The sequence below is a fragment of the Achromobacter sp. Marseille-Q4954 genome (assembly GCF_943737025.1).
GTDB lineage: Bacteria > Pseudomonadota > Gammaproteobacteria > Burkholderiales > Burkholderiaceae_B > Achromobacter > Achromobacter bronchisepticus_A.
The window spans coordinates 1,069,613-1,126,716 of sequence record NZ_CALSFQ010000002.1 but is presented as its reverse complement, the minus strand read 5'-3'; the positions used below and the strand labels follow the sequence as shown (position 1 = coordinate 1,126,716).

51 protein-coding genes (2 of these 51 running past the window's edge) are annotated in these 57,104 nt (G+C 65.1%); 35 read left to right on the top strand and 16 right to left on the bottom strand.

What is annotated here, in order from left to right; genetic code table 11:
• The 8 genes from NGK62_RS23230 to NGK62_RS23195 all read left to right on the top strand — a co-directional run.
• Window positions 1–585 carry the 3' portion of a substrate-binding protein gene (locus NGK62_RS23230; protein WP_059374367.1) on the top strand. 582 nt of this gene lie to the left of the window's left edge, so the window shows 585 of its 1,167 coding nt (coding positions 583–1,167); the start codon falls outside the window, past its left edge; it ends in the stop codon at window positions 583–585.
• A gap of 53 nt (window positions 586–638) precedes the next feature.
• Window positions 639–1,472 (top strand): branched-chain amino acid ABC transporter permease, encoded by an 834-nt coding sequence (locus tag NGK62_RS23225; RefSeq protein ID WP_059374371.1) that lies wholly within the window; start codon window positions 639–641, stop codon window positions 1,470–1,472.
• Window positions 1,465–3,291, top strand: coding sequence for a branched-chain amino acid ABC transporter ATP-binding protein/permease (locus tag NGK62_RS23220; RefSeq protein ID WP_251880552.1), 1,827 nt, complete (start codon window positions 1,465–1,467; stop codon window positions 3,289–3,291). The genes NGK62_RS23225 and NGK62_RS23220 overlap by 8 nt, the downstream gene beginning before the upstream one ends.
• Entirely contained in the window at window positions 3,288–4,004 is a 717-nt protein-coding gene (locus NGK62_RS23215) for an ABC transporter ATP-binding protein (RefSeq protein ID WP_118933563.1), read from the top strand. The genes NGK62_RS23220 and NGK62_RS23215 overlap by 4 nt, the downstream gene beginning before the upstream one ends.
• Before the next feature lie 61 nt (window positions 4,005–4,065).
• Window positions 4,066–5,229 carry a transporter substrate-binding domain-containing protein gene (locus NGK62_RS23210; RefSeq protein ID WP_059374375.1) on the top strand — a complete coding sequence of 388 codons (1,164 nt, stop codon included), beginning with the start codon at window positions 4,066–4,068 and terminating at the stop codon, window positions 5,227–5,229.
• Window positions 5,230–5,231: 2 nt separating this feature from the next.
• Window positions 5,232–5,867 carry an ANTAR domain-containing response regulator gene (locus tag NGK62_RS23205; RefSeq protein WP_054456633.1) on the top strand — a complete coding sequence of 212 codons (636 nt, stop codon included), beginning with the start codon at window positions 5,232–5,234 and terminating at the stop codon, window positions 5,865–5,867.
• Between the two features lie 34 nt (window positions 5,868–5,901).
• Entirely contained in the window at window positions 5,902–7,401 is a 1,500-nt protein-coding gene (locus NGK62_RS23200; RefSeq protein WP_251880550.1) for a M81 family metallopeptidase, read from the top strand.
• A 35-nt stretch (window positions 7,402–7,436) separates the two neighbouring features.
• Complete coding sequence (locus NGK62_RS23195; protein WP_059374381.1) at window positions 7,437–8,168, top strand: pseudouridine synthase; 732 nt, start codon at window positions 7,437–7,439, stop codon at window positions 8,166–8,168.
• 67 nt (window positions 8,169–8,235) lie between these two features.
• Here NGK62_RS23195 and NGK62_RS23190 read toward each other — a convergent pair whose 3' ends face one another.
• On the bottom strand, window positions 8,236–9,141 hold the full coding sequence (locus NGK62_RS23190; RefSeq protein ID WP_059374511.1) for a LysR family transcriptional regulator: 906 nt from the start codon (window positions 9,139–9,141) through the stop codon (window positions 8,236–8,238).
• A gap of 255 nt (window positions 9,142–9,396) precedes the next feature.
• On the opposite strand from NGK62_RS23190, the gene NGK62_RS23185 reads away from it, so the two are divergent.
• The 3 genes from NGK62_RS23185 to adeC are packed head-to-tail and all read left to right on the top strand — an operon-like array spanning window position 9,397 to window position 15,258.
• Window positions 9,397–10,593, top strand: coding sequence for an efflux RND transporter periplasmic adaptor subunit (locus tag NGK62_RS23185; protein ID WP_059374384.1), 1,197 nt, complete (start codon window positions 9,397–9,399; stop codon window positions 10,591–10,593).
• Window positions 10,594–10,609: 16 nt separating this feature from the next.
• A complete protein-coding gene (locus NGK62_RS23180) occupies window positions 10,610–13,792 on the top strand; it encodes an efflux RND transporter permease subunit (protein ID WP_251880548.1) in 3,183 nt (1,060 codons plus the stop codon).
• Window positions 13,789–15,258, top strand: coding sequence for an AdeC/AdeK/OprM family multidrug efflux complex outer membrane factor (gene adeC, locus NGK62_RS23175; protein ID WP_286012462.1), 1,470 nt, complete (start codon window positions 13,789–13,791; stop codon window positions 15,256–15,258). The genes NGK62_RS23180 and adeC overlap by 4 nt, the downstream gene beginning before the upstream one ends.
• A gap of 65 nt (window positions 15,259–15,323) precedes the next feature.
• Here adeC and NGK62_RS23170 read toward each other — a convergent pair whose 3' ends face one another.
• Together NGK62_RS23170 and NGK62_RS23165 are read right to left on the bottom strand one after the other, a co-directional pair.
• A complete protein-coding gene (locus NGK62_RS23170; protein ID WP_013393352.1) occupies window positions 15,324–15,575 on the bottom strand; it encodes a GlsB/YeaQ/YmgE family stress response membrane protein in 252 nt (83 codons plus the stop codon).
• A gap of 122 nt (window positions 15,576–15,697) precedes the next feature.
• Window positions 15,698–16,312, bottom strand: coding sequence for an SCO family protein (locus tag NGK62_RS23165; protein WP_059374390.1), 615 nt, complete (start codon window positions 16,310–16,312; stop codon window positions 15,698–15,700).
• Between the two features lie 242 nt (window positions 16,313–16,554).
• Between NGK62_RS23165 and NGK62_RS23160 the strand changes: the two genes are divergently transcribed.
• Window positions 16,555–17,310, top strand: coding sequence for a class I SAM-dependent methyltransferase (locus tag NGK62_RS23160; protein WP_251880544.1), 756 nt, complete (start codon window positions 16,555–16,557; stop codon window positions 17,308–17,310).
• Between the two features lie 51 nt (window positions 17,311–17,361).
• Here the strand turns inward: NGK62_RS23160 and NGK62_RS23155 are convergent, their stop codons facing one another.
• The 4 genes from NGK62_RS23155 to NGK62_RS23140 form a co-directional block, all read right to left on the bottom strand.
• Window positions 17,362–19,428, bottom strand: coding sequence for a M3 family metallopeptidase (locus NGK62_RS23155; RefSeq protein ID WP_251880542.1), 2,067 nt, complete (start codon window positions 19,426–19,428; stop codon window positions 17,362–17,364).
• A 126-nt stretch (window positions 19,429–19,554) separates the two neighbouring features.
• Window positions 19,555–20,406 carry a bifunctional methylenetetrahydrofolate dehydrogenase/methenyltetrahydrofolate cyclohydrolase FolD gene (gene folD, locus NGK62_RS23150; protein WP_118933566.1) on the bottom strand — a complete coding sequence of 284 codons (852 nt, stop codon included), beginning with the start codon at window positions 20,404–20,406 and terminating at the stop codon, window positions 19,555–19,557.
• Between the two features lie 55 nt (window positions 20,407–20,461).
• Window positions 20,462–21,088, bottom strand: a complete 627-nt coding sequence (locus NGK62_RS23145) for a response regulator transcription factor (RefSeq protein ID WP_054456641.1) — start codon at window positions 21,086–21,088, stop codon at window positions 20,462–20,464.
• Window positions 21,085–22,839: a PAS domain-containing sensor histidine kinase gene (locus NGK62_RS23140; protein WP_059374396.1), complete on the bottom strand. Its 1,755-nt coding sequence runs from the start codon at window positions 22,837–22,839 to the stop codon at window positions 21,085–21,087. The genes NGK62_RS23145 and NGK62_RS23140 overlap by 4 nt, the downstream gene beginning before the upstream one ends.
• A gap of 350 nt (window positions 22,840–23,189) precedes the next feature.
• Here NGK62_RS23140 and aceE point away from each other — a divergent pair, with 350 nt between their 5' ends.
• From aceE to lpdA, 3 genes are read left to right on the top strand one after another with little or no spacing between them, the layout of a single operon-like run.
• The gene (aceE, locus tag NGK62_RS23135) at window positions 23,190–25,898 is read left to right on the top strand and encodes a pyruvate dehydrogenase (acetyl-transferring), homodimeric type (RefSeq protein ID WP_059374398.1); all 2,709 of its coding nucleotides are present in this window, start codon (window positions 23,190–23,192) and stop codon (window positions 25,896–25,898) included.
• A gap of 12 nt (window positions 25,899–25,910) precedes the next feature.
• Entirely contained in the window at window positions 25,911–27,566 is a 1,656-nt protein-coding gene (gene aceF / locus NGK62_RS23130; protein WP_251880540.1) for a dihydrolipoyllysine-residue acetyltransferase, read from the top strand.
• Between the two features lie 12 nt (window positions 27,567–27,578).
• Entirely contained in the window at window positions 27,579–29,354 is a 1,776-nt protein-coding gene (gene lpdA / locus NGK62_RS23125; protein ID WP_251880538.1) for a dihydrolipoyl dehydrogenase, read from the top strand.
• Between the two features lie 92 nt (window positions 29,355–29,446).
• Here the strand turns inward: lpdA and NGK62_RS23120 are convergent, their stop codons facing one another.
• The 6 genes from NGK62_RS23120 to NGK62_RS23095 all read right to left on the bottom strand — a co-directional run bounded on the left by NGK62_RS23120 (window position 29,447) and on the right by NGK62_RS23095 (window position 34,391).
• Window positions 29,447–29,641, bottom strand: a complete 195-nt coding sequence (locus NGK62_RS23120) for a YjfB family protein (RefSeq protein WP_059374406.1) — start codon at window positions 29,639–29,641, stop codon at window positions 29,447–29,449.
• Between the two features lie 102 nt (window positions 29,642–29,743).
• The gene (locus NGK62_RS23115) at window positions 29,744–30,064 is read right to left on the bottom strand and encodes a helix-turn-helix domain-containing protein (RefSeq protein ID WP_251880536.1); all 321 of its coding nucleotides are present in this window, start codon (window positions 30,062–30,064) and stop codon (window positions 29,744–29,746) included.
• A complete protein-coding gene (locus tag NGK62_RS23110) occupies window positions 30,061–30,420 on the bottom strand; it encodes a type II toxin-antitoxin system RelE/ParE family toxin (RefSeq protein ID WP_502803036.1) in 360 nt (119 codons plus the stop codon). The genes NGK62_RS23115 and NGK62_RS23110 overlap by 4 nt, the downstream gene beginning before the upstream one ends.
• 360 nt (window positions 30,421–30,780) lie before the next feature.
• Window positions 30,781–31,638, bottom strand: coding sequence for a hypothetical protein (locus tag NGK62_RS23105; RefSeq protein WP_251880533.1), 858 nt, complete (start codon window positions 31,636–31,638; stop codon window positions 30,781–30,783).
• A gap of 337 nt (window positions 31,639–31,975) precedes the next feature.
• A complete protein-coding gene (locus tag NGK62_RS23100; RefSeq protein WP_251880531.1) occupies window positions 31,976–33,226 on the bottom strand; it encodes a FliC/FljB family flagellin in 1,251 nt (416 codons plus the stop codon).
• A gap of 409 nt (window positions 33,227–33,635) precedes the next feature.
• Window positions 33,636–34,391, bottom strand: a complete 756-nt coding sequence (locus tag NGK62_RS23095) for an RNA polymerase sigma factor FliA (RefSeq protein ID WP_251880529.1) — start codon at window positions 34,389–34,391, stop codon at window positions 33,636–33,638.
• A 17-nt stretch (window positions 34,392–34,408) separates the two neighbouring features.
• Between NGK62_RS23095 and NGK62_RS23090 the strand changes: the two genes are divergently transcribed.
• From NGK62_RS23090 to flhF, 17 genes are all read left to right on the top strand, one after another.
• Window positions 34,409–34,576 (top strand): hypothetical protein, encoded by a 168-nt coding sequence (locus NGK62_RS23090; RefSeq protein ID WP_251880527.1) that lies wholly within the window; start codon window positions 34,409–34,411, stop codon window positions 34,574–34,576.
• A gap of 246 nt (window positions 34,577–34,822) precedes the next feature.
• A complete protein-coding gene (gene flhD / locus NGK62_RS23085; RefSeq protein WP_013393369.1) occupies window positions 34,823–35,146 on the top strand; it encodes a flagellar transcriptional regulator FlhD in 324 nt (107 codons plus the stop codon).
• A gap of 32 nt (window positions 35,147–35,178) precedes the next feature.
• A complete protein-coding gene (flhC, locus tag NGK62_RS23080) occupies window positions 35,179–35,760 on the top strand; it encodes a flagellar transcriptional regulator FlhC (RefSeq protein WP_251880524.1) in 582 nt (193 codons plus the stop codon).
• A 118-nt stretch (window positions 35,761–35,878) separates the two neighbouring features.
• Window positions 35,879–36,754, top strand: a complete 876-nt coding sequence (gene motA, locus NGK62_RS23075; protein ID WP_059374415.1) for a flagellar motor stator protein MotA — start codon at window positions 35,879–35,881, stop codon at window positions 36,752–36,754.
• 11 nt (window positions 36,755–36,765) lie between these two features.
• The gene (gene motB, locus NGK62_RS23070; RefSeq protein WP_118934086.1) at window positions 36,766–37,758 is read left to right on the top strand and encodes a flagellar motor protein MotB; all 993 of its coding nucleotides are present in this window, start codon (window positions 36,766–36,768) and stop codon (window positions 37,756–37,758) included.
• A 2-nt stretch (window positions 37,759–37,760) separates the two neighbouring features.
• On the top strand, window positions 37,761–38,141 hold the full coding sequence (locus NGK62_RS23065; protein WP_054456659.1) for a response regulator: 381 nt from the start codon (window positions 37,761–37,763) through the stop codon (window positions 38,139–38,141).
• A 29-nt stretch (window positions 38,142–38,170) separates the two neighbouring features.
• Window positions 38,171–40,291, top strand: a complete 2,121-nt coding sequence (cheA, locus tag NGK62_RS23060; RefSeq protein ID WP_251880522.1) for a chemotaxis protein CheA — start codon at window positions 38,171–38,173, stop codon at window positions 40,289–40,291.
• Window positions 40,292–40,307: 16 nt separating this feature from the next.
• Window positions 40,308–40,808: a chemotaxis protein CheW gene (gene cheW, locus NGK62_RS23055; protein WP_059374423.1), complete on the top strand. Its 501-nt coding sequence runs from the start codon at window positions 40,308–40,310 to the stop codon at window positions 40,806–40,808.
• Between the two features lie 91 nt (window positions 40,809–40,899).
• On the top strand, window positions 40,900–42,600 hold the full coding sequence (locus NGK62_RS23050) for a methyl-accepting chemotaxis protein (RefSeq protein ID WP_251880941.1): 1,701 nt from the start codon (window positions 40,900–40,902) through the stop codon (window positions 42,598–42,600).
• A gap of 8 nt (window positions 42,601–42,608) precedes the next feature.
• Window positions 42,609–43,466, top strand: a complete 858-nt coding sequence (locus tag NGK62_RS23045; RefSeq protein WP_118934090.1) for a CheR family methyltransferase — start codon at window positions 42,609–42,611, stop codon at window positions 43,464–43,466.
• A gap of 20 nt (window positions 43,467–43,486) precedes the next feature.
• Entirely contained in the window at window positions 43,487–44,545 is a 1,059-nt protein-coding gene (locus NGK62_RS23040) for a protein-glutamate methylesterase/protein-glutamine glutaminase (protein ID WP_059374430.1), read from the top strand.
• A 50-nt stretch (window positions 44,546–44,595) separates the two neighbouring features.
• Window positions 44,596–44,985, top strand: coding sequence for a chemotaxis response regulator CheY (gene cheY / locus NGK62_RS23035; protein ID WP_013393379.1), 390 nt, complete (start codon window positions 44,596–44,598; stop codon window positions 44,983–44,985).
• 8 nt (window positions 44,986–44,993) lie between these two features.
• Complete coding sequence (cheZ, locus tag NGK62_RS23030) at window positions 44,994–45,626, top strand: protein phosphatase CheZ (RefSeq protein WP_054456663.1); 633 nt, start codon at window positions 44,994–44,996, stop codon at window positions 45,624–45,626.
• Window positions 45,627–45,860: 234 nt separating this feature from the next.
• The gene (locus tag NGK62_RS23025; RefSeq protein ID WP_223283474.1) at window positions 45,861–47,408 is read left to right on the top strand and encodes a methyl-accepting chemotaxis protein; all 1,548 of its coding nucleotides are present in this window, start codon (window positions 45,861–45,863) and stop codon (window positions 47,406–47,408) included.
• 186 nt (window positions 47,409–47,594) lie between these two features.
• Entirely contained in the window at window positions 47,595–48,749 is a 1,155-nt protein-coding gene (gene flhB, locus NGK62_RS23020; protein WP_251880520.1) for a flagellar biosynthesis protein FlhB, read from the top strand.
• Window positions 48,750–48,752: 3 nt separating this feature from the next.
• The gene (gene flhA / locus NGK62_RS23015; protein ID WP_251880518.1) at window positions 48,753–50,873 is read left to right on the top strand and encodes a flagellar biosynthesis protein FlhA; all 2,121 of its coding nucleotides are present in this window, start codon (window positions 48,753–48,755) and stop codon (window positions 50,871–50,873) included.
• The gene (gene flhF, locus NGK62_RS23010) at window positions 50,870–53,731 is read left to right on the top strand and encodes a flagellar biosynthesis GTPase FlhF (RefSeq protein ID WP_251880516.1); all 2,862 of its coding nucleotides are present in this window, start codon (window positions 50,870–50,872) and stop codon (window positions 53,729–53,731) included. Before flhA ends, flhF begins: the two co-directional genes overlap by 4 nt.
• A 109-nt stretch (window positions 53,732–53,840) precedes the next feature.
• Here the strand turns inward: flhF and NGK62_RS23005 are convergent, their stop codons facing one another.
• The 3 genes from NGK62_RS23005 to flgA form a co-directional block, all read right to left on the bottom strand.
• Window positions 53,841–54,320: a flagella synthesis protein FlgN gene (locus NGK62_RS23005; RefSeq protein WP_054456868.1), complete on the bottom strand. Its 480-nt coding sequence runs from the start codon at window positions 54,318–54,320 to the stop codon at window positions 53,841–53,843.
• A gap of 31 nt (window positions 54,321–54,351) precedes the next feature.
• Window positions 54,352–54,645 carry a flagellar biosynthesis anti-sigma factor FlgM gene (gene flgM, locus NGK62_RS23000; RefSeq protein ID WP_251880514.1) on the bottom strand — a complete coding sequence of 98 codons (294 nt, stop codon included), beginning with the start codon at window positions 54,643–54,645 and terminating at the stop codon, window positions 54,352–54,354.
• A 129-nt stretch (window positions 54,646–54,774) separates the two neighbouring features.
• On the bottom strand, window positions 54,775–55,488 hold the full coding sequence (gene flgA / locus NGK62_RS22995; RefSeq protein WP_251880512.1) for a flagellar basal body P-ring formation chaperone FlgA: 714 nt from the start codon (window positions 55,486–55,488) through the stop codon (window positions 54,775–54,777).
• A 177-nt stretch (window positions 55,489–55,665) separates the two neighbouring features.
• On the opposite strand from flgA, the gene flgB reads away from it, so the two are divergent.
• The 3 genes in view from flgB to NGK62_RS22980 are tightly spaced (at most 23 nt apart) and all read left to right on the top strand, a layout consistent with a single transcriptional unit that may run on beyond the window.
• On the top strand, window positions 55,666–56,073 hold the full coding sequence (gene flgB, locus NGK62_RS22990; RefSeq protein ID WP_054456668.1) for a flagellar basal body rod protein FlgB: 408 nt from the start codon (window positions 55,666–55,668) through the stop codon (window positions 56,071–56,073).
• A gap of 23 nt (window positions 56,074–56,096) precedes the next feature.
• A complete protein-coding gene (flgC, locus tag NGK62_RS22985; protein WP_054456669.1) occupies window positions 56,097–56,516 on the top strand; it encodes a flagellar basal body rod protein FlgC in 420 nt (139 codons plus the stop codon).
• 20 nt (window positions 56,517–56,536) lie between these two features.
• Window positions 56,537–57,104 carry the 5' portion of a flagellar hook capping FlgD N-terminal domain-containing protein gene (locus NGK62_RS22980; protein ID WP_251880510.1) on the top strand. 131 nt of this gene lie beyond the right edge of the window, so the window shows 568 of its 699 coding nt (coding positions 1–568); its start codon is at window positions 56,537–56,539; its stop codon lies beyond the right edge, outside the window.

Here is a 57,104-nt window from a genome sequence, read left to right as displayed (position 1 = left end):
GTGGGCGAAGAGTACCTGCCGATCGACGGTTCCGACTGGACGCCGGTGGTCTCCAAGATACGCTCGGCCAACCCGGATGCGTTGATCAGCTCCACGGCCGGCGGCGGACCCAACGTCAGCCTGGCCAAGCAGGTCAAGGCTGCTGGCCTGTCCATGCCCTACGGCAATCTGGCGATCGACGAAGGCACGGCCAAGACCATGGGCGACACGGCGGTGGGCATGTACATGTCGGCCTCGTACCTGACCAGCATCGACACGCCGCAGAACCGCAAATTCCTGGACGGCCTGAAGGCGAAGTTCGGCAACGACGCCAAGACCGCCAACGAATTCTCCGCGCCGCAGTATGAAGCCTTCTACCTGTACAAGGCGGCGGTCGAAAAGGCCGGCGGCACCGATGCGCCCAAGGTGGTGCAGGCCTTGAGCGCAGTCACGTTCGACGGCCCGCGCGGCCCGGTGACCATGGACCGCCAGCGCCACGCGGCGTTGACCATGCGCCTGGGGCAGGTGCAGCAGGACGGCTCCATCAAGATCCTGCAGACCTTCGACAAGGTCGACCCGGGCGCGCAGTGTCCGGACCTGAAGTGACGGCCATGCCATGACAAGCGCCGCCGGTCCTGCCGGCGGCGCCGGAGAGCGATATGGGTTTGCTGCTGGACATCCTGAGCACGGCCGCCATGCTGTTCATCGTGACGGCCGGGCTGATGATCATCTTCGGCGTGATGAAGATCGTCAACTTCGCGCATGGCGCGATTCTTACGCTGGGCAGCTACGCCAGCCTGGTGGTGACGCAGCTGGGGCTGAATCCCTGGCTGGCGCTGCCGTTCGCGCTGGCGGTCGGCGTGCTGGTGGGCATGGGCGTGGAACGGCTGATCGTGCAGCCGCTGTACAAGCGGCCGCTGGACGCCATCCTGGCCACCTGGGGACTGGGCATCGTGATCGGCCAGCTCATCACCATGGCATTCGGGCGCGAAGTGAAGTTCGCGGATTCGCCCATCCACGGCGCCGTGTCCTTCCTGGGCACGGAGTATTCGGCGTACCGCCTGTTCCTGGTGCCCGCGGCCTTGCTGATGTATGCCGCCATGACGCTGCTGCTCAGCGGCACGCGCTTTGGCGTGCGGACCCGGGCCGTGATCATGAACGAGGACCTGGCGCGCGGCCTGGGCATCAATGCCGAGCGCATCCGCTTCACCACCTTCGGCCTGGGAGCGGGGCTGGGCGCGCTGGCCGGCGCGCTGATCACGCCCTTGTCCAGCGTCGACCCGAACATGGGGCTGCCGTGGCTGGTCAGCGCCTTCATGCTGGTCATGGTGTCGGGCCATTCGATCACCGCGCTGCTGCTGACCTGCCTGGTCTACGGCGCCTGCCAGGTGCTGGTAAGCGTCTACGTCAGCCCGATCCTGGGCGGCGTCACCATCGCCGTCCTGGCCGCGCTGACGCTGCGTTTGCGTCCTCAAGGATTCGCCCATGACTGACCGCGCATTGACCCCTCAAACGCTGGCTGGCGCCGCTGACGACGCCTCGGCGCAAAAGGCCGCGCGCAGCCGCAGCCTGCTGGGCCTGGCCGGGCTCTGCCTGGTGCTGACCGCGGCCGGCCCCTGGCTGTTCGACACTTATCTGCTGAACGTGCTGATCAAGGCGCTGTTCTTCGCCGTGGCGGCGGTCACCGTGGACGTGCTGTGGGGCTACACCGGCTACCTGACCTTCGGCCAGTCCGCGTTTTTCGGGGTGGGCGCATATGCCGCGGGCCTGGCCTTCACGCACTACGGATTCTCGCCTGCGATAGCGGCGCTGGCCGCCTTGGCGGCAGTGGGCGCCGCGGCGTTGCTGGCGCTGGTGACCGGCTGGCTGTCGTTCTACCGTGGGGCCTCGCCATTCTTCGCCACGGTGATCTCGTTGGTGCTGCCCATCGTGCTGATGCAGCTGGTGCTGTCCGGCGGCACCTACACCGGCTCTTCGTCCGGCCTGACGGGGTACGAAACCTTCGACTTGTCGCTGGAGGCCTGGTATGTGATCGCGGCGGGCGGCCTGTCCGCGGTGGCGTTGCTGGCCTGGGTGATGGTGCGCAGCGATGGCGGCCGCATCCTGGTGGCGCTGCGCGACAACGAGGCGCGGTGCAGCTACTTGGGGTTGAACACCGCCCATTGGCGCATCGCGCTGCTGGTGGCCTGCGGCGCGGTGGCCGGCCTGGCGGGCTTCGGCTATGGCGCGTTCAGCGGCGTGGTGGCGCCGGAACTCACGGGCTTCGTCTTCGGCACGGAACTCATCATCTGGGTGGCGCTGGGCGGGCGCGGCACCATCTGGGGGCCGGTGCTGGGAGCCATACTCATCAATGTGGCGGGCTCCTATCTCAGCGGCAACATGCCGTTCGTCTGGCAGTTGCTGCTGGGGGTGACCTTCGTCCTGGTGATCCTGCTGCTGCCGCGGGGGCTTCTGCCCCTGCTGATCGCGCCTTGGCGCGCAAGGTCGGGTAGGGCGGCCACACCCGCGCTGGGTGAGCGCGCCATCCCCGCGCGGCAAGCCGGCGGCGCGGCCCAGGCCTTGAGCCTGGCGGGCGTGTCCAAGCACTTCGGGAGCCTGAAGGTGCTGGAAGGCATAGACCTGCAAGCCCGCGGCGGCGAACTGGTCGGGCTGATCGGCCCCAACGGCGCCGGCAAGACCACGCTGATGCGCTGCATCGCGGACGGCGCCGAGCGGTCCCAGGGCAGGCTGGAACTCTATGGCCACGAAGTGCGGCGCGACGGACCGGAGCAATGCGTGCGCCATGGGCTGGGCCGCAAGTTCCAGAATGCCAACGTGTTCGATACGCTGACCGTGGCCGAAAGCCTGCGCATCGCGACCACGCTGCGCGAACGGCCGTCGTGGTGGCGCCGGTCGCCCACGCTGCATCTGCCGCCCTATGCGCTGGAGACATTGCGCGTGACCGGCCTGGACCACTGCCTGGACCACGTGGCGCGCGACCTGTCGCATGGACAGCAGCAGGCCCTGGAGCTGGCGATGGTGCTGGCGCTGGAACCGGGCATCGTGCTGCTGGACGAGCCGACCGCCGGGCTGAGCAAGGCCGAACGCCTGCAGATCGGCCACGTGCTGTCGTCCCTGGCGCACCGTTATGGCCTGTGCTGCCTGCTGGTGGAACATGACCTGGATTTCGTCAAGGAGATCGCGACGCGCATTGTGGTCCTGCACCAGGGCCGCATCGTCATGGACGGAGGATTCCGCGAGGTCGTGGAATCAGAACTGGTGCGCACCATTTACGCCGGCGGCGCGCCGGCCGCGCAAGGAGCAGGGCAATGACGAGCATCGCAGCGCCGGCGTTGAGCATGGAAGCGGTGTCCAGCGGCTACAAGCGGGCCATGGTGCTGCACGACGTGTCGCTCACGGTCGAGCGCGGCGCCTGCGTGGCGCTGCTGGGCAAGAATGGCATGGGCAAGAGCACCTTGCTCAAGACCGTCATGGGCTATCTGCCCAAGCAGCGCGGGCGGGTCAGCGTGGGCGGGGTCGACGCCACCCGGCTGCGGCCGCACGAAGTGGCGCGCTGCGGCGTGGCCTACGCCGCCCAGGAACAGCCGCTGTTTCCTGACCTGAGCATCCGCGACAACCTGCGCCTGGGACTGCCGCGCGAGCAACTCTTCGACGAACGCTTCGCCCAGATCGCCGAGCTGTTTCCGGTGTTCACGAGCCGCTTGCGCCAGCATGCCGGCACCCTGTCGGGCGGCGAGCAGAAGATGCTGCTGGTGGCGCGCGGGCTGATGCAGCGGCCCGCGCTGCTGCTGCTGGACGAGATCACGGAAGGGCTGCAGCCCTCGGTGATCGAGCGCCTGGGCCGCGCGCTGAACTGGGAACGCGAGCGGCACGGCACGACAATGTTCATCGTGGAGCAGAACGTGGCGTTCGCGCTGGACGTGGCCGATCGCTATCTGGTGCTCAAGCAGGGCAGCATCGTCGATGAAGGCGAGGCTGGCGCGCCCGAGGCGGCGGGCAATATCATTGCTCATCTGAAAGTATGAAGGCCATGCGGCCCGGATTCGCCATGACGCACACGCGCACTACACGTTCAAGGATTCCCTCATGAGTACGCCCCAGGACAAGCACGCAGAGCGGCCGGACTGGCGCATCGGCGTGCTCTATTCGCGCAGCGGCGTCACCGGAACCACGGAGTCGCAGCACTTCTTCGGCACGGTACTGGCGGTGGAGGAGATCAACGAACTGGGCGGCGTGCTGGGGCGGCCATTGGCGCCGGTGGTGTATGACCCGCGCAGCGACGCCGAAGAGTACCGCCGGCTGGCGGCCCGGCTGCTGCTGGACGACGAGGTCAGCGTCATCTTTGGCGGCTGCACCTCGCACTGTCGCAAGGCCATGCTGCCGGTGGTCGAGCGCAGCAATTCCCTGCTGTGGTACGGCTCGGTCTACGAAGGCTTCGAATATTCGCCCAACGTCATCTATACCGGCGCGGCGCCGAACCAGGGCAGCATGCAGCTGGCTGCGTACCTGATCCAGAATTGCGGCTCGCGCATCTTCCTGGTGGGCGCGGACTACATCTACCCGCGCGAGACCAACCGCATCATGCGCGAGACGGTCGAGGAGCATGGCGGCGAGATCCTGGATGAAACCTATCTGCCCCTGGGATGCGACGACAGCGAGATCAACGACGTGGTGGCTGACATTCGCCGCATCCAGCCGGACGTGGTGTTTTCCACCCTGATCGGCTCCGATGCGCAGCGCTTCTACCAGCGCTACCACGAGGCCTGCCAAGCCGAAGGCGCGGCCACCGCCCACATCCCCATCGCCAGCCTGACCATGGCGGAGTCGGAGGTGGCGGAGATCGGGCCGCGGCGCTGCGTGGGCCACATCACAGCTGCGACCTATTTCAATACGGTGGATACGCCCGCCAACGCGCATTTCCTGGAACGCTGGCGCGCCCGCTTCGGCGACCATCCCGCCAGCGTCTACGCCGAGACCTGCTACAGCCAGATGCACCTGTTCGCGCGCGCCTTGCAGCGCGTGGGCAGCATGGACACCCGCAAACTGGTGCAGGCGGTGCATCAGGTGCAGTTCGACGCGCCGGACGGGCAGATGTCCGTGCTGGCGGAAAACAACCATAGCGTGCTGACGCCGCGCATAGGCGTGTGCCGCGAGGACGGACGCTTCGACATCGTCTGGGAAAGCGACGAACCCGTGAAGCCGGACCCGTACCTCACCGCGTTCGGCCTGGACGAGTTCTGGTTGAAATAGCCATGGACCATAGCCTACGCCGCCTCTACGAGGACCTGCGCAGCGTGGCCGTCGCCGTGGTGTATCCGCCGGGCGAGGACCGCGACCTGCTGGTCGAACAGCTCAAGCGCATCGGTTGCCGCATCCATCTGCACTGGCCGTTTCCGGATGGCCCGCCCGCCGGCGTGGACGTCATCTTCTTCCAGGTATCGCAATGCGGCCGCAACAGCGCCGCCTGGACGGCCAGCGAGGTCGAGGCCACCCTGATCGCCTTGTCCGAGTACGAAACCCCGACCACGCTGAAGCAATTGCTGAAGACCAACGCGCACGGCGTGCTGACGCGGCCGTTCCGCTCCGCGGGGGTGCTCAGCACGCTGGTGCTGGCGCGTTCGGCCAAGCAGTTCCAGAGTCGCCAGCAGTCCAAGATCAACAAGCTGGAAAGCACGATCAAGGCGCGGCGCGTCATCGAAAAGGCCATCCGCGTGCTGATGGACCACCAGCGCCTGGATGAGCGCGCCGCCTATGAGCACATGCGAACCCGGGCGACGGGCCTGCGCGTGAGCGTGGCGGAAGTGGCCGCGATGATCGTCGAGGCCAGCGAGGCCATGGAAAAGCTTGGCCTGGGGGCCTTGCGCCCGGGGCCGTCCCAGAACAACTGAACGAACTGAATGCGCATGCCGAAGGAGCCGGACAATGAAGGTCATGATCGCCCGCCTGAACCACGAGACCAATACGTTCTCGCCGGTGCCCACGCCGCTGTCCGCATTCGGCAATGACGGCCCCGCCTTCGGCGCCCAGGCCTATGCAGAGAACAAGGGCAAGCGCACGGCCATGTCCGCCTTCATCGATATTGCCGAGGCCAACGGCGCGACGGTGGTGACGCCGGTTTCCGCCACGGCCTACCCCAGCGGCCGGGTGTCGGCAGAAGCCTATAGCCAACTGTGCGATGCAATCGTGGCCGGCGCTCAGGGCTGCGGCGCCATCCTGCTCGATCTGCATGGCGCGATGGTGGCCGAAACTACCGACGACGGCGAAGGCGACCTGCTCGAACGCCTGCGATGCCGCACGCCCGACGTACCCATCGCCGTGGCGCTGGACCTGCACGGCAATGTCACGCCCAAGATGATGGCCAACGCCGACGTGATCATCAGCTTCAAGACCTATCCGCACGTGGACATGTACGAGACCGGCGAGCACGCGGGCCGCATCCTGTACGACTGGCTCAATGGCGGCCCGCGCCCGGTGATGGCCTGGCGCCGCCTGCCGCTGATGACGCACACCCTGCGCAGCGCCACGGCCCAGGGCGCCATGCGCCGCGCGGTACAGGCGGCGCGGGGCGCGGAAGCGGACGGCATGCTGGGCGTCTCCGTGCTGGCGGGCTTCGCCCTGGCTGACATCCCCAATCCATGCCTGAGCGTGGTCGTGGTGGGCTCCGGGCCGCGGGAGCAGGCGGAACGGGTCGCAAGCGATATGGCGCAGGCCATCTGGGCCGAGCGCGACGGCTACTTCTACGATAGCGAGCCCCTGGGCGAGTCGCTGGCCCGCGCGGCGCAACTGGCCCGCGGCGCGGACAAGCCCGTGCTCCTGCTGGACCATGGCGACAACTGCATGTCCGGCGGCACCTGCGACACCATGGAGGTGCTGACGGCCGCGGTCGACGCCGGCCTGACGGGCATCATTGCGGGCCTGTACTGCGACCCAGAGGCAGTCGCCGCGCTGGCCGCGGCGGGCGAGGGCGCGCAGGTGGAGCTGGCGGTGGGCAACAAACGGCCGATTCCGGCCATCGGCCGCCCGGCGGCGCCCATGCTGCTGCGCGGAGTGGTCCGCGCCGTGACTGGCGGCGAGTATGTCATTACCGGTCCGACGTACACGGGGCAGACGGCATGCATGGGCCGCAGCGCGGTGTTGGACATAGGCGCCGCGCAATTGGTGATCACCGAGAGAACCCACGAGCCCTGGGATCTGGGCGTGTTCGAGAGCATGGGGCTGGATCCGCGCCGGGCCCGCTTCGTGCTGGTGAAGTCGCGCATGTATTGCCGCCCTGTGTTCGAACCTATCTCCCAGGCGCTGGTGGAATGCGCCAGCGCGGGCGTCACCAGCTCGGACTTCGCGCTGTTTCCCTATCAGCGGCGCAGCCGGCCGCTCCATCCGCTGGATCCCATGGCGCCGTCGGACTACGACCCCGCGGCCTGAAGAGGGGGGCATGGCGTCCGCATACAATACCGGCCATGGAAAAAGTACGTATCTCCAAGCTCATGTCCGAGCGTGGGCTGTGTTCGCGCCGCGAGGCCGACACCTATATCGAGCGCGGCTGGGTCCGCGTGGACGGCGTTGTGGTATCCGAACTGGGCGCCCGGGCCTACCCTGACCAGGTCATCACCCTGGAGCGCGCCGCGCAGGCGCGCCAGACCTCGCGCGTCACCATCCTGATCAACAAGCCCGTGGGCTACGTCTCGGGCCAGGCCGAAAAGGGCTATACGCCCGCCGTGGCCCTGATCGACTCCCGCTCCCGCTATGCCGGCGACCGCGCGCCGCAGCGTTTCGAGCGTGCGCACCTGGACGGGCTGGCCGTGGCCGGCCGCCTGGACATCGATTCCCAAGGCCTGCTGGTGCTGACCCAGGACGGGCGCATCGCCAAGCACCTGATCGGCGAAGATTCCAGCGTGGACAAGGAGTACCTGGTGCGGGTGCAGGGCAACCTGTCCGAAAACGGGTTGGCGCTGTTGAACCACGGCCTGTCCCTGGACGGCAAGGCGCTCAAGCCGGCGCAGGTGCGTTGGCAGAACAGCGACCAACTGCGTTTTGTGCTGCGGGAAGGCAAAAAGCGGCAGATCCGCCGCATGTGCGAACTGGTAGGCCTGAAGGTGATAGGCCTGAAACGGGTGCGCATCGGACGGGTGTCGCTGGGTGACCTGCCGCTGGGCCAATGGCGCTACCTGCGCGAAGACGAGCGCTTCTGATTGGCCGAACTGGCCGACAGGTGTTGTCGGGCAGTCCTAAATTTTTCAATCTGTTTCCGACTTCCGTTTATTTCATGAAAGCGGGAGTATTCTTCGCCTGCCCGACATCGCCCAGGCGCTCCATCAGGAATTCGATGAAGATCCGGGTCTTGGCGGGCAGCAGCCGCGTCTCCGTCACCGCGTAGACCGGAAACGGACCCAGTTGCCAGTCAGGCAGCACACGCTGCAATTGGCCGGACTGCTGTTCGGCCGACTGGTCGCCCAGCAGCACCACGATGCCCGCGCCCAGCAGGGCCAGGCGCCGGGCCATGGCGACGCCGTTGACGGAAAAGCGGTTGCCGGGAGTGAATTCGATGTGCTGCTGGCCGTCGGTCAGGGGCCAGCGGGTCACCTGTCCGGCGCCCTTGGCGCGGAACTCTATGCACTCGTGGCGGGTCAAGTCGCTGGGATGCCGCGGTTCGCCGTGCTTCTTCAGGTATTCGCGCGAGGCGTACAGATGGGCCGGCAGCATGCCCAAGAGCCTCGCAATCTGTGACGAATCGGGCAGTTCGCCGATTTCGATCGAAATATCGCAGGTCTGGAACACGCGCTGCGCGTGATCCGGATTGGCCAGGTCCAGGAAAAACGTGACGTCGGGGTAGCGGCGGGAAAATTCCATGAACGATTCAGCCAGGAAGTCCGTGCCGAAATCCGCGGGCATGTTCACCCGCAGCGGCCCGGCCGGCGTATCGACCAGCTTCTGCAGTTCCTCATGGGCGATCTGCGCCTCGGCCACGATGCGCTGGCAGCGGTCGAAGTACAGGCGGCCCGCGTCGGTCAGTTCGACCTTGCGGGTGGTGCGGCTGAGCAGGCGCAGGCCCACGGAGCGCTCCAGTTCGGCCACCTGGCGGGACAGTGTCGATTTCGGCACGCCGAGCATCGCCGCCGCGCGGCTGAAGCTGCGCGTTTTGGCGACTTCGACGAATAGTTCCATGCCTTGCAAGCGTTTCATGGCGGAATTTTGTCATATTCAACGGTGAAGCCATTGTCCCATAAATGGAATGATGTTTTCTCAACATGCCTCTTTGTTTCTGGGGCGGGATAACGCAGAATGCGAGTTCTGCAATGCAGCAATGCGACAAAGCCCAGCCTGCGTGTTCGAGGCAAATCCACCCAATCGATGCGCACGGAACGCTCATTACGCGATCCGGGGCGGGCTTTTTTTTTGTTGAAATCGGGAATGCAATCTATGGATAAGAAAAGCGCTATGTGGCGCAGCGCGGCAGTCGTCACGCTGACGGCATCGGCCCTCATGCTGGCCGCTTGCGGCAAGAAGCAAGACGCTCCCCAGGCGGGCAAGCCCCAGGTAACGGTAGTGACGCTTGCCACGCAGCCCGTTTCGCTGACGACTGAACTGCCTGGCCGCACCTCGCCGTTCCGCGTGGCCGAAGTGCGTCCCCAGGTCAATGGCATCGTCCAGAAGCGCCTCTTTACCGAAGGCGGCGAGGTCAAGGCGGGCCAGCAGCTCTACCAGATCGATCCCGCGCTCTACCAGGCCAGCCTGGACAGCCAGAAGGCCGCCCTGGCGCGCGCCCAGGCGCAGCAAAAGACGGCCGCGCTGCTGGCCGAGCGCTACAAGCCGCTGGTCGCCACCCGCGCGGTCAGCCAGCAGACCTATGACAACGCCGTCGCCTCGCGCGATCAGGCCGCCGCCGACGTGCTGTCGGCCAAGGCGGCGCTGGACACGGCGCGCATCAACCTGGTCTACACCAAGGTGCTGTCGCCCATCGACGGCATCATCGGCCGTTCGGCGGTGACCGAAGGCGCGCTGGTCACGGCCAACCAGACCACCGCCCTGGCCGCGGTGCAGCAGATCGATCCCATCTACGTCGACGTGACCCAATCCAGCGTCCAGCTGCTGCGCCTGCAGAACGCGCTGGCCAGCGGCCTGCTGAAGAAGGCCGACGGCGAGCAGGCCGCGCTGGTGACGCTGACCCTGGAAGACGGCTCGCAGTACGCCCAGCCGGGCAAGCTGCAGTTCTCCGAAGTCACGGTGGACCAGGGCACGGGCTCGGTCACCTTGCGCGCAGTGTTCCCCAATCCGGAACGCCGCCTGTTGCCGGGCATGTTCGTGCGCGCCCGCCTGGCCGACGGCGTGGCCGCCGACGGCCTGCTGGTGCCGCAGCGCGGCGTGACGCGCAACCAGCGCGGCGTCCCGACGGCGCTGGTGGTCAACGCCAAGAACCAGGTAGAACTGCGTGAACTGAAGACCGACCGCGCCATCGGCGACAAGTGGCTGGTCACCGACGGCTTGGCCGCTGGCGACAAGGTCATCGTGGAAGGTCTGCAGATGGTGCGTCCGGGGGCTGAAGTCGTCGCCACCGAAGCCAGTGCCGCGCAGCCGGCGCAGCAGCCGCAAGCAGCCGCCGCGGCGGCCAAGCAGTAGTAGTCAGGAGCCTTGCATGGCAAAGTTTTTTATCGATAGACCGGTCTTCGCATGGGTGATCGCGATCGTGCTGATGATGGCCGGCGCGCTGTCCATCCTGAAGCTGCCGGTCTCCCAATACCCCAACATCGCGCCGCCAGCCATCGGCATTGCGGTGACCTACCCGGGCGCTTCCGCGCAGACCGTGCAGGACACCGTGGTGCAGGTGATCGAGCAGCAGATGAACGGCCTGGACGGCCTGCAGTACATCTCCTCGGAAAGCAACTCCGACGGCAGCATGTCCATCACCCTGACCTTCACGCAGGGCACCAACCCTGATACCGCGCAGGTCCAGGTGCAGAACAAGCTGTCGCTGGCGCAGCCGCTCTTGCCGCAGGAAGTGCAGCAGCAGGGCATTCGCGTCACCAAGGCCACCAAGAACTTCCTGATCGTGGCGGGCTTCGTGTCCACCGACGGCTCGATGACCAAGGACGACCTGGCCGACTATGTCGCCTCCTATGTCCAGGATCCCATCAGCCGCACGCAGGGCGTGGGCGACTTCCAGCTGTTCGGCTCGCAGTATGCGATGCGCATCTGGCTGGATCCCGCCAAGCTCGTCAACTACGGCCTGACCACGGTCGACGTGGTGGCGGCGATCAAGGAACAGAACGTGCAGGTGTCGTCCGGCCAGCTGGGCGGCCTGCCGTCCGTGCGCGGCCAGCAACTGAACGCCACCATCATCGGGCCGTCGCGCCTGGAGAAGGCGGAAGACTTCGGCCGCATCCTGCTCAAGGTCAACGCCGACGGCTCGCAAGTGCGCCTGGGCGACGTGTCCTCCATCGAACTGGGCGGGCAGACCTACGCCATCGACAGCTTCTACAACGGCAAGCCGGCCTCGGGCCTGGCGGTCAAGCTGGCGCCGGGCGCCAACGCGCTGGATACGGCCCAGGCGGTGCGCGACACCATCAACAACCTGAAGCCTTACTTCCCGCCGGGCATGGACGTCGTCTATCCGTACGACACCACGCCGTTCGTCAGCCTGTCGATCCACGAGGTGTTCAAGACGCTGATCGAGGCCATCATCCTGGTCTTCCTGGTGATGTACCTGTTCCTGCAGAACTTCCGCGCCACCATCATTCCCACCCTGGCGGTGCCGGTGGTGCTGTTGGGCACGTTCGGCGTGCTGGCGGCGTTCGGTTATTCCATCAATACGCTGACCATGTTCGGCATGGTGCTGGCCATCGGCCTGCTGGTGGACGACGCCATCGTGGTGGTGGAAAACGTCGAACGCGTGATGGCCGAAGAGGGCTTGTCGCCCAAGCAGGCCACCCGCAAGTCCATGTCGCAGATCACCGGCGCCCTGATCGGCATCGCCATGGTGCTGGCGGCGGTGTTCATTCCCATGGCCTTCTTCGGCGGTTCCACGGGCGTGATCTACCGCCAGTTCTCCATCACCATCGTGTCCTCCATGGTGCTGTCGGTGATCGTGGCCATCGTGTTCACGCCGGCCTTGTGCGCGACCTTGCTCAAGCCCATCCCCAAGGGCCATCATGGTTCCAAGAAGGGTTTCTTCGGCTGGTTCAACCGCGCGTTCGACCGCAGCAGCCACGGCTATGCCAATACCGTCGCACGCGGCCTGAACCGTACCAAACGCCTGATGGTGGTGTACCTGGCGCTGGTTATCGCCATGGGCTGGATGTTCACCCGCATCCCGACCGCGTTCCTGCCGGACGAAGACCAGGGCATTCTGTTCGCCCAGATCCAGACGCCTGCCGGCGCGACGGCGGAAAGCACCAAGGCCGTCATCGACGACGCCACCAAGTATCTGCTGACCGAGGAAAAGGACGCCGTCACCTCGGTGTTCGCCGTCAACGGCTTCAACTTCGGCGGCCGCGGCCAGAACGCGTCCATCCTGTTTATCAAGCTGCGCGACTGGGAAGAACGCGGCGACGCGCGTCTGAAGGCCGGCGCCGTGGCGGGACGGGCCAACGCGCACTTCCGCAAGACGGAGCGCCGTGCGCAATTGTTCGTGGTGCCGCCGCCGTCCGTGATGGAACTGGGCAACGTCACTGGCTTCGACTTCCAGTTGATGGACCGCGCGGGCGTGGGCCATGAGCGGCTGCTTGCCGCGCGCAACCAGCTGCTGGGCGAAGCCGCCAAGAGTCCGGTCCTGCAGGGCGTGCGCCCCAACGGCATCGAAGACGCGCCGCAGTATCAGCTCGACATCGACCGCGAGAAGGCGCGCGCCCTGGGCGTGGCCGTCTCGGACATCAACAGCACGCTGGCCACGGCCTGGGGTTCGTCGTACGTCAACGACTTCATCGACCGCGGCCGCGTGAAGAAGGTGTTCGCGCAGGGCGAGGCGTCGTCGCGCATGCTGCCGGAAGACCTGAACAAATGGTACGTGCGCAACAAAGAGGGCGACATGGTGCCGTTCTCGGCCTTCGCCAAGGCCACCTGGAGCTACGGCCCGCAAAAGCTGAACCGCTATAACGGCGTGCCGTCGTACAACATCCAGGGCCAGGCGGCGCCGGGCTACAGCTCGGGCGCGGCCATGGAGGAAATGGAACGCCTGGCGAGCAAGTTGCCGGTGGGCGTGGGCTTTGAATGGACCGGGCTGTCGTTCGAAGAACGCCTGTCCGGCGCCCAGGCGCCCGCGCTCTACGCGATTTCGCTGATCGTGGTGTTCCTGTGCCTGGCTGCGCTGTACGAAAGCTGGACCATCCCGTCGGCGGTGATGCTGGTGGTGCCGTTGGGCATCATCGGGGCCTTGCTCGCCACCATGATGCGGGGCTTGTCCAACGACGTGTACTTCCAGGTGGGCCTGCTCACAACCATCGGTCTCGCGGCCAAGAACGCCATCCTGATCGTGGAGTTCGCCAAGGAGCACTACGAGCATGGCGCCAGCCTGACGGAATCGGCCATCCACGCCGCGCGGCAGCGCCTGCGTCCCATCCTGATGACGTCGCTGGCGTTCATCCTGGGCGTGACGCCGCTGGCGATCTCGTCGGGGGCGGGCTCGGGCAGCCAGAACGCCATCGGCACGGGCGTGATCGGCGGCATGCTGACCGGCACCTTCCTGGCTATCTTCTTTGTTCCGGCCTTCTTCGTGATCATGCTGCGCGTCTTCAAGGTCAAGCGCATGAGCGAAAACGTCGACGAGCACGACACCAGCGCCAACGGCACGCAGGGCGTCTCGACGGAGGGCCAACCGCAATGACATTCCCGATGAGAACCTTGCTGTCTGTTTCCCTGGCGGCGGCCCTGGCGGGCTGCTCGCTGGCCCCCACCTACGAACGGCCGGACGCGCCGATCGATGCGGCCTATCCCACGGGTCCGTCCTACCAGGCGACCCAGCCCGCCGACGCGGGCGGCCTGATGACGGCCGATATCGGCTGGCGCGATTTCTTCGGCTCGGATCCGCTGCTGCAACAGCTGATCGAACAGTCGCTGGCGAACAACCGCGACCTGCGCGTGGCGGCCCTGAACGTCGAGGCGGCGCGCGCCCAGTACCGCATCCAGCGCGCCGACCTGATGCCCAGCATCGGCATCGCCGGCCAGGAATCGGCCCAGCGCTCGCCGGCCGACTTGTCGGCCAGCGGCCGCGCCACCACCAGCCACAGCTACCAGGTCGGCGCCGCCATGTCGGCCTGGGAGCTGGACCTGTTCGGCCGCATCCGCAGCCTGAGCGACAAGGCGCTGGAATCCTATCTGGCGCTGGATGAAACCCGCACTGCGACCCAGCTGACGCTGATCGCCGAAGTGGCCAATGCCTACCTGACCCTGCGCGCCGACCAGGAACTCGTCGGCCTGACGCGCGACACGCTCAAGAGCCAGCAGGATTCCTTCAAGCTCACGCAGCAGAGCTACGACCAGGGCCTGTCCACGGCGCTGGACCTGAGCCAGGCGGAAGTGTCGCTGCGTACCGCCGAGCGCAACCTGTCGCAATACACGCGCCAGGCCGCGCAGGACCGCAATGCGCTGGTCTTGCTGGTGGGCCAGCCGCTGTCGCCCGAGCTGACGGCGGCGCTGGACAACGCCGTCCAGCTCGACGATGGCATGTTGCCGACCACCTTGCCCGCCGGCCTTCCGTCGGACCTGCTGGCCCGCCGCCCGGACATCCGCGCGGCCGAGCACCAGTTGAAGGGCGCCAACGCCAATATCGGCGCGGCGCGCGCCGCCTTCTTCCCGACCATCAGCCTGACGGGCTCGGCCGGCACCGCCAGCGCCAGCCTGGGCGGGCTGTTCGAAGGCGGCTCGGGCGCCTGGAGCTTCGTGCCCCAGATCACCGTGCCGATCTTCGCGGGCGGCTCGCTGCTTGCCGGCCTGGATCTGGCCAAGGTGCAGAAGAACATCCAGGTCGCGCAGTACGAGAAGTCGATCCAGACGGGGTTCCGCGAAGTGGCGGACGCCCTGGCCGGACGCGGCACCCTGGACGAGCAAATCCAGGCGCAGCGGCTTCTGGTAGCCGCCAACCAGCGCGCCTACGACGCGTCGGACCAGCGTTTCCGCCAGGGTATCGACGACTACCTGAGCGTGCTGGATTCGCAGCGTTCGCTGTACACCGCGCAGCAGGCGCTGGTGGATACGCGCCGGGCCAGGCTGTCCAATCTCGTCACCCTGTACAAGGTGCTGGGCGGCGGCTGGACCGAACGCACGGCGACCGCGCAGGCCCAGCAGCAGTAAGGGCAGGCGAAAAAAACGGGCCGATCTTTCGATCGGCCCGTTTTCATTTCAGGTCCAGCAGAACGTCAGGCGCGTTTCTTGGCGATCAGGCCAACCACGAACAGCACGACGATCGCGCCGACGACCGATCCGATCCACCCGGCGGGTTCGCCTGGCGCGTACCAGCCCAGCGATTGGCCCAGGAAGCCGGCGACGACCGAACCGACGATACCCAGGATGGTGGTCATGATGATCCCCATGTTCTGGTCTCCGGGCATGATGGCGCGGGCGATCAGGCCCACGACGAACCCGACGATGATCATGATGATTATGCTCATGCGCGTACTCCTTGCTGGAAGTAAAAGGGGGCAGTGTGGCTAGATGATACTCACGCCCCGCGCACAGCGGCTGTAACAACTGGTGTATGGGGCGCGCGGGCAACATCGCGCCCCGCTGGCGCTTAGGAAGTCAGGTCGATCAACTGGCGCACGTCCTTGGTCATGGCCTCGATGCTGTCGGTATCCGAAGCCAGCAAGCGCGCCTTGCCGTCCTTGTCGAATATATACACGCCGCGGCTGTGCGTGACTTCGTACATATCGGCGTCGTCCCCGGGGCGCGGCTTCTCGATCTGGTAGGCCACGCGGTAGCGGCGCGCCAGGTCGGCGATCTGCTTTTCATCGCCGGTCACGCCGATGGCGTTGTTGTTGAAGGCGTTGACGTAGGCCTGCAGGATGTCCGGCGTGTCGCGGTGCGGGTCCACGCTGACGAACAGGATGCGCACGTCGCGGGCCTTGTCGCCCAGGTTCTGCAGCACGGCCGTCAACTGCGCCATGGTGGTGGGGCAGACGTCCGGGCAGCTGGCGTAGCCGAAGAACAGCAGCACGGTCTTGCCCTTCAAATCGTCGCTGCTGACCATCTTGCCGCCTGCGCCAGGCAGGGAGAACTTCAGGTCGGGCAGGTGCCCCTTCACGTTGTACAGGGTCCAATCGACGTTCCTGTCGCCGCAGGCAGCGAGAAACACGCACAGGGTCAGCAGCAGGCTGCGCAGGGCGCGGCCGGAAATGAGGTGTCGCATGAGTCCAAGGGCCGGTAGGGGGTAAACCTTTTGATTCTACCCGCAAGCCGCGGGCAGGGCGCAGCGGGCAAGGGGCGCCAACTTGGGGGCGGCTTGTCCTGGCGCAAGCTGCGGGGCCGCCCCGTCCACTTGTAAAGCTTTGTCTAGTTATTGTTTGGAAGTGGCGAATTCTCCAGACCGGGTGCCATGGCTGCCGCTACATTCAGGGCCGTGTCAGATTTCAAGATCTAGAGGCGCCACATATGGACATGCCGGTCAGGAATTCCTTGGGCTATCCCTACTATCCGTACTACCCCGTCGTGCTCGACATCCTGCGCAGCCGCCTGGCGGATTCGGTGCTGGACGCGCCTTGCGGATTGGGCTGGCTGGGCGACATGCTGCCCGCCGCCAGCGGCCGGCAGGTCGATATCGATGGCGTGGGTCTGTGGGAGTTTCCGCCGGCGGACGGCGGCTACCGCCAGGTGGCGGAGCACGACCTGGAAACGCCATTGACGGTTTCCGCTGCCTACGATGCCGTGGTCTGCTGCGAGGCGATCCACTTGCTGACCAACCCCGGCGTGCTGATGCAGAGCTTTTATCGCGCGCTGCGGCCGGGCGGCACGCTGATCGTCACCACGCCCAACACCTGGTACTTCCGTTCGCGCCTGCAGTTCCTGCTGCGCGGCTTTCATTCGGGGTTCCGGCCCATGGTCGGACGGCAGCGTGGCGAGGATTACGTCACGTACTTTCCGTGGAGCTTTCCGCAGCTGCATCTGCTGTTCAAGCACTACGGCTACACCGACATCACCTTGCACGACGTGGACGAGAACAAGCCCAAGCGCATGGCGGAGCATGTGCTGGCCGTGCCGTCGCGGCTCTACTACGGCCGCAGGCTCAAGCAGGCGCAGGACGAGGAAAGCCGTCGCTACTGGAAGCAGGCCGGTTCCGACCAGTCCGTACACGGGCGCTGGCTGGTGATGTCGGCGCGCCGGCCGGTGGACGATTCCGCCGCGGCATAGAAAACGGCCCGCCAGGGCGGGCCGTCGGATTGCGCGCGGAGGCGCGGACGCTCAGGCAGGCGTCATGCCGCTATGGCGCAGCAGGGCGTCGATGCGCGGCGCGCGCCCGCGGAAGGCGGCGAAGGACTCTGCCGCCGGGCGCGATCCGCCCACGGCCAGCACTTCGCGGCGGAAGCGTGCGCCCGTTTCGGGATCCAGCGTGCCCAGCGCGTTGCCGGCCTGGCGCGCCGCCGCCTCTTCGAAGGCTTCGTAGGCGTCGGCCGACAGCACCTCCGCCCACTTGTAGCTGTAATAGCCCGCGCCGTAGCCGCCCGCGAACAGGTGCGAGAAGGCGTGCGGCAGGCGGTGCCAGGCGGGCGGGAACAGCACGGCCACTTCCTGGCGCACTTCCTGCAGCAGGGCCAGCACTTCGGCAATCGACGCGCCCTGGGCGCGGTCATGCATCAGCATGTCGAACAGCGCGAACTCGATCTGGCGCACGGTCTGCATGCCGCTCTGGTAATTGCGGGCGGCGACCAGGCGGTCATACAGCGCGCGCGGCAGGGGCTCGCCCGTGTCGACGTGGGCGGACAGCTTCTGCACCACCGCCCATTCCCAGCAGAAGTTCTCCATGAACTGCGAGGGCAGTTCGATGGCGTCCCATTCGACGCTGGCGAAGGCCGCGGCGCCGGGTTCGTCCACTTCGGACAGCAGGGTGTGCAGCGCATGGCCGGTTTCATGGAACAGCGTGATGACGTCGTCATGCGTCAGGACGGCCGGCTTGTCGCCGTTGGGGCGCGAGAAATTGCAGGTCAGGTAGGCGATGGGCGTCTGCACCTTGCCAGCCACGACGCGGCGCGTGCGTTCGCTGTCGACCCAGGCGCCGCTCTGCTTGCCGGCGCGGGCGTACAGGTCCAGGTACAGATAACCAATGAGTTCGCCCTTGGGGCTTTCCACGCGCACGCCGCGCACGTCGCCATGCCAGGACGAGACGGGCGTTTCCGCCAGGCGCACGTCGAACAGGGTCTCGATGACCTCGAACAGGCCGGACAGCACGCGCGGTTCGGTGAAATACTGCTTCACCTCGTCTTCGGAATAGGCATAGCGCGATTCGCGCAGGCGCTCGGAAGCGTAGGCCACGTCCCAGGGCTGCAGGTCGTCCAGGCCCAGCTCGCCGGTGGCGTAGGCTTTCAGCTCCGCCAGGTCGCGCTGGGCGTAGGGCTTGGCGCGCGCGGCCAGGTCGCGCAGGAATACGGTGACTTCCTGCGCGTCGCGCGCCATGCGCGTTTGCAGGCGCAGCGCGGCGAAGGTGCCCAGGCCGAGCAGGCCGGCTTCTTCGGCGCGCAGGGACAGCAGCTCTTCGATGAGCGGCGAATTGTCGAACTTGCCATCGCCGTGTTCCGACGCCACGGTGCCGTAGCCGCGGTACAGCGCTTCGCGCAGCGTACGGTCCTGGGCATACTGCATCACGGGCAGGTAGCACGGCATCTTCAGCGTCAGCTTCCAGCCCGGCTTGCCGTCTTCCTCGGCCGCGGCGCGGGCGGCGGCCCGCACGTCGGCCGGAATGCCTGCCAGGCGGGCCTCGTCCTCGACCAGCAGCGACCAGGCGTCGATCGAGTCCAGCACGTTTTCGGAGAATTTCTGCGAGGCCTGGGCCTCGCGGTCGGAAATGGCGGCGTAGCGTTCGCGGTCGGCGCCTTGCAGCTCCACGCCGCTCAGGCGGAAGTCGCGCAGGGCCATTTCCACGATGCGGCGGCGCACCGGCGTCCAGGACGCGAAATCGGGGGCGGCGGCCAGGCGCTGGTACTGCTTGTACAGGCCTTCGTGCAGGCCGACCCAGGTGGAGAATTCAGTCACCAGGGGCAGGGCGGCGTTATACGCTTCGCGCAGCTCCGGGGTGTTGACCACGGCATTCAGGTGGCCGGCGACCGACCAGGCGCGCCACAGGCGTTCCGAGGCGGTATCCAGCGGCTCAACCACGGCTTCCCAGGTGGGCGCCAGCGCAGGGTCGGCGGCGCGGTCCACGGCCAGGCGGGCGATGCCCAGCAGCTCCTCGACTGCCGGCACGATGTGTCCGGGTTTGACGGCCGCATAGTCGACGAGGTCGGAAACAGGGGCGAGCAGGGGATTCTGGGACATGGCGGTAGCGGCGGGAATAGGGACAAGAATCAGTTTGGGGCGATTCCCCGGAATGCAAGTGCGATGGGCGCGGCGCGGGAGTTCTGGCAGAAGAACTCCCGCGCCGCGCCCATGACATGCAAAGTATCAGCCTGCGGCGCGTTCCGCGGCTTCGATGGTGTTGACCAGCAGCATGGCGATGGTCATGGGACCCACGCCGCCCGGAACGGGGGTGATGGCGCCCGCCACTTCCTTGGCCGAGGCGAAGTCCACGTCGCCGCACAGCTTGCCGTCAGCGCCGCGGTTGATGCCCACGTCGATCACGACCGCGCCGGGCTTGATCATCGAACCGTCGATCATGCCGGGCTTGCCGGTGGCGACCACCAGCACGTCGGCGCGGCGGGTCTGGGCCGCCAGGTCGCGCGTCTTGGAATTGCAGATGGTGATGGTGGCGCCGGCCTGCAGCAGCAGCATCGCCATGGGCTTGCCGACGATGTTGCTCGCGCCCACGATTACGGCTTCGGCGCCACGCAGCGTCACGCCTTCCGATTCCAGCATCTTCATCACGCCATAGGGCGTGCAGGGGCGGAACAGGGGCTGGCCGGTCATGAGCAGGCCGGCGTTGCTGATATGGAAGCCGTCCACGTCCTTCTCGGCCGCGATGGCTTCGATGACCTTGTGGGAGTCCATGTGCTTGGGCAGCGGCAACTGCACCAGGATGCCGTGGATGGTGGGGTCCTGGTTCAGGATGGCGATGCGGGCCAGCAGCTCGGCCTCGGTCATGTCCGCGGGGTACTGTTCCTTGACGGAATGCAGGCCGGCCTTTTCGCAGGCCGCCACCTTATTGCGGACGTACACCTGGGAAGCGGGGTCTTCACCCACCAGCACCACGGCCAGGCCGGGGCGGGTACCCTTGGCGGCCAGGGCCGCAACGCGTTGGGCAGCTTCTTCGCGAATGCGCGCCGACAGGGCCGCGCCGTCGATAATCCTTGCAGTCATTCGGCGGCCTCCGCGCTACGCGCTGCGGTATTCGCCTTGGGATCGGCCCGGCGGCTCATGCCGTCGCCTCGGGTTTGGCCAAGGCCACTTTCATCAAATCAGCTACGGTGGTCACTTCAAGTTTTTCCATGATGTTGGCGCGGTGCGCCTCTACGGTCTTGATGCTGATGCCCAGGTCGTCGGCGATCTGCTTGTTCAAGCGGCCCGCGACGATGCGCTCCAGCACCTGCTGCTCGCGCGCGGTCAGGCGCGCCAGCATGGCTTCGTGGTCTTTCTGGGCCTGGTGCTTGCTCACGCGCTGCGTGGCCTGCTCCAGCATGCGCGCCACGATCTCGCGCAAATCGGATTCATTGAAGGGCTTTTCCAGGAAGTCGACCGCGCCTTTCTTCATGGTGGACACGGCCATCGGCACGTCGCCGTGGCCGGTGATGAACACGATGGGCAGCGGGGCATTGCGGGCGATCAACTGTTCCTGCAGTTCCAGGCCGCTCATGCCGGGCATGCGCACGTCGGCGATCAGCACGCCGATCTGGCTGGCGTCGTAGTCTTCCAGGAAGGACTCGCCGCTGGCGTAGGCGCGAACGCGATAGCCATTGGCCTCCAATAGCCAGCGCAGCGAATCGCGGACCGCTTCGTCGTCGTCAACAATGAAAACCGTGCTCGACAGGTGGGGCGTGTTCATGCGTGCAACTCCTCGGACTGATCGTTCTGGGCCTGCGACTGGGGTGCAGCGCAGGGCAGGGTAAAGCGGAAAATGGTGCCGCCGGCGGGATTGGGATCCGCCCACAAGCGGCCATGGTGCGATTCAATAATGGTACGGCAGATGTTCAGCCCCATGCCCAGGCCCTGGGTCTTGGTGCTGAAGAAGGGTTCGAACAGGCGTTCGGGTTCAGCCAGGCCGTGGCCGCGGTCCACGACCGCGACCTCGATGTGCTGTTCGTGCAGGATCACGGCGACCTTGAGTTCGTCGGATTCGCTGTTTTCCATGGCCTCCAGCCCGTTCTTCAGCAGGTTCAACAGCACCTGCTCGATCAGGATGGGGTCGGCCAGCACGTCCGGCGCGTTCGACGGCACAAAGCGGTCGATGCGGATGCGGCGCTTGCGGGCGTCGATCTCGGCGAAGCCGATGGCATTGTCGACGATCCGGCTGATGGTCACGCGCTGGCGGCGGGGCTCGCTGCGCTTCACGAATTCGCGGATGCGGCTGATGATCTTGCCGGCGCGCTCGGCCTGCGAGGCGGCCTTTTCCAGGGCCGGCAGCAGCATGTTGGGGCTGGTGTGGCCGGCCTTGACCAGGGCGACCGCGCCCATGCTGTAGTTGGCGATGGCGGTCAGCGGCTGGTTCAGTTCATGCGCCAGCGAGGAGGCCATTTCGCCCATGGTGGTCAGGCGGCTGGTGAGCTGGATCTTTTCCTGCTGCACGCGCGAGGCTTCCTCGTGCACGCGGCGCTCGGTGATGTCGCGCGCCACCTGCATGCGCACGCGGCGGCCATCGGTCCAGGCCAGCATGCGGTGGTGCACTTCGAACCAGCGCTGAACCGAGGGCGCGAAGACTTCGACGGATTCGTCGGTGAAGCGGCCGCGGCGGCCGGCCAGCAGCTCGTCGTGGCCGCCGGTCTGCGCGCCGAACACGCGGCGGTAGGTGCGGTTGGCGAACAGCAGCTCCAGGCCGTCGTGGGTGTCGGCGGTGACCGAGATGGCGTCGTCCAGGCCTTCCAGCACCGTCATGAAGCGTTCGTGCGCGGCGGTCAGGGCCTCGCGGATGCGCTTGGGCTCGGTGATGTCGGTCATGGAGGTCATCCAGCCGATCTGGTTGCCGTTCGGGTCCAGCAGCGGGGACACGTACATCCGCGCCGTGAAACGCGAACCGTCGCGGCGCTGCGCCTCGACTTCCAGGCCGCTGCTGGGCGTCTTGCCGGACATCAGCACGTCCAGGGTGTGCTGGTGCTGTTCGTGGCGACCCGGCACCCAATAAGGGAAGGGCGGGCTGCGGCCGATCAGATCGGCCTCGTTCCAGCCGATCATGCGGCAGAAGGCCGGATTCACGTAGGCGATGCGGCCTTCCATGTCCAGCACCCGCATGCCCGTGGACATGGAGTTCTCCATGGCGCGGCGGAAGCCCGTCTCGGCGATCAGGGCGGCTTCGGCCGCCGAGCGGAAACGGGTATAGCGCCACAGCATCAGCAGGCTGATGACGATCACACAGGACAGGGCCAGCACCACCCAGATCAGGCGCTGCTGGCGCATTTCCTGGTCGATGGTGACAAACATGACACTGTCGTCATGGATGCGTTGCAGCCAGAAGAACACCGCCATCACACAGATATAGAGGATCAGCACCATGGCTGGCGTGACCCAGTACACCCCGCGTCGGCGAGTGCGGGCGTGATCGTGGAATGGCGTAGGAATATTGGACTTGGGCGCGCTGGACATGGAATTCGGGCCGGATAGACCGCGCATTTTAGTGCGTGTTGGCAGGGATTTGCCGGGAATCGACTCGTCCTTTTGGAGTCCCTGGGTAAAAGTATGACGCCAAAGCGTTCAGCTTGCTTTAAATTTTTCGTATTATGAAATGCCGTACCGCAACATGAAATTTTGCTTGCGACCGGTTAACCTTCTTTCTTAGAATGCCCGCTGATAGGGAACCGACCCAGTAGCAGGTCTCTAGAACAACCCGACCCCATGCCTTGCATGGTAGCCCGGATGATCCCGGCTACCATGCAAGGTCCGCGAGTAGATAAGTAAGCGGGTGCGGTCACGAACAATCCAACAGGAGACACACGATGTCCTCTTACGCCCAGGCTGGCGCCGTACAGGCTGCCAACGACGAAGACACCCTTGAAACCCAGGAGTGGCTCGAAGCCCTGGCGGCTGTCCTTGATCGTGAAGGACCGCAGCGCGCCCACTATCTGCTCGAACGCCTGATCGACGAAGCCCGCCGTTCCGGCGCGCATATCCCGTTCTCGCCCAACACCGCCTACGTCAACACGATTCCCCCCGGCCTGGAGCCGGCCCACCCGGGCAACCTGGAGCTGGAATCGCGCATCCGCTCGTACGTGCGCTGGAACGCCATGGCCATGGTGGTCAAGGCCAACAAGCACAACCCGCCGGACGGCGGCGACCTGGGCGGCCACATCGCCTCCTTCGCCTCGCTGGCCACCATGATCGGCTGCGGCCAGAACCATTTCTGGCACGCCGAAGACGAAAACCACGGCGGCGACCTGGTCTACTTCCAGGGCCACACGTCGCCCGGCATGTACGGCCGCGCCTACCTCGAAGGCCGCCTGACCGAAGACCAGCTGAACCACTTCCGCCAGGAAGTGGACGGCAAGGGCCTGTCCTCGTACCCGCATCCGAAGCTGATGCCGGACTTCTGGCAGTTCCCGACGGTGTCGATGGGCCTGGGCCCGCTGATGGCCATCTACCAGGCCCGCTTCCTGAAGTACCTGCACGCCCGCGGCATCGCCGACACCAGCAAGCGCAAGGTCTGGGTGTTCTGCGGCGACGGCGAAATGGACGAACCCGAATCGCTGGGCGCCATCGCCCTGGCTGCCCGCGAAAAGCTGGACAACCTGATCTTCGTCATCAACTGCAACCTGCAGCGCCTGGACGGTCCGGTGCGCGGCAACGGCAAGATCATCCAGGAACTCGAAGGCGACTTCCGCGGCTCGGGCTGGAACGTGATCAAGCTGATCTGGGGCGGCTACTGGGATCCGCTGCTGGCGCACGACAAGGAAGGCATCCTGCGCAAGATCATGGAAGACACCGTCGACGGCGAGTACCAGGCGTACAAGGCCAACGACGGCAAGTTCGTGCGCGAACACTTCTTCGGCAAGCATCCGAAGCTGCTGGAAGCCGTGTCGCGCATGAGCGACGAAGACATCTGGCGCCTGAACCGCGGCGGCCATGACCCGCACAAGGTGTACGCCGCGTTCAACGCCGCCGCCACCCACGAGGGCCAGCCCACCGTCATCCTGGCCAAGACCATCAAGGGCTACGGCATGGGCCACGTCGGCCAGGCCAAGAACCCGACCCACCAGCAGAAGAAGCTGGAGCTGGACTCGATCCGCGAATTCCGCGACCGTTTCGGCATCCCCATTCCGGACGACCAGCTGGCCGACCTGCCGTACTTCAAGCCGGCCGAAGACTCGCCCGAAATGAAGTACCTGCACGAGCGCCGCGCCGCGCTGGGCGGCTATCTGCCGCGCCGCCGCGCCAAGGCCGACGAGCACCTCAAGGCTCCCGCCCTGGACGCCTTCAAGGCCGTGCTGGAACCCACCGCCGAAGGCCGTGAAATCTCCACCACCCAAGCCTTCGTGCGTATCCTGAACCAGGTGCTGCGCGACAAGGAGCTGGGTCCGCGCGTCGTGCCGATCCTGGCCGACGAATCGCGTACCTTCGGCATGGAAGGCCTGTTCCGCCAGATCGGCATCTACGCGCCGGAAGGCCAGAAGTACACCCCGGTCGACAAGGACCAGGTCATGTACTACAAGGAAGCGGCCGACGGCCAGCTCCTGCAGGAAGGCATCAACGAAGCGGGCGCGATGAGCTCCTGGATTGCGGCGGCCACGTCGTACTCCTCGAACAACCGCATCATGATCCCGTTCTTCATCTACTACTCGATGTTCGGGTTCCAGCGCATCGGCGACCTGGCCTGGGCCGCCGGCGACATGCAGGCGCGCGGCTTCCTCCTGGGCGGCACCGCCGGGCGCACCACGCTCAACGGCGAAGGCCTGCAGCACGAAGACGGCCACAGCCACATCCTGGCGTCCACCATCCCGAACTGCGTCTCGTACGACCCGACCTTCGGCCACGAACTGGCCGTGATCATCCAGCATGGCTTGAAGCGCATGGTGGAAGACCAGGAAAACGTCTACTACTACCTGACGGTGATGAACGAAAACTACCCGCAGCCCGGTCTGACCCAGGGCGACGAGGAAGGCATCATCAAGGGCATGTACAAGCTCAAGTCGCACGGCAAGGGCAAGAACCGCGTGCAGCTGATGGGCTCGGGCACCATCCTGCGCGAAGTCATGGCCGCGCAAGAACTGCTGGAAGCCGACTGGGGCGTGGCTTCGGACCTCTGGAGCGTCACCAGCTTCACGGAACTGCGCCGCAACGGCCTGGACGCCGAACGCCACAACATGCTGCACCCCGACGAAAAGAAGCCGCAGGTGGCTTACGTCACGGAACAGCTGGCCAAGACGGAAGGCCCGATCATCGCGTCGACCGACTACATGAAGCTCTTCGCCGACCAGATCCGCCCGTTCGTGCCCAAGGGCCGCGAATACAAGGTGCTGGGCACCGACGGTTTCGGCCGCTCGGATTTCCGCTCGAAGCTGCGCGAGCACTTCGAAGTGGACCGCCACTTCGTCGTGGTCGCCGCGCTGCGCGCGCTGGCCGACGAAGGCAAGGTGCCGGTTGCCAAGGTGGCTGAAGCCATCAAGAAGTACGGCATCAATCCGAACAAAGCCAACCCGCAATACGCCTGAGGGTAAAGAGACATGAGCAACATCGTGCAAATCAAGGTTCCCGACATCGGCGACTTCAAGGAAGTGGAAGTCATCGAAGTGCTGGTGGCGGTGGGCGACACGATCAAGGCCGAACAAAGCCTGATCACCGTCGAATCCGACAAGGCCTCGATGGAGATTCCCGCGTCGCAAGGCGGCGTGGTGAAGTCGATCAGCGTCAAGGTGGGCGACAAGGTTGCCGAAGGCACGGTCGTGCTGGAAGTGGAAGCGTCAGGCGCGGGCGAAGCTGCGGCCCGCGCGGCCGCCCCGGCCAAGGAAGAGGCTCCCAAGGCCGAAGCCAAGGCTGCCGCGCAGCCGGCCGCTGCCGCCGCTGCGCCGGCCGCCTCCAGCGGTCCGGTGAACATCGAAGTGCCCGACATCGGCGACTTCAAGGAAGTCGAAGTCATCGAAGTCATGGTCGCCGTGGGCGACACCATCAAGGCCGAGCAAAGCCTGATCACCGTCGAGTCCGACAAAGCCTCGATGGAAATCCCCGCCTCGCAAGGCGGCGTGGTCAAGGAAGTGAAGGTCAAGGTCGGCGACAAGGTCGCCAAGGGCTCGGTCGTGGTCGTGGTGGAGGGCGCCGCGCCCGCCGCCGCTGCCGCCGCGGCCCCCGCCCCGGCCGCCAAGGCGGAAGCCGCTGCCGCGCCCGTCGCCAAGACCGAAGCGCCTGCGCCTGCCGCGCAGCGTCCGGCTCCGGCCGCCGCGCTCGAAGACGCCAACCTCAAGCCGGGCCAGCTGCCGCACGCGTCGCCGTCGGTGCGCAAGTTCGCGCGCGAACTGGGCGTCAACCTGAGCAAGGTCAAGGGCTCCGGTCCCAAGGACCGCATCACCGCCGACGACGTGCGCGGCTTCGTCAAGCAGGCGCTCGCCGCCGGTCCGGTGGCCGCTACGGGCGGTTCGGCCGATGGCGCCGCGCTGGGCCTGTTGCCGTGGCCCAAGGTCGACTTCACCAAGTTCGGCCCGATCGAAGCCAAGCCGCTGTCGCGCATCAAGAAGATCTCCGGCGCGAACCTGCACCGCAACTGGGTCATGATCCCGCACGTCACCAACAACGACGAAGCGGACATCACCGACCTGGAAGCGCTGCGCGTCACGCTGAACAAGGAAAACGAGAAGTCGGGCATCAAGGTCACGATGCTGGCCTTCCTGATCAAGGCCGTGGTCGCGGCCCTGAAGAAGTTCCCCGAGTTCAACGCCTCGCTGGACGGCGACAACCTGGTGCTCAAGCAGTACTACCACATCGGCTTCGCCGCCGACACGCCCAACGGGCTGGTAGTGCCGGTGATCCGCGATGCCGACAAGAAGGGCATCCTGCAGATCGCCCAGGAAATGACCGACCTGTCCAAGAAGGCGCGCGACGGCAAGATCTCGCCCGCCGAAATGCAGGGCGGCTGCTTCTCGATCTCGTCCCTGGGCGGCATCGGCGGCACCTCGTTCACGCCCATCATCAACGCCCCTGAAGTGGCGATCCTGGGCGTGTCGCGCTCCGCACACAAGCCCGTGTGGGACGGCAAGCAGTTCGTGCCGCGCCTGATCGTGCCGCTGTCGCTGTCGTACGACCACCGCGTCATCGACGGCGCCTCCGCCGCGCGCTTCAACGCCTATCTGGGCGCCTTGCTGGCCGACTTCCGCCGCATCGCGCTGTAAACGGGGAGCCCCATGAGCAATACCGTTCAAATCAAAGTGCCGGACATCGGCGACTTCAAGGAAGTGGAAGTCATCGAAGTGCTGGTGGCGGTGGGCGACACGATCAAGGCTGAACAAAGCCTGATCACCGTCGAGTCCGACAAGGCCTCCATGGAAATCCCCGCGTCGCAGGGCGGCGTGGTGAAGTCCATCAACGTGAAGGTCGGCGACAAGGTCGCCGAAGGCACGGTCGTGCTGGAAGTGGACGCGGCAGCCTCGGGTGCCGCCGCCGCACCGGCCGCCAAGGAAGCCCCCAAGGCTGCCGCCGAGGCGCCCAAGCAGGCGGCTCCCGCTGCGGCGGCCGCGCCTGCCGCAGCCAGCTTCAAGGGCTCGGCCGACGGCGAGTACGACATGCTGGTGCTGGGCGCCGGCCCCGGCGGCTACTCCGCCGCCTTCCGCGCCGCCGACCTGGGCCTGTCCGTGGTCCTGGTGGAACGCTACGACACGCTGGGCGGCGTCTGCCTGAACGTCGGCTGCATTCCGTCCAAGGCGCTGCTGCACAACGCCGCCGTCATCGACGAAGCCCGCGAACTGGCCGCCCACGGCATCAGCTTCGGCGAGCCCAAGATCGACCTGGACAAGCTGCGCGGCTACAAGGACAGCGTGGTCGCCAAGCTGACCGGTGGCCTGGCCGGCATGGCCAAGGCGCGCAAGGTCACCGTGGTGCATGGCGTGGGCGAGTTCGCCGACGCCAACCACCTGACCGTCAAGGCCGCCGACGGCAAGACCCAGACCCTGCGCTTCAAGCAAGCCATCATCGCCGCCGGCAGCCAGTCGGTGAAGCTGCCGTTCCTGCCCCAGGACGACCGCATCGTCGATTCCACCGGCGCCTTGCTGCTGCGTGAAGTCCCCAAGAAGATGCTCATCATCGGCGGCGGCATCATCGGCCTGGAAATGGGCACGGTGTACTCCACGCTGGGCGCGCGCCTGGACGTGGTCGAAATGCTGGACGGCCTGATGCAGGGCGCCGACCGCGACCTGGTCAAGGTATGGCAGAAGAAGAACGCCTACCGCTTCGACAACATCATGTTGAAGACCAAGACCGTGGGCGCCGAAGCCAAGAAGGATGGCATCTACGTCAGCTTCGAAGGCGAAGGCGCGCCCAAGGAGCCGCAGCGCTACGACCTGGTTCTCCAGGCAGTGGGCCGCAGCCCCAACGGCAAGAAAATCGGCGCTGACAAGGCTGGCATTGCCGTGACCGACCGCGGCTTCATCGAGGTCGATCGCCAGATGCGCACCAACGTGCCGCACATCTACGCCATCGGCGACATCGTCGGCCAGCCCATGCTGGCGCACAAGGCCGTGCACGAAGGCCACGTCGCCGCCGAAGCCGCCGCAGGCCAGAAGTCCTTCTTCGACGCCCGCGTCATTCCGTCGGTGGCCTACACCGATCCGGAAGTGGCCTGGGTCGGCTTGACCGAAGACGAGGCCAAGAAGCAGGGCATCAAGATCGAGAAGGGCGTGTTCCCCTGGGCCGCCTCCGGCCGCGCCATCGCCAATGGCCGCGACGAAGGCTTCACCAAGCTCATCTTTGACGCTGAAACGCATCGCATCCTGGGCGGCAGCATCGTCGGCACCCACGCCGGCGACCTGATCAGCGAACTGGCCCTGGCCGTGGAGATGGGCGCCGACGTCGTCGACATCGCCAAGACCATCCACCCGCACCCGACCCTGGGTGAATCGGTGGGCATGGCTGCCGAAGTCGCGGAAGGCGTCTGCACCGACTTGCCGCCGATGAAGAAGAAGTAATGCGCAAGGGCGGCCATGCCGCCCGCGCAATGCAAAAGCGCCGGCCCTGGATAGGGACCCGGCGCTTTTTTTGTGCGCCTACGGCGCGGTGTTCAGGCGTGCGTGTCGATGCGCGAACCCAGCGTGCCGTCCACGGCCAGCACCGGCAGCGACTGCATCAGCGTCAAGGCCGTATCCGCTTGCGCATTGAGTGCCTTCTTCAGCACGCGGACCTGCACTTCCTGCATGACATTCGCGTCCTGCAAAGCCAGGGCGGTATTGACGGTGTTGCTGATCGATGCGTCCATGCTCGGGGTGTCCTAGTGTTTGGAAAGCGGCTTAAGCCGACGTCGGATTATCGCGCGGACGGTGCGCGGATGCACGGAATTCGTCGCGATGTAAGCCAATATTCACGCAGCGACCGTGATTCCCGGCACATGCGCCCGTCGCGCAGGCTCCACCACGATCTTCACATGCTGGTCCAGCGATACCAAGGCCCGCATCAAGCGCTCCAGCGAGATGTTCTGCAATTTGTAGCGCCGAATCTGCGAAACCTTGGGCTGGGTCATGCCCGTAAGCGCAGCGGTTTCAAGCTGGCTGAGGCCGCGCTGATCGATCAGTTCATTGATCTTGAGCGCGAGCGCAGCCTTGGCTGACAGTTCTTCGGCGTCCTCGAAACCGAGGTCCAGCAATACGTTGTCAGTGCCTGGGGAATGATCATTGCGTGTCATTGCTTGCTCCTGTCGGACTCGTGCCGGGCCAGTACCGCCTTCAAACGTCTTTCGATGAGCCCGATGTCCGGTTGCGGCGTGGCTATGCCGGATTTTGATTTCTTCTGGAAAGCATGCAACACGTGGACGGCATCACCCACTCGCACGGTATACACAGCTCGAAACGTATCGCCGAGATAGTCATCGACCAGTTCATACACTCGCGAGCCCAGTCCTTTCCACGGCTTGGCCGAGACCGGCGTGCCACCCAACTGCACGATGAACAGCGCCACGCCCAGATCCTTCTGGACTTCGATCGGGAACTTCTTGAAGTCCTTCTTGCTGCTGCCTTCCCAAAGCAGTATCTTCCTGTCCATAATTATATCCGTTCAGATATAAACAACAAGCGCTGGATGCTATCCATCGAGCATTGAACGGCTCGGCCGAACGATTTGGCACGCAGGGATGTGCGCACGAAAAGTGAGCGAGTGGGCCTTGCCATGGCTGCGGGTGAAAACGCTGCGCAGCAGGCAGGATAGAGGTTCATAGGCCTGTGTTCTGGCAGAGATGGATGGATTCAGCACTGGCCGCGCTAGGGGGGGCGGACTGCCAACCTATGCCGGCGTGACGTGGATGCCGGCCCGCGCAGACCGGGCCGGGTTCACGCCTGGTTCAATTTTCAAATGAAGATCCGGTGCGGTCGAGGCGACCGCAGCCTTGAATGAAAACCGGCGCGCTTAGGGCCGGTTGGGGCATTCCTTGATGGCGCCCCACGCGCGATTCTGCTCACAAAACTGCTTGCGCGCGGCCCAGGCGCAGTCAGGGCGCTCAAAGAACCCCAGCGTTGCGCAATGCGCCAATTCGCCTTTCAGCGCTTCGACCCAGGCCATGGGATCTTCGGCGGGGATTTCGGTAACGCGCAGGGTCGATCTGGGTGCGGCGCTTGTCGCGTCTGCCGTGTTCGTTGCCGCTGCGTGCTCGCCCTGCGCGCGCGGGGCAGGCTGCGGTTCGGCAGGCGTGGTTTCCAGGGCTGGGTTGGGCTCAGGTTGGGGGTCTGTCCAACCCGACCGTGGCTCGGAACTCGAACGCGAATCGGCATCCGGAACATGCATCGGCACCACACCCGACGGCAGTTCGGGTTGAGCGGGTACGGGTTCACCGGACTGGGGCGGCGCCGGCGTGAGCGGTATCCGTACCGGGCCGGCAGCCGTGGCGCCCGAAACGGTCGTATTCGGCGAACTCCACGACACCACCAGCAGCACCAGCGCGCCGTAGATCGCCAGCGTATACAGCACGGTCAGCGTGGCATATCCCACGCGCCTACCCGTGATCGGCCGGGCGTCTTCGCGTCCCACCAGCGCGCGCCAGCGGACCAGCGCCGCGCCGGGGGCCGATATCAACCACCAGAACATCCGCCGCAGCGGACCGGGTTCCTGCGGAGCGGGCGCGGCCTGCGCCTGTGCAACCAGCAACTCGCGCAAGGCGCGGTTTTCTTCGCGCAGACGCAGGGTCTGCTCGTCCATCGGCGCCTGGGTATCGGGATCCGGAGTGCTGCCGTGCTGCGTAGCGAGTGGATCGGGAGGCGTCGCGGTCATGTTGTGAAAACTATGGATACAAAAACGTGCAGCCGCGAGTATGAGGCAATCGGAGGAAGTGAAAAAGGGGAACAGTCCGAAAAAAAGGGGTTTGATTGGGACTGGGGGTATGCCGGTTCGGCGCCAGGTCCGAATCGTTGCCGGGTTGATCCACTTTCATGGACGCGGTGAACAAATTGCGCCGGCATGGAGCGCGAGCGACAAGTCGGCTGAAAAAGAAACAAGCCGGCGGATGCCGGCTTGTTGGTCTCGACTAGGGCGTGAGGGCCTCAGTCGGTGCCGGGAGGGCAGGGCCAGAGGCCCTGCGTCTGCCCGACCGTCAGGCGTTGCGGCGTGATTAGCGCAGCAGCGACAGAACGGTTTGCGGAACTTGGTTGGCTTGCGCCAGAACCGAGGTGCCAGCCTGTTGCAGGATCTGGGCCTTGGTCATGTTCGACACTTCCGTGGCGTAGTCGGCGTCTTGAATACGCGAACGGGCGGCGGACAGGTTGGTGATGGTGTTGTTCAGGTTGGCGATCGTCGATTCGAAACGGTTCTGAACAGCGCCCAGTTCACCGCGCAGGGAGTCGACGTCCGACAGGGCCTTGTCCAGCTTGGCCAGCGGGTTGGCGGTGGAGCCGGTGGTCAACGAGGCAACGCTGAGGTCGCTGGTGTTGAGCGTGTATGCTGCAGTGGCGACACCCGTCGAGGTCGTCGACTGCGGGTTCACGGCGATGTAGAAATCGGAGCCAGTGCCAGACACCAGTGCCTTGCCATCCGCGCCGACCGTGATGCCACGGCTCTTCAGGTTTTCGACTTCAGTGTCCGAGCCGGGGTTTACGGTCACGGTGGCGTACCAGTTGCCGCGGCCATCGGACTTCAGGTTGGCGCCGAGCGTAATGCTGCCCGAGTCGACACCCAGCTTCTGGGCGAAGTCCGCCTGAGCGCCGGAGCCGAAGGCAACCGAAGATGCCGTGAATTGGGTATCGTTACCGAAGACTTTCTTGAAGTCGGCAGCAGCCACGTTGCCAGCAGCAGCGCCAGTCGCATCCGTGATCGCGCCAGCTGCATTGACAGTCGGACCCGCAACGCTGAAGCTGCCCAGGCCCAGCGTGCCGGCGGTGATCTGCTTCAAGTCGATGCTGATGGTTTCGTTGTCGTTGGCGCCAACTTGGATCGTCAGCTTGTTGTCGGCCGACAGGACCTTCACGCCGTTGAATTGCGTTTGGGCCGACACTCGGTCGATTTCATCCAGGCGTTGCTGGATTTCGTCCTGGATCGAGCGCAGGTCGGAGGGGGAGTTGGTGCCGCTGACAGCTTGCACCGACAACTGACGGACGCGCTGCAGGTTATTGTTGATTTCGCTCAGGGCGCCTTCGGTCGTTTGGGCGATCGAGATGCCGTCGTTGGCGTTGCGGGCGGCTTGGGTCAGGCCATTGACGTTGGCGGTGAAGCGGTTGGCGATGGCTTGGCCAGCGGCGTCGTCCTTGGCGCTGTTGATGCGCAGGCCCGACGACAGGCGCTCGATGGCGCTGCCCAGGGACGATTGCGACTTGGTCAGGTTGTTCTGTGCAACCAGGGACAGGTAGTTGGTATTGATGACTGCCATGTGAGGCTCCCGAGAGAGAAAGGCTTCTTCAAACTGGGCAGCAAGGCCGCCCACTGGTGTTAACGGGAAAGTTCGTCGACGTTGTGTCTGGGAATCTCTCCGTTGCCAGGATTACGGCAGTCCAAAATCAATCTTTAGCGCTAATTCGCGAAAGTCGACATTTTTCTTCTATCCGGTTGGATAGGGCGGACATCCGACCTGGGTCCGGCAACTGCCGCTGCGGCGGCGGCCTTAATGTAAAGACGTTGGTCCTTGGACGCTGGCAGACAACGCATGCCCTCAGTTCTCTATCCTTGGTCTCTTTATGCGTCGCGCAATGAGAAACGGACGCCAGGTGCGTCCGCTGTGTTGAGAGAGTCTTTCGTGGCTAGAGGCGTGCGGCAAAGGTGTCTCGCCGCCCGACCTCCTTCTATATCACCTGCGCAATCTGCCCGTCCTGGGGCAGCTCCTGCCAAGCCTGTTCCTTCAGCTTCGCCCGTATCCGCGCCGTCGCCTGCGACCGCAGCTGGCACACCCGGGCCTCGGTCACATTCAGGATCGCGCCGATTTCCTTCAGGTTCAGTCCTTGCTCGTAGCAGAGCGACAGCAGCAGTTTTTCGCGCTCGGGCAGGGCGTCGATCGCGTGGATCAGCGCCTGGCGGAAGTCCCCGGCCAGCAGCGAATCCAGCGGGTTGCCGCCGGCCGCGCCATGGTTCAGGGTGGCCGCCCAGTCGGATTGACCGCCAGCCGAGTCGGGCTCGGTGGTGAAGTCTTCGTAGTGCACGATCTGCACGCCCTGGGCGTCGTGCAGCAGCGATTGGTAGTCGCCCAGCGGCATATCGAGCTGCTGCGCGATTTCGGCCTCGGTCGGCGCGCGCATCAAACGTTGTTCGAGCTGTTGGATGGCCTGCTCGATCTTGCGCGCCTTGGCGCGCACGCTGCGGGGCAGCCAATCTTGTCCGCGCAACTCGTCCAGCATCGCGCCGCGGATGCGGGTGGTGGCGTAGGTCTCGAACTGGGCGTCGGCTGTTTCCTGGTAGCGGCGCACGGCATCGAGCAGGCCGATCATGCCGGCTTGGATCAGGTCGTCGAGTTCTACGCTGGCGGGTAGCCGGGCGAGCAATTGCAGGGCCAGCTTCCGCACTAGCGGGGCATATTCGACCAGGCTGTCATCTGCGTGAGGCATTGCGGGAGTGTCGGGCGGTGTCCATCGTGGCGCGTGGTCTGTTGTTGTCAATTTGCGACATTGTCGACAAACGCGCGGCGGCGCTGAAGCTAGGTGGATTTAGTGATCTGCAAGTTGCCATTGTCGGCAAACAACACCGTTTCATTCCTCAAAGTACGCAATGTTTTGAATGCTTATTTGCCTGATTGGCGCACTTTCAGAGGGATCCTATATGTCAAGGTGTATCTAATTTGGTACTTTGAGCAACATCAACAAAGATCTGTCATATAAGTTATAGAAACTAACATTGAGTGTGGTAAATTTTACTTAAATTGCGAATAAATGATACATTTCGCATCAATGCGAGGCGTATCTGACAGAAGAGCATTGGAATTCCGGTGCTTTTGCTTACACAAGCCCCCGTCGGCGGGATAGGGAATAGGGAGTTGGGCGTGCAACAAGTCGAAAATTCATTGCTGACAGACATTCGCGAAGTGAATCTGTCATATTTGTTACTGGCGCAACGTATGTTGCGGGACGATTACGCGGCATCGATGTTCCGCCTTGGATTCAGCAACGAAGTTGCCGATATCCTGATGCGTCTTTCGCCTGCTCAGCTGGTCAAGCTGGCCAGCTCCAGCTCGCTGCTGTGCCGGTTCCGCTTTGATGATTACAGCCTGCTGTCCGCGCTGACCCATGACGTTCTGGGCGGTGCGTTGCAGCAAGCGCACGCCACCATCCTGCTGGCCAAGCAGCCTGTCGAAGAATTGGCCTGACGGCCTGATCATTCCATCCGGAAGCACGTGTAATGGCCACCAAGAGCGTTTCGCAGGAAGCGGATGACATTCTGCTAGCCAGCTCCATGATCACTTTGGGAGCCCGGCTGCAGGTGCTGGAGGCTGAAACCAGCCTCAGCCACGACCGCCTGGCACGCCTGTACCGCGAAATCCGCGGCTGCTCGCCACCCAAGGGCATGCTGCCCTTTTCGGTTGACTGGTTCATGACCTGGCTGCCGAACATCCATTCCTCGCTCTTCTACAACGTGTATTCGTTCCTGAATACGCGTACCAGCAGCAAAGGCATACGCGCCACCATCGACGCCTATCGCCTCTATCTCGAAAACGCCGGCACCGATGCCGCTGAAGGCGCAGAGCCCGTCCTGAGCTTCACGCGCGCTTGGATGCTGGTGCGTTTTTTCGATAGCGGCATGCTGCAAATGTCCGCCTGCCGCCAGTGCGGGGGGCATTTCATCGCCCATGCGCACGATCCCCAGTCGGATTTCGTGTGCGCGATCTGCCGGCCGCCACCCCGCGCCGGCAAGACGCGCGCTGCGGCCAAGACGCGCTCCGGCACCCGCCCCGCACCCGTTGCGAATGCCGCCCGGCTCTGACCGGCGGTATTCAAATACATCAAAAGCCCTGGAAAACCCCCCGTAACCCGCCTTTTTGGGTCGAGGGGAACAGGGGATCATTGACGCCAGTTTTAGACTTCGTTGGCAGGGGCCTGATGTGTTGATTGTTATCGGTTTTCTCGTGGTGGCCGTGTCGGTCGTCGGCAGCTTCATAGCGCTGGGCGGCCATTTGGGCGCGCTATACCAGCCGTTCGAGCTCACGCTGATTTTTGGGGCGGCTTTCGGCGCCTTCCTCGCCAGCAACAGCAAAAAGTCGCTGATGCTGGTCAAGGCCGCCTTGCCCGACGCCTTGAAAAGCTCGCGCTACGGCAAGGACGTGTACATGGAGCTGATGGCGCTCCTGTATGTGTTGCTGAACAAGGCGCGCCGCGAGGGCCTCATGGCCATCGAATCGCATATCGAAGACCCGGAATCCAGTCCGATCTTCAGCGAATATCCCCGTATCGCCAAAGACGCCAAGCTGATGGAGTTCATCACGGACTACCTGCGCATCATGATCAGCGGCAACATGAGCTCGTTTGAAATCGAGACGCTCATGGACGAGGAAATCGAAACCTACCGCCATGAGCGCGAAGTTCCCGTGCGCGCCCTGCAGCAAATGGCCGACGGCCTGCCGGCCTTCGGTATCGTGGCCGCCGTGCTGGGCGTGATCAAGGCGCTGGCCGCCGTGGACCAGCCTCCGGCGATCCTGGGCGACCTGATTTCCAAGGCCATGGTGGGCACGTTCCTGGGTATTCTGCTGGCTTACGGCTTTGTCGGTCCTCTGGCCTCGCGCATCGATCGCCGAAGCGACGAGGCCACCAAGGTCCTGGAGTGCATCAAGACCACGCTGTTGGCCAGCATGAATGGCTACCCGCCCCAGTTGGCGGTGGAATTCGGCCGCAAGGTGCTGTTCTCGGCTGTGCGCCCGACCTTTGGTGAGCTGGAAGAGCACGTTCGGCAAGCCAAGTCCGCCACGACCGGCAAGGCCTGACGGAGCGGGCCATGAGTACGGTAAACAATCACCGCGTGGTGATCCGCCGCAAGAAGGGGGGGCATGGCGGGGGGCACCACGGGGGCAGCTGGAAGATCGCGTACGCCGACTTCATCACCGCGATGATGGCGTTCTTCCTGGTGATGTGGCTGATCAGCATCGTGCCGCGCGAGGAACTCAAGGGCATCGCGGAGTATTTCCGCATGCCGCTGCGCGTTGCCATCGCGGGCGGGCCCAGCAGCTCGGCCGAGACCAGCGCGGTGCCTGGCGGCGGCCGAGACCCGCTGCGCAGCGAGGGCGACGTGCGCCGTGCGCAGGGAAACCGTGTCGAGGCCCAACCCATGGGCGACGCCGAGCGTCGCGAACAGCATCGCTTGGAAAACCTGAAGAAGCGCATCGAAAACGTCATAGAGACCAGTCCGGTGCTGAAAACGTTCAGGCCGCAACTGCTGATCGACCTGACCACCGAAGGCCTGCGTATCCAGATCATCGACAACCAGAACCGTCCGATGTTCGCCACCGGCCGCGCGGAAGTGCAGCCCTACATGCGCGACATCCTCAGGGAACTGGGCCCGGTCCTGAACGAATTGCCCAACAAGGTCAGCATCTCCGGTCACACCGACGCCTCGCAGTACGCCCGCGGAGAGCGTGCCTACAGCAACTGGGAGCTGTCGGCCGACCGCGCCAACGCGTCGCGCCAGGAGCTGGTGGCGGGCGGCATGAACGAAAGCAAGGTCCTGCGCATCCAGGGGCTGTCGTCCAGCATGAGTCTGGTTAAAGATGACCCGTATGCGGCCGTTAATAGACGTATCAGCCTTGTGGTGCTCAATCAGAGCACCCAGCGGCGCATCGAAAGCGAGAACGCCGCGGCTGCGGACGTCAGCGCCAAGGATGCCCGCGAGGTAGGAACGGCAGTGGAAGCGGCGCAAGCCGCGGCCCAGGCCACGACGGCAACCAAACCAGGCGAGGCGGAGAGCAACCCGCCCGCGGAAGGGGTTCGATAGCAATGGCTGCAACGATTCTTGTGGCGGACGACTCGGCGACGATGCGCATGATCGTCCAGGCGACGTTGACGGGCGCGGGATGGAAAGTCCTGACGGCCGGCAATGGCCAGGAAGCGCTGGAATTGGCCAAGAGCCACCCGGTGGATCTGGTGGTCAGCGACTGGAACATGCCGGTCATGGGCGGCCTGGAGCTGATCCAGGGACTGCGCCAGGAAGACGAGTACCTGGACGTGCCGGTGCTGGTGTTGACCACCGAGGACGACGTGGACAGCAAGATGGCCGCCCGGGATCTGGGGGTCTGTGGCTGGCTCTCCAAGCCGGTCGATCCTGATGTGCTGGTGGAATTGGCGTCTGAACTGCTCGACGAGCAGGCCGGCGCGTAAGCAAGTTCATTTTTGAAGGCGTACGGGTCATGAGTTCTGGTTTGGACCTCAGTCAGTTTTACGAGACCTTTTTCGACGAGGCGGACGAGCTGCTCGCGCAAATGGAGCAGCTGCTGCTCGAGCTGGATGTGGGCGCGCCCGACATCGAACAGCTCAACGCGATCTTCCGCGCCGCCCACTCGATCAAGGGCGGGGCGGCCACGTTCGGCTGTTTCACGCAGCTGGCGGGCACGACCCATTTGCTGGAAAACCTCCTGGATGCGATCCGTCGCGGCGAAATGGCGCTGCGCACGGACATGATCGATATTTTCTTGGAAACAAAAGACGTGCTCAAAAGCCAACTGGATGCCTATCGGGCCTCCGAAGAGCCCGATGAAGCCGTGTTTGAGCGTATCTGCGCCGTACTGAGGCAGCTTGCGCTGGAGCATAAGGATCCCGCCGCGGCAGCCGCGCCGGCCGAGGCCCCTGCAGCCGTGGCAGCGCCGGCTCCGGCCCCCGCACCGGTGGTTGCCCCGGCGCCTGCCCCCGAGCCCGCAGCGCAAGCGCCGGCCGCGGAAGCGGGCAGCCTGCCTCTGCGTGTGCGGATCACCAAGGTTTCGGACAAGGACGCCGCCTCCCTGCTCGAGGAAATGGGCAATCTCGGCAACGTCAAGGCCAGCGAACGCGCCGACGGCGCCCTGACCGTATGGATGGACAGCACCTGCACGCCGGACGATATCGAGGCCGTATGCTGCTTCATCGTCGACGGCGACCAGCTGGAAATCAGCCGCGAAGCCGCTCCGGCGGGCGTGACGCAGGCTGCAGCGCCGGTTGCGGCCGCGACGCCTGCGCCAGCCCCTGCGCCTACGGTAGCCGAAGCGCCCGCCGTGGCCGAGTCGGCCGCGGCCGCCGAGGCCATCACACAATCCGCCCGCGTGGCGCGGCCTGCCGCGGCGGCCCCGGCGCACGCGGACAAGGAATCCACCTCGATCCGCGTCGGCGTCGAGAAGGTCGACCAGGTCATCAACCTGGTGGGCGAACTCGTCATCACCCAAGCCATGCTGGCGCAGACCGCTTCCACCCTGGATCCGGTGCTGCACGACCGCCTGCTCAATGGCATGGAACAGCTTGAGCGCAATGCCCGCGACCTGCAGGAAGCGGTCATGTCCATCCGGATGATGCCGATGGACTACGTGTTCAGCCGCTTCCCGCGCCTGGTGCGCGACATCGCCAGCAAGATGGGCAAGCAGATCGAACTGCAGACCCACGGCCGCGCGACGGAATTGGACAAGAGCCTGATCGAACGCATCATCGATCCGCTGACGCACCTGGTGCGCAACAGCCTGGACCATGGCATCGAGACGCCCGAAAAGCGCGTTGCCGCTGGCAAGGACCCCGTCGGGCAACTGGTGCTGTCCGCCCAGCATAACGGCGGCAACATCGTCATTGAAGTCAGCGACGACGGCGGCGGGCTGAACCGCGACAAAATTCTGAAAAAGGCAATCGCCCAGGGCCTGCCGGTCAACGAGAATTCGCCGGACGACGAAATCTGGCAACTGATCTTCGCGCCGGGCTTCTCCACCGCCGAAAAGGTGACGGATATCTCCGGCCGCGGCGTGGGCATGGACGTGGTGCGCCGGAACATCCAGGACATGGGCGGCCACGTGCAGCTGTCGTGCGAGCCGGGCAACGGCACCACGACGCGCATCGTCCTGCCGCTGACGCTGGCCATTCTGGACGGCATGTCGGTGCGCGTCGGCGAGGAGACCTTCATCCTGCCGCTGAATCACGTAACCGAATCGCTGCAGCCCACCAATGACCAGATCTACTCGGTGGCGGGCAATGAGCGTGTGATGCACGTGCGCGGCGAGTACCTGCCGCTGGTTGAGATGCACCGGGTGTTTTCGGTCGGTGACGCCCAGACCGATCCCACGCAGGCCATCGCGGTCATCATGCAGGCCGAAGACCGCCGTTTTGCGCTGCTGGTGGATCACCTGATCGGCCAGCACCAGGTCGTGGTGAAGAATCTGGAATCGAATTACCGCAAGGTGCCGGGCATTTCCGCCGCCACCATCCTGGGCGATGGCAGCGTGGCCTTGATTGTCGACGTATTTGCGCTTGCGCGCGCCAACCGCGAGCGTTGGTCGCAGCCCGAAGCCATTCTGAATTGACGGAGAAATAAACCTCATGGCAGCTAACCCGCAAACGCAAGCCCGACGCAAGGAAGATGTCGGCAGCGAGTTCCTGGTCTTTACGCTGGGCGACGAAGAGTACGGCATCGATATCCTGAAGGTGCAGGAGATCCGCGGCTACGACGCCGATTCGGTCACGCGCATCGCGAATGTGCCGCCGTTCATCAAGGGCGTGACAAATCTGCGCGGCATCATCGTGCCTATCGTCGACCTGCGCATCAAGTTCAATCTGGGGCGCGTCGAGTACAACGAACAGACCGTGGTCATCATTCTCAACCTCGATCGCCGCGTCGTCGGCATCGTGGTGGATGGCGTGTCTGATGTGTTGATGCTCAATTTGGGGCAGATCCGCCCGGCGCCGGAGTTTGGCGCAACCCTGTCCACCGAGTACCTGACGGGTCTGGGCACGGTGGACGAGCGCATGCTGATCCTGGTGGATATTGAAAAAATGATGACCAGCGACGAAATGGCGCTGGTGGAGAAGGCCGCGTCCTGATCGGAACGGCCTGCTTGGGAGGTAGAAGCGCCATATTGAACCCAATGTGGCGCTTTCCTTTAACGACTTCAATCTGGGAGTGGTTCTTGTGATTCGCAAGTTCTTCGCAAACATGACGATACGCAGCAGCCTGTTGTGGGTGCTGGCGTTTTTCTCATTCATGTTGGTGATAGGGGCCGCGCTGGGCGTGCTGTCCCTGCGCATCAGCAATGGCACTCTGGCGCAGATCAAGCAATCGCAAGAGCTGGATGATGCGGTCGGCCGTGTGGTTTCCAGCTACAAGGACTCCATGACCGGCCTGGGCCGCGCGGCTGCGGCCAACTATGCTGACATCGTGAAGAGCGTGGGGCAGCCGACCTTGCTGACCCAGGGTCTGTCATCCGAGGCGGCCGGCTTGCTGGAGCGCGCCAAGGCCTCCATGAACAAGGGGCAGGCCGAGTACGAGTATTACAAGAGCCTGGCCCGGCCGGCCGAAGCGGCCGATGCCCTGAAGGAAATCGACGAATCTTATGACGCGCTGGTCCGGCAAGGACTGGCGCCGCTGGTGGCCGCCCTGGAAAAGGCGGACATGCCCGCCTACCAGAAGCAGGTCCAGACGGTACAGGACGCGCTCGAGGGACGCTACGCACGAGCCATCGAAGGCTTTGACTTCTGGCGCGCCAGCAAGACGCTGGATGCCCACGAGGTGGCGCAGGTGCGTTACCAGTTCGTCCTGATGGCGGTAGCGGCTGGCGGCGTGATCGCCGCGTTGCTGGTGTTTGCCACCTACGTGTTCCTGCGCCGCCGCGTGCTGCTGCCGTTGAAGGAAGCCGGTCATCATTTCGACCGCATCGCCGGTGGCGACCTCACTGCCCGCGTGGACGTGCGCAATACCAACGAAATCGGCCAGTTGTTCGCCGCGTTGAAGCGCATGCAGGAAAGCCTGACGCGCACCGTGGCGTCGGTGCGCCGCGGGGTGGATGAGATCAACGTCGGCTCGCACGAGATCGCGGCGGGGAATACGGACCTGTCCAGTCGCACCGAGCAGCAGGCTGCCTCGCTGGAGGAAACCGCGGCCTCGATGGAAGAGTTGGCCTCGACCGTCAAGCAGAACGCAGACAATGCGCGCCAGGCCAACCAGCTGGCGGCCAGCGCCTCGGACGTGGCTGAGCGCGGCGGTTCGGCGGTGTCGGAAGTGGTCAGCACCATGCAGGAAATCTCGGCCAGCTCGCGCAAGATCTCCGAGATCGTATCGGTGATCGACGGCATCGCCTTCCAGACCAATATTCTGGCGCTGAACGCGGCGGTGGAAGCGGCGCGCGCCGGTGAGCAAGGCAAGGGTTTCGCAGTGGCGGGCGAAGTGCGCTCGCTGGCGCAACGTAGCGCCCAGGCAGCCAAGGAAATCAAGGGTTTGATCGAGGACTCCGTGACCAAGGTCGGCGCGGGTTCGCAGCAGGTGGAGCGCGCTGGCTCGACGATGCAGGAAATCGTGGCTTCGGTGAAGCGTGTGACGGACATCATGGGCGAGATCTCGGCGGCGTCGGAAGAACAGTCCAGCGGCATCGATCAGGTGAACCGCGCCGTGTCGCAGATGGACGAGGTGACCCAGCAGAACGCGGCGCTGGTGGAAGAGGCGGCGGCTGCCGCGGGTTCCCTGCAGGAACAGGCACAACGCCTGGCCGAAGCGGTATCCGTGTTCAAGATCAATGCGGGCGAGGTCATCGAAGTTCCGGCCCAGCGCCTGTCGTCGGCGCGTTCTTCCGGCGACGATACACGTTTGCAGGCGCCTGACGCGCTTGCGCTTGGGCACTGAGGATAGCAGTGGCTACAGCAGCGGCAACCCAGGCGCCGTCCATTTCGGTGGAACGCCAATTCGATTTTCGCGATGCGGACTTTTCGCGCGTGCGCAAGATGATCCACGCCTACGCGGGCATTTCGTTGGGCACGCACAAGCGCGAAATGGTCTACAGCCGCTTGGCCCGGCGCCTGCGTGCGCTGGGCATGCAGGATTTCGGCAGCTATCTGGACCAGCTGGAAAATGAGCCGAATGCGGCCGAGTGGGAAGATTTCGTCAACGCATTGACGACCAACCTGACCGCTTTCTTCCGCGAAGCCCATCACTTTCCCATCCTGGCCGACTTCGCCAAGCGGCGTGGCGGTCCGGTGTCGGTGTGGTGCTGTGCGGCCTCCACCGGGGAAGAGCCGTATTCGATCGCCATGACGCTGGTGGAAGCGCTGGGCCCCAGGGCCAGCGCAAGTTCGGTGCTGGCCACCGATATCGACACCAATGTGCTCAACCGCGCGCGGGCTGGAGTCTATCCGGCCGAGCGCGTGGACAAAATGGACGGCGAGCGTCTGCGGCGTTTCTTTCTGAAGGGCCGCGGCGCCAACGAAGGGCAGGTGCGGGTGCGCCCGGAAATCGCTGACATGGTCCGCTACGAGACCCTGAATCTCTTGGCGCCGGCTTGGCAGATCAATGAACAGTTCGATGTGATCTTCTGCCGCAACGTCATGATCTATTTCGACAAACCCACCCAGGCCAGGATCCTGGAGCGGTTTGTGCCGCTGCTCAAGCCGGGTGGCTTGCTGTTTGCCGGCCATTCCGAAAACTTCACCTACATCAGCCGGGATTTTCGTCTGCGCGGGCAGACCGTCTATGAATGCGCGGGCAGGTCCTGAGCGGGACGAGGCAGCAAAAAATGAAGAAAATTAGCGTTTTGTGTGTGGACGATTCGGCATTGGTGCGTGGCCTGATGACCGAGATCATCAACAGCCAGCCGGACATGGAGGTGGTCGCAACCGCGCCCGATCCACTGGTGGCGCGCGAACTCATCAAGCGCCACAACCCCGACGTGCTGACGCTGGACGTGGAAATGCCCCGCATGGACGGGCTGGATTTCCTTGAAAAACTGATGCGCCTGCGTCCCATGCCGGTGGTGATGGTGTCGTCGCTGACCGAACGCGGCGGCGAAATCACGCTGCGGGCCTTGGAACTGGGCGCGATCGACTTCGTCACCAAACCCAAGCTGGGCATCCGCGACGGCCTGCTCGAATATACCGAGATCATCGCCGACAAGATACGCGCCGCCTCGCGCGCCAAGCTGCGCGCGCCCACGGCGCATGCCGCGCCCGCCGCACCCGCACCCATGTTGCGCCGCCCGCTGGCCAGCTCGGAAAAACTGGTGATCGTCGGCGCGTCCACGGGGGGCACGGAGGCGATCCGCGAGGTGCTGCAGCCGCTGCCGCCCGACAGCCCGGCCATCCTGATTACGCAACACATGCCGGCGGGTTTCACGCGTTCCTTCGCGCAGCGCCTGGACGCCCTGTGCGCCGTGACCGTCCGCGAAGCCGTGCATGGCGACCGCGTACTGCCCGGACACGTGTATCTGGCGCCGGGCGGCGACATGCACATGCGTTTGGGCCGCAGCGGCGCCAACTACGTGATCGAACTTGAAGCCAGCGAACCCGTCAACCGCCACCGTCCGTCGGTGGACGTGCTGTTCAATTCGGCCGCCGTCGCCGCCGGCAAGAACGCCATCGGCGTCATCCTGACCGGCATGGGCAAGGACGGCGCGGCTGGCATGTTGGCCATGCACCGCGCGGGCGCCCACACGATTGCGCAGGACGAGGCCAGTTGCGTCGTCTTCGGCATGCCCCGCGAAGCGATCGCCTTGGGCGCCGCGGATGAAGTGGTTTCGTTGTCGGCGATAAGCGAACGCATTCTGACTCGCCTGGGCGATCGCGGGCACCGCGTCTGACGCGCAAGGCTCCCCGATCGGTCCAAGCTAAATTTTTTCTGGAGTAGAAGATGGTAGACAAGGGCCTGAAGATTCTGGTGGTGGATGACTTCCCCACCATGCGGCGGATCATCCGCAACCTGCTCAAGGAGCTGGGTTTCGAGAACGTGGATGAAGCCGAAGACGGCGCCATCGGCCTGGAAAAGCTGCGCAACGGCGGTTTCCAGTTCGTGGTGTCCGACTGGAACATGCCCAATCTCGACGGCCTGGAGATGCTCAAGCAGATCCGCGCCGACGCGGCGCTGGCTTCGCTGCCCGTGCTGATGGTGACGGCCGAGGCCAAGAAGGAAAACATCGTTGCCGCGGCCCAGGCCGGCGCCAACGGTTATGTGGTCAAGCCTTTCACGGCGGCGACGCTGGAAGAGAAGCTCAACAAGATCTTCGAGAAAATCGCCGGTTGAGGTGAGCCATGAGCACGACGGAACATGAGAGCCCGGGCGAATCCCCCGACCTGATCCATCGCATCGCGTCGCTGACGCGCATGCTGCGCGACAGCATGCGCGAGCTGGGGCTGGATCAGGCCATCAAGGACGCCGCCAACGCCATTCCCGACGCCCGCGATCGTCTGCGCTACGTGGCGCAGATGACGGAGCAGGCCGCCAACCGCGTCTTGAACGCCACCGAGCAAGCCGGTCCCATCCAGGACGGCCTGTCGCGTTCGGCGCAGGCGCTGGATGCGCGCTGGCAGCAGTGGTACGACCAGCCCCTGGAACTGCCCGAGGCGCGCGAACTGGTGAAGGACACCCGCGCCTACCTGCAGGATGTGCCGAAACAGGCGCAGCAGACGCAATCCCAGCTGATGGAAATCATCATGGCGCAGGATTTCCAGGACCTCACGGGCCAGGTCATCATGCGCATGATGGACGTGGTGGGCGCGATCGAGCGCGAACTGCTGCAGGTGCTGCTGGACAACGTCCCGCAAGAACGCCGCGACGAAGCGAACAGCCTGCTCAACGGGCCGCAGATCAGTCCGCAAGGCAAGACCGACGTGGTGACCAGCCAGGATCAGGTCGACGACCTGCTGGCCAGCCTGGGCTTCTAGCCGGGAGCCGCGCCGCCGGACAGGGTCTCCGGCGGCGCGTTTTCCTGGTGGTGCCGCCGCGCATGAAGGTAGTCCGCATGAAGGTAGTCCCTAAGGGCGCAAAGAGCGCCTCATGGATAGACTCCCCTCCAGAACAATAATCAGGGGCTGTGCAGCGTGAATCATGGCGCGCAATGCGCGCCAGGCAACGGATGCCCATAGAAGGCGATCCGGGCCGGCACAAGGAGGTTGATCATGGCCAGATCCGTATTCCGCCTGGGCGGCATGTGGCGGTTGTTGCGGCGGCTCAATCGCGGCGACGCGACACTGTCGGAACGCACGCTATCCATCAGTCCGGCTGTTTGGCCGCTGTACGGTTTCATGACGCGCATACGCAGCCGCATCATGACCGTACGCCAGTCCAGCATAGAAATCGCGCTGAATGCCGCGCGCACGCAGTTCCAGGCGGGCCATTGCTCGATCCTGGCGCAGGAGCAGGCGCGGGCTGCTGAGGCGCTCGCCGCCAGCGGCGCGCAAATCGCCGCCTTGTCGACATCAACATCCACCCATGCGCGCGAGATTGCCGAGGTGTCGGGGCAGAATCTGCACGCGGCGCAGCAGGCGCTGGCCGAACTGTCGGACGTCAAGGCGCGGGTAGAGCGCATGACGCGGGAGATGGCTTCATTCACCGAGGTGGTCGGGCAACTGACGGACCGCGCCCAGTCGGTCGGCGACATCAGCAAGCTGATCAAGGAGATCGCCCTGCAGACTCAGCTCCTGGCCTTGAACGCCGGGGTCGAGGCGGCCCGGGCAGGGGACGCGGGAAGGGGGTTCGCGGTGGTCGCCAGCGAGGTCGGGCGGCTGGCCGAACGCGTGAACTCGGCCACCAGCGATATCGGCCGACATACCGCCGAGATGTTGGAGCTGGTGGAGACGACCCAGCATCAGACCGGCACGCTGCGCGAGGACGTCAACGCTTCCGGCGTAGTGCTGGATCGGACATGCTCAGGCTTTGAGCGTTTCGTGCGCGACTTCGACAGCATGAACCGCCAGGTCGGCGACGTCGTTCAGGCCATCGGCGAGGTGGACTCGACCAACCACGGCATGAGCGAAGAGGTGGGGCGGATTGCCGCGCTGAGCGCCGACGTGTTGAAACGCGTGGGCCACATGTCCGGCGAGATCGACCGCATCCGCCGCCAGACGGAAAGCGTGCAGGAGGTGCTGGCCGACATGCGCACCGGCAATACCGCTTTTGACGGCCTGTCCCAGGCTCTCGAAGCCTTCCGGGATGCCGCCGTCAACCTGCTGGAAGACGCCAGGAGCCGCGGAGCGGACGTGTTCGACCGCCACTACCGGCGCATTCCCGGCAGCGAACCCGCGCGCTACCACACCAGTTACGACCGGCAGATCGACGAGACGGTGACGCAGCTGCTGGATAGCGTGCTGGATGGCGTGCCGGGCGGGATCTACACGATCCTGGTGGACGGCCGGGGTTACGCGCCGGCCCACAATCGCCGCTTTTCCCAGGCGCCTACCGGCGATCCGAAGCAGGACATCCTGCGGGTGCGCAACAAGCGCATCTTCGATGATCCGGTGGGCTTGCGCCTGGCGACCAATACCGGCGGAATGCTGCTGCAGACCTATTCCCGCGATACGGGCGAAATCGTCAATGACATATCCATTCCGGTCTATCTGGGGTCGGAACATTGGGGCGCGGTGCGGATCGGCCTGGATTTCGGCCGCTTCCAAGCGGCGGCCGGAGAGGGCGAGGCAGACCGGCTGGCGGTCGCCACGGGCGGCTGACGCCGCTGGCCCGCCCGGGGCCGGGCGCGTTCCGGGCGGGCCTGGAACGCGCTGCCTGAAACGCATCCGGGAATAGCGCCGCTTTCCCCCCGTTTCTTGGCTTATCGCCGAGCCCCTGGGCCTCCTAGAATCTCGGCGGGCAGCTCGTCATTCCATAATCCGCGAGCCGCGACAATACCGCAGAGCATGGCCGAAGAAAGCGACCTCGAAAAAACCGAAGCCGCCTCTCCCAGGCGCCTGGAAAAGGCGCGCGAGGAGGGGCAGATTGCGCGTTCCCGCGAATTGGGAACGTTCATGATGCTGGCGGCGGGCGTGGGCGCCATCTGGGTGGGCGGCAGTTCGCTCTACCAGACCCTGAGCGGCGTGTTGCGAAACGGCCTGGCGTTTGATCAGCGTATCGTCCTCGATCCCGGCGTGATGGTCGAACGCGCGGTCGAAGGTTTCGGCGAGGCCTTGCTGGTGCTGCTGCCGATTTTCGGGCTGCTGGCTGTCATCGCGGTGCTGTCCAGCGTGCTGTTGGGCGGCATCGTCATCTCGGGCAAGCCCCTGCAGTTCAATTTCTCCAAGCTCAGCCCCATTGCGGGCGTGAAGCGGATGTTCTCGTCGCAGACGGTGGTGGAACTGATCAAGGCGCTGGCCAAGGCCGCGCTGGTCGGCGGGGTGGCGGTCTGGGTCATCTGGCGCTACCACGACGACATGCTCAGCCTGATGCACGTGGCGCCGTCGGCGGCGCTGATCAAGGCGCTGACGCTGGTGGCGATGTGCTGCGCCTTCATCGTGGCTTCCCTGATGGTCATCGTCATGCTGGACGTGCCGTGGCAGATCTGGAGCCACCTGAAGAAGCTGCGCATGTCCAAGGAAGACGTGCGCCAGGAGCACAAGGAAAGCGAAGGCGACCCCCACGTGAAGGCGCGCATCCGGCAGCAGCAGCGCCAGGCGGCGCGCCGCCGCATGATGGCGGAAGTGCCCAAGGCGGACGTGGTGGTGACCAACCCCACGCACTACGCCGTGGCTCTCAAGTACGACGAGGAAAAGAGCGGCGCGCCGCGCGTGCTGGCCAAGGGTACGGGCCTGATCGCGGCCAAGATCCGCGAGCTTGCCGCCGAGAACCGCATCCCGACATTGGAAGCGCCGCCCCTGGCGCGCGCATTGCATCAACACGTGGAGATTGGGCAGGAAATTCCGTCCGAACTCTACACCGCGGTGGCAGAAGTGCTGGCATGGGTCTTCCAGCTGCGCTCCTGGCGGGCCGGTTGGGGCGCCGAACCGACGGCCCCGACCCGGTTGCTCGTGCCGGTCGAGCTGGACCCGCAAGCCAAAACCGCAGCACAAGGAGCTTAAGGAATGAGCGCTTTGCTCACCATGTTGAAGAGTAACGGGGCCACGCATGCGCGGCTGCTGGCAGGGCCGATCCTGATCGTGATGGTGCTGGGCATGATGGTCTTGCCCCTGCCCACGTTCCTGCTCGACCTGCTGTTCACCTTCAACATCGCGTTGTCGGTGATGATCCTGCTGGTGGCCATGTTCACGCGCAAGCCGCTGGATTTTGCGGCATTCCCGGCCGTGCTGCTGTTCGCCACGCTGCTGCGCCTGTCGCTGAACGTCGCCTCCACCCGCGTGGTGCTGCTCCATGGCCATACCGGGCCCGACGCTGCGGGCAAGGTCATTGAGGCCTTCGGCCACTTCCTGGTCGGCGGCAACTTTGCCGTGGGGATCATCGTCTTCGTGATCCTGACCATCATCAACTTCATCGTCATCACCAAGGGCGCGGGCCGTATCGCCGAAGTGGGCGCGCGCTTCACCCTGGACGCGATGCCGGGCAAGCAGATGGCGATCGATGCGGACCTGAATGCCGGCCTGATCGGCGAAGACGAGGCGCGGAAGCGCCGCGCGGAAGTCTCTCAGGAATCCGACTTCTTCGGCTCGATGGACGGCGCCAGCAAGTTCGTGCGGGGCGACGCCGTCGCCGGCCTGCTGATCATGGCGATCAACATCATCGGCGGCCTGATCGTGGGCGTGGCCCAGCATGACATGTCGATGGGTGATTCGGCGCGCGTCTACACGCTGCTGACCATCGGCGACGGTCTGGTGGCGCAGATCCCGGCGCTGGTGATCTCCACCGCCGCGGGCGTGGTGGTATCGCGCGTCTCGACCGACCAGGACATCGGCCAGCAGATTCTCAGCCAGCTGTTCTCCAACCCCAGCGTGCTGTTCCTGACGGCCGGCATCGTCGGCATCATGGGCCTGATCCCCAACATGCCGCACGTTGCGTTCCTGACCCTGGCCGGCGCGCTGGGCTGGGGCGGTTGGATGCTGTACAAGCGGCAAACTGCGGCGGCGGCAGCGGCGGCCGAGGTGCCGCCGCAGGCCGTTACGCAGGCTCAGGCCGCGGCGGCCGAGGCCAGTTGGGACGACGTGTCCATGGTGGACCAGCTGGGCCTCGAGGTCGGCTACCGCCTGATCCCGCTGGTGGATCATGCCCAAAACGGCGAGCTGCTGCACCGGATCCGCAGCCTGCGCAAGAAATTCGCTCAGGACGTGGGCTTTTTGCCGCCGGTCGTGCATATCCGCGACAACCTGGAACTCAAGCCCAACGATTACCGCATCCTGCTGTCCGGCGTGGAGGTCGGCCACGGCGTCGCCATGCCGGGCCAGTGGCTGGCCATCGACCCGGGCGGCGTGACCGTGCAGATCAAGGGCACGCCCACGACCGATCCCGCCTTCGGCTTGCCGGCGCTGTGGATCGACGGCAGCCTGCGCGATCAGGCGCAGGTGGCGGGCTATACGGTGGTGGATGCCGGCACCGTGGTCGCGACGCACCTGAATCACCTGATGCACCGTCACGGTTCCAATCTGCTGGGCCGCCAGGAAGTGCAGCAATTGCTGGACCGCATTGGACGCGACGCGCCCAAGCTGGTCGAGGACCTGGTGCCCAAGACCCTGTCGCTGACGGCGCTGCAGAAGGTGCTGCAGGGCCTGCTGTCGGAAGAAGTGCCGATCCGCGACATGCGCACCATCATCGATACCTTGTCCGAACATGGTCCGCGCCTGGCGGCGCTGGCCGCCGGCACCGGCAGCCAGCCCGACATCAACGAACTGATCGCGCTGACGCGCCGTTCGCTGGGCCGCGCCATTACCCAGCAATGGTTCCCGGGAGAGGGCGAGCTGCGGGTAATCGGCCTGGACGTGAAACTCGAGCGCGTGCTTTCGCAGGCGATGACGACCAGCGGCGGCCTGGAACCCGGGTTGGCCGATACGTTGTTGCGCGAAGCGCAGGCCGCGGTCGAGCGCCAGGAATCGCAAGGCAATGCGCCGGTGTTGCTGGTGTCTCCGGTCTTGCGTGCGCCTTTGTCGCGCTTCCTGCGGCACCATCTGCCGCAGCTGGGCGTGTTGTCGAATACGGAAATACCCGATGAGCGCATGGTGCGTGTTACCGCGCTGATCGGCGGAGGTAATGGGGCATGAAGATAAGCCGATTTTTCGGGGCGAACAGCCGCGATGTGATGCGCCAGGTCCGGCAGGTGCTGGGACCGGACGCGCTGATCGTGTCGAACCGTAGCGTCGATGGCGGCGTCGAGGTGCTGGCTACCGTCGAAGGCGCTTTTGACGATGCCGCCCACGAGCCCGCGCCGCGCCAGGAAGCTGCGCCCGTCCGGCCGCTCGAAGCGCGGCCGCTGCCACCTGCGGGCGCGCCGGCAGGCATGCGCTTCGATGCGTCTGAGCAGGCAGGACGTGCGCCCGCGCCCGTGATGCCCCAGGGCGGATACGCGGCGCCGTCGCGTTCTATCGCCGCATACCAGACCGCTTACGCATCTTCGACACAGCCTGAAGATGAAGCGCCCCGGGTTGCTCCTATAGCGCCCCAGCCGGCGGCGCCCGTGCGGGTTGAATTGCCATCCCTGCCACCGTTGCGCCAGGTCCCCGCTGATCAGTCCGCCGCATCCGCTGCCGCGCCTGGCGCTCCTGCGGCATCATCCGCGTATGCTGTTGCGCCCGCCGGGCAGGCCCCGGCGGCTGCCGCTGCCTATTCGGGCGTGCCTGCAAGCGCGGCTCCGGCGCCTGCGGCTTATACGCCAGCCACGCCCCAACCGGCACCGGCGCCTTACACGCCGGCCGCCCCTCAACCGGCACCCGCGCCTACGATGGCCCGCATGCCGGATGCGCCGTTGCGCCAACCGCCGGTTTTGCCGCCTGCGGCGATGCCGGCTGACGCCGCAGCGGGATTGCAGGACGCCATCAGCGCACTGCGTGGCGCTCTGGAAAGCCGCATGGACGGCCTGCTCTGGGGCGGCCGCCAAGGACCGGGCCGGGAACCCGCGGGCGCGGCGCTGTTCCGCAGCCTGCTGGACGCGGGGTTCAGCACCAAGCTGGTGCGCACCCTGGTGGAGCGCCTCCCGGAAGGAATGACGCCGGAAGCGGCGCTGAGCTGGGCCCGCAACGAGCTGGTGACCCACCTCCCGGTGCTGCGTTCCGAAGATGAGTTCCTGGCCGGCGGCGTATACGCCCTGGTCGGTCCGACCGGGGTGGGCAAGACGACCACGCTGGCCAAGCTGGCCGCGCGTTGCGTGGCGCGCGAGGGCCGCGAGCAGGTCGCGATGCTGACCACCGACAATTTCCGGATCGGCGCGCTGGAACAGTTGCAGATTTACGGACGCTTGATGGGCGTGCCCGCCCATTCGGTGCGCGATGCGGGCGAGCTGCGCCGCATCCTGGCTGAGTTGGGCAGCCGCAAGATCGTGCTGATCGATACCACTGGCATCAGCCAGCGCGACCGCCAGGTGGCGGAGCAGGCGGCCATGCTGTGCAATGCGGGCAAGCCGGTGCGCCGGCTGCTGGTGCTCAACGCGGCCAGCCAGGGCGACACGCTGGACGAAGTGGCGCATGCGTATCGCAATGGCGTGGGCGAGGATGTCGCCGGCTGCATCATTACCAAGCTGGACGAGGCTACCCGCCTGGGCGCGGCGCTGGATACGGCCATCCGTCATCGTTTGCCGATCCATTACATGTCGGTCGGGCAAAAGGTGCCTGAACACATGGAGCTGGCTCGCGCCGACGTGCTGATCGACCGCGCTTTCTCGATGGTCGAGCGCGCCCGCGCGCTATACACCCCCAGCGAGGCAGACCTTGCGACGCTGGTGTCCGCGTCGCGGGAGCCCGAAAGCGCGGATCCGGCGCGCAAGCGGCAATTGCTGGCTTCCGCCATCCTGCGTCCGCAAGGTGGCGCGAGTTCCATCGAGGCGGCCCAGAACCTGGACGACGCCATTTCCTGGCTGGAAAGCGATCCGGCCTGCGTGCAGGCTCGCGCGTCCTGGCGCGGCTATGTCGGCGACAGTTCGGGCGCGAGCGTAGCTGCGCTGGGCGATGAACCCTTGGCGATGGTGCGCCGAGAATTTTCCGCGGTCTGCGGACGGCACCTGCTTGCCATGCATGGCAAGGCCGCCATGAAGGGAGAGGGTCTTCCTGGCGGAGCCGTGTTGGGCACGCTGTTGATGAGCGATCGTGGCACGGCTCTGGCGGCACCCGCGCAGCAATTGGTTTTGCCGCATGGGCTGCTCTCTTCATTTGCGCCGGCGGCGCCGGCACAGCCAGACGCGGCCCTGGCGTTGCAGGGGCGTGTTACCTGGCTGGCCGAGAAGCTGGAGCGCGTCCCGGTTGTTCAGATGCTGGAAACGGGCACATCCGCCTTGTGGCCGGCTTTGAGCGAGCAGGGCGTCGCCTGGGTTGCGCGCAGCGCCGGCGGCCAGCGCGTCATCCAGGATGACTGCCCGACCAATCTGAATGCCGTGGGTAAGAGCGTGGGCTATTTGCCCGTCGGCCAGCCCGGCGATATGCCGGGGCTGCACAGCGTCCAGGGCAGCAAGCGCGTGCCCCTGGCGTTGTGGGCTTCGGGTACGGAAGTGACCCTGCCTGGCCGTAGCGGCGGCGAACCCGTCCGGCTGGTCTGCGCCCGACTGATCGACACGGTCAGCGGCGAGGTGGCCGGGCAGCTGTTTGGCATGACCAATCTGCCCGCGTCCCAAGCGGATGCGGCCACCGTAGCGCGCTGGCTGGTGCTGCAGGACGAGGCCAAGGCGGGGTTCCGCTATATGGCTAATGCGTGGCAGGCTTTGCCGGCGGTGGACGGCGCCCATGCCTTGGCGCGCCAATCGCTGATGGCCGGTCAGATGGGCGCGGCATGCTGGCAGCTGGCGCACACGTCGGCGGCGGAAGTGCTGCGCGGACCCTTGTCGGGCATCATGGGAACGGATCGCAAGCTGTCCGGGCGCATGTTGCCGCTGGCTTTGCTGAAGATGTATGCGATGCTGGAGATGACAGCGGGGTAACGAAGGCCGTGGCTGGGGTGGTTTTGCGCAAGTGCGTGATGGGTTGCGCGCGATAGCGAGGTGGGTTCCGGCGCGCGAAACCGGCGCGCTTTACCTATCCTACGTCGGTTCAGCCCGCTACGATGGGTTTGCGGCCGGGGCCGCTGCGTGCGCCACGGCCGCGGGCGTCGTAAGTGGATACAGTACCACCCGCCGCACCCAAGCCGCGCAGGGCGTCCAGTGACTGCTGCGTGTAGCGCAGATGCACGTCGATGAGCGCGCCGTTGCGCAAGTTGATTTCGTTGGCGGATGCCGATTTGCTCAGCAAAGCCTGCCAGACGCCCGACAGCTGTGGATGCAGAACGGCTGCCTGTTCGGTGCCGGTATGCCCGGCGGGCAGGCCGATCTCCGCGAGCAGGGAGTCCCGGACCTGGCTCAGGTCCACGAGCTTGCGGGCGACGTCGCCCTTGCGCTCGGTGATTTCCTGCAGCGTGCCGACGCTTCCCAAGCCCACCAGCACTTCGGTCTCTTCTTCCAGAATGGCGGAGAACTCGGTGATCAGGGCATCTTCCTGGCGCATGCAGGATTGCAGGGATTCGACGGTGCTCATGGTCATGCTGTTCGGCTCGGGAGGTTCGGGGTTACTTCAGCAAATCGCGGGCGCTGGCAATCAGGCTGTCCGCGATGCGGCCGGTGTCGATCTTCAACTGACCCGAAGCGATTGCCGCGCGGATGGCGGCCACGCGTTCGACGTTGATGTCATTGGACCCGTCCTGCAGCGCCAGCAGTTTGCGCGACGCCGAGCTCAGCGCCACCTGCGAGCTGCTGGAGCCGCTGGCACTGCCGGCGCCGTAGGCCTGGGCAACCGCCGAGTCGGCGCGGGGCACGACGGCGTCAGCCGATAGGGGGCGGTTGGTGGTGGAATTGATCTTCAAGATTTTCTCCGCAGGGCGTCCTGGGTCGGTTGTGCGACGGTTTCGCCTACTTATGCCTCAGTAACGGCAGGGCCGGAAGGAACTTTAGGGGAGGGCGGTGTGTTGGTGCAATGCGACATGTAACAACAATTACAGTTGTATTTCCACCAGGCTGGCATTGCGCACCACGCCGCTGACCACCTGGCCGCCCGCGGTGCGGACCTGCACGGTTGCGCCGGGCGCCGCGTTGTCGAGCGCCTGGCCTTCGCTGCTGACGACGAAGCCGTTGCCGCGCGCGTTGATGCGGACGTTGGCGCCGCGCACCACCGATTGTGCGTTGCGCAACCCGGAACCCCGTACTGCTTGCCCGGCATTGATCCGGTGCACGGCCGTCATGCCCACCACCGTCTGCGGATCCGTAATCGCGCCCGGGGGCAGGGCGACCAGGTCGCCGTCCCGTGGGGCGAGGTCGTCCGGCGTCAGGGCCTGCCCTGCGGCAATCATGCGTGCGGCGACGTAATAGTGGCCCGGCACGCTCACCGTCGCCTGAACATAGGCCGTCCAAGGTTTGGGGGCGTTGCAGCGCACCCCGACGGTCATGCGCGAACGCAGTTTCATGCCCGAGGGCATAAAAGGGGACATGGCGTCGCAAGGCGCCAGGCGTTCCGCGCGCGGCGGGTCTATCGCTATCGAGGGTTGCCCTGGAAGGCCGGCCAATTGATCCAGCAGATAGGTTTGCGCGACAAGAGCGATCGCCTCGGGCGCCTGGGTGGCGGTTTCCTGCCCCTGCGCGGCGGCCAGGGGCAACAGCAGGGCTGCCAGGCAGCTTGCGCGCGCGCGGAGTCGAGGGGCGGATATTTTCATGATGGAGGAATTGTAGAAGTCCGCGGCATTCGGCAATACGTGAATTGGATGAGAAATGGCGGGTTATTTGGCTGATTGTGTTGAGCCACCGGCCCCTATGATGCCGTCATCCAATGGGATAACGGTCTGTCCGGCATCCCTGGCTTTATCTGAATTGCAACGCACCAAGGCGCCCCGATGCTAGACAGGCTTAATGAAGATTTCCGGTTTTTCCAGCAGTCCCTGGGACTGCGCGCGCAACGCCAGGAAGTGCTGTCGTCGAACATCGCCAACGCCGATACGCCCAACTACAAAGCGCGCGATTTCGACTTCAAGACGGCCATGGCCAACGCCATGGAAGGCACGAAACGCCTGCCCGACACCGCGCTCACGCTGACTGCCGCTCGCCATATTCCGGCCAAGGCTGTATCGCAAGGTCCGACGGAACTCCTGTACCGCCTGCCGTACCAGCCGAGCATGGATGGCAACACGGTGGACATGGACATCGAACGCGTGCAGTTCGCCGATAACACCCTGCATTACCAAAGCACGATGCAGATGCTGTCTGGCCGTATCCGGACCATGATGGCCGCAATTCAGGAATGATTCTTTAAAGGGAGCGGCAGGCAATGTCCTTGTTGAGCATTTTCGATATCGCCGGTTCGGCGCTCAGCGCGCAATCGCAGCGCATGAACGTGGCGGCCAGCAACATGGCCAACGCCGACAGCGTGGTTGGCCCCGACGGCAAACCCTACCGCGCCCGCCAGGTCGTGTTCCAGGTGAATCCCCCGGCCGGCCAGGCGCTGGGCCAAGAAATAGGCGGCGTGCGCGTGGCTGGGGTGGTAGAAGACCAGTCTCCCTTGAAGCAGGTCTATGACCCGCAGCACCCCATGGCCGACGCTCAGGGCTACGTCAGCATGCCCAACGTTGACCCGGTGGCCGAAACCGTGAACATGATCGCGGCCTCGCGCTCTTACCAGGCAAACGTGGAGGTGCTCAACACCGCCAAGGCGCTGATGCAGAAGACCCTTACCATCGGCCAGTCCTAATTTCCGGAACCAGTTAATCCATGACCACTATCGACCAATCGACGAGCAAGACCGGTTTGGGCCTGGCTCAAACGGGCGCCAATAGCAGCAGCACGGCGCAAGGCTTGCAGGACCAGTTCCTGAAGCTGCTGGTCACGCAGCTGCAGAACCAGGATCCCCTGAATCCGATGCAGAACGCCGAGCTGACCTCCCAGCTGGCGCAGATCTCCACGGTGGAAGGCATCACCAACCTGAAGAACACCATGCTCGCCATCAGCGGCCAGATCGACGTGTCTCAGTCGATGAATGCCGTGGCCATGATAGGCAAGGGCGTGCTGATTCCCGGCTCCAAGATCAAGTCCGGCGTGGATGCAACGGATCCGGGTGGCCGCGTCGTCACGCCTTACGGTCTGGATCTGCAGGGCGATGCCCAGAAGGTGCAGATCCGTATCTCCGACGCCAACGGCGCGGTCGTGCGCACGATCGAAACGAAGGACCAGAAGCCTGGCGTGTACACGCTGTCCTGGGATGGCAAGAACGATCAAGGCATTGCGCTGGAGCCGGGTGCTTACACCGTGTCCGTTCTGGCCACGGATGCCGATGGCAAGA

Bases quoted from the DNA above. Each gene is read 5' to 3' on its own strand.
- flhF (WP_251880516.1), top strand. From the start codon at position 50,870: ATGAAGATAAGCCGATTTTTCGGGGCGAACAGCCGCGATGTGATGCGC.
- NGK62_RS23005 (WP_054456868.1), bottom strand. From the start codon at position 54,320: ATGAGCACCGTCGAATCCCTGCAATCCTGCATGCGCCAGGAAGATGCC.
- NGK62_RS23165 (WP_059374390.1), bottom strand. From the start codon at position 16,312: ATGCGACACCTCATTTCCGGCCGCGCCCTGCGCAGCCTGCTGCTGACC.
- NGK62_RS23040 (WP_059374430.1), top strand. From the start codon at position 43,487: ATGAAGAAAATTAGCGTTTTGTGTGTGGACGATTCGGCATTGGTGCGT.
- NGK62_RS23200 (WP_251880550.1), top strand. From the start codon at position 5,902: ATGAAGGTCATGATCGCCCGCCTGAACCACGAGACCAATACGTTCTCG.
- NGK62_RS23105 (WP_251880533.1), bottom strand. From the start codon at position 31,638: ATGACCGCGACGCCTCCCGATCCACTCGCTACGCAGCACGGCAGCACT.
- NGK62_RS23205 (WP_054456633.1), top strand. From the start codon at position 5,232: ATGGACCATAGCCTACGCCGCCTCTACGAGGACCTGCGCAGCGTGGCC.
- cheZ (WP_054456663.1), top strand. From the start codon at position 44,994: ATGAGCACGACGGAACATGAGAGCCCGGGCGAATCCCCCGACCTGATC.
- NGK62_RS23115 (WP_251880536.1), bottom strand. From the start codon at position 30,064: ATGACACGCAATGATCATTCCCCAGGCACTGACAACGTATTGCTGGAC.
- NGK62_RS23025 (WP_223283474.1), top strand. From the start codon at position 45,861: ATGGCCAGATCCGTATTCCGCCTGGGCGGCATGTGGCGGTTGTTGCGG.
- flhA (WP_251880518.1), top strand. From the start codon at position 48,753: ATGAGCGCTTTGCTCACCATGTTGAAGAGTAACGGGGCCACGCATGCG.
- NGK62_RS23170 (WP_013393352.1), bottom strand. From the start codon at position 15,575: ATGAGCATAATCATCATGATCATCGTCGGGTTCGTCGTGGGCCTGATC.
- aceF (WP_251880540.1), top strand. From the start codon at position 25,911: ATGAGCAACATCGTGCAAATCAAGGTTCCCGACATCGGCGACTTCAAG.
- flgC (WP_054456669.1), top strand. From the start codon at position 56,097: ATGTCCTTGTTGAGCATTTTCGATATCGCCGGTTCGGCGCTCAGCGCG.
- NGK62_RS23120 (WP_059374406.1), bottom strand. From the start codon at position 29,641: ATGGACGCATCGATCAGCAACACCGTCAATACCGCCCTGGCTTTGCAG.
- NGK62_RS23195 (WP_059374381.1), top strand. From the start codon at position 7,437: ATGGAAAAAGTACGTATCTCCAAGCTCATGTCCGAGCGTGGGCTGTGT.
- NGK62_RS23065 (WP_054456659.1), top strand. From the start codon at position 37,761: ATGGCTGCAACGATTCTTGTGGCGGACGACTCGGCGACGATGCGCATG.
- NGK62_RS23190 (WP_059374511.1), bottom strand. From the start codon at position 9,141: ATGGAACTATTCGTCGAAGTCGCCAAAACGCGCAGCTTCAGCCGCGCG.
- cheA (WP_251880522.1), top strand. From the start codon at position 38,171: ATGAGTTCTGGTTTGGACCTCAGTCAGTTTTACGAGACCTTTTTCGAC.
- adeC (WP_286012462.1), top strand. From the start codon at position 13,789: ATGACATTCCCGATGAGAACCTTGCTGTCTGTTTCCCTGGCGGCGGCC.
- flhB (WP_251880520.1), top strand. From the start codon at position 47,595: ATGGCCGAAGAAAGCGACCTCGAAAAAACCGAAGCCGCCTCTCCCAGG.
- NGK62_RS23100 (WP_251880531.1), bottom strand. From the start codon at position 33,226: ATGGCAGTCATCAATACCAACTACCTGTCCCTGGTTGCACAGAACAAC.
- flhC (WP_251880524.1), top strand. From the start codon at position 35,179: ATGGCCACCAAGAGCGTTTCGCAGGAAGCGGATGACATTCTGCTAGCC.
- motB (WP_118934086.1), top strand. From the start codon at position 36,766: ATGAGTACGGTAAACAATCACCGCGTGGTGATCCGCCGCAAGAAGGGG.
- cheY (WP_013393379.1), top strand. From the start codon at position 44,596: ATGGTAGACAAGGGCCTGAAGATTCTGGTGGTGGATGACTTCCCCACC.
- NGK62_RS23145 (WP_054456641.1), bottom strand. From the start codon at position 21,088: ATGAACACGCCCCACCTGTCGAGCACGGTTTTCATTGTTGACGACGAC.
- NGK62_RS23140 (WP_059374396.1), bottom strand. From the start codon at position 22,839: ATGTCCAGCGCGCCCAAGTCCAATATTCCTACGCCATTCCACGATCAC.
- NGK62_RS23210 (WP_059374375.1), top strand. From the start codon at position 4,066: ATGAGTACGCCCCAGGACAAGCACGCAGAGCGGCCGGACTGGCGCATC.
- NGK62_RS23220 (WP_251880552.1), top strand. From the start codon at position 1,465: ATGACTGACCGCGCATTGACCCCTCAAACGCTGGCTGGCGCCGCTGAC.
- lpdA (WP_251880538.1), top strand. From the start codon at position 27,579: ATGAGCAATACCGTTCAAATCAAAGTGCCGGACATCGGCGACTTCAAG.
- NGK62_RS23225 (WP_059374371.1), top strand. From the start codon at position 639: ATGGGTTTGCTGCTGGACATCCTGAGCACGGCCGCCATGCTGTTCATC.
- folD (WP_118933566.1), bottom strand. From the start codon at position 20,406: ATGACTGCAAGGATTATCGACGGCGCGGCCCTGTCGGCGCGCATTCGC.
- NGK62_RS23110 (WP_502803036.1), bottom strand. From the start codon at position 30,420: ATGGACAGGAAGATACTGCTTTGGGAAGGCAGCAGCAAGAAGGACTTC.
- aceE (WP_059374398.1), top strand. From the start codon at position 23,190: ATGTCCTCTTACGCCCAGGCTGGCGCCGTACAGGCTGCCAACGACGAA.
- flgA (WP_251880512.1), bottom strand. From the start codon at position 55,488: ATGAAAATATCCGCCCCTCGACTCCGCGCGCGCGCAAGCTGCCTGGCA.
- NGK62_RS23215 (WP_118933563.1), top strand. From the start codon at position 3,288: ATGACGAGCATCGCAGCGCCGGCGTTGAGCATGGAAGCGGTGTCCAGC.
- NGK62_RS23185 (WP_059374384.1), top strand. From the start codon at position 9,397: ATGGATAAGAAAAGCGCTATGTGGCGCAGCGCGGCAGTCGTCACGCTG.
- flgB (WP_054456668.1), top strand. From the start codon at position 55,666: ATGCTAGACAGGCTTAATGAAGATTTCCGGTTTTTCCAGCAGTCCCTG.
- cheW (WP_059374423.1), top strand. From the start codon at position 40,308: ATGGCAGCTAACCCGCAAACGCAAGCCCGACGCAAGGAAGATGTCGGC.
- NGK62_RS23180 (WP_251880548.1), top strand. From the start codon at position 10,610: ATGGCAAAGTTTTTTATCGATAGACCGGTCTTCGCATGGGTGATCGCG.
- NGK62_RS23160 (WP_251880544.1), top strand. From the start codon at position 16,555: ATGGACATGCCGGTCAGGAATTCCTTGGGCTATCCCTACTATCCGTAC.
- NGK62_RS23095 (WP_251880529.1), bottom strand. From the start codon at position 34,391: ATGCCTCACGCAGATGACAGCCTGGTCGAATATGCCCCGCTAGTGCGG.
- NGK62_RS23155 (WP_251880542.1), bottom strand. From the start codon at position 19,428: ATGTCCCAGAATCCCCTGCTCGCCCCTGTTTCCGACCTCGTCGACTAT.